The sequence below is a fragment of the Flavicella marina genome (assembly GCF_009193215.1).
Classification (GTDB): domain Bacteria; phylum Bacteroidota; class Bacteroidia; order Flavobacteriales; family Flavobacteriaceae; genus Flavicella; species Flavicella marina.
Genome location: NZ_VYVA01000001.1, coordinates 634,387 through 692,057, shown reverse-complemented (window position 1 = coordinate 692,057; position 57,671 = coordinate 634,387). Strand labels below are relative to the sequence as shown.

Annotated in this window: 51 protein-coding genes (1 of these 51 running past the window's edge); 28 read left to right on the top strand and 23 right to left on the bottom strand. The window is 34.2% G+C overall.

The genetic code is table 11. The annotated features are described in order from the left end of the window. Positions 1-1,082, bottom strand: partial view of a triple tyrosine motif-containing protein gene (locus F6P99_RS02785; protein WP_152285908.1) — the start only. Its footprint begins 1,726 nt before the window's first position; only the first 1,082 of its 2,808 coding nucleotides appear in the window; it begins with the start codon at positions 1,080-1,082; its stop codon lies beyond the left edge, outside the window. Between the two features lie 184 nt (positions 1,083-1,266). On the opposite strand from F6P99_RS02785, the gene dinB reads away from it, so the two are divergent. Beyond that, entirely contained in the window at positions 1,267-2,373 is a 1,107-nt protein-coding gene (gene dinB / locus F6P99_RS02780; RefSeq protein ID WP_152285907.1) for a DNA polymerase IV, read from the top strand. Then, positions 2,373-2,831, top strand: a complete 459-nt coding sequence (locus F6P99_RS02775) for a GreA/GreB family elongation factor (RefSeq protein WP_152285906.1) — start codon at positions 2,373-2,375, stop codon at positions 2,829-2,831. The genes dinB and F6P99_RS02775 overlap by 1 nt, the downstream gene beginning before the upstream one ends. Positions 2,832-2,885: 54 nt before the next feature. On the opposite strand, the gene mqo is transcribed toward F6P99_RS02775, so the two are convergent. Further along, positions 2,886-4,235 carry a malate dehydrogenase (quinone) gene (gene mqo / locus F6P99_RS02770; RefSeq protein WP_152285905.1) on the bottom strand — a complete coding sequence of 450 codons (1,350 nt, stop codon included), beginning with the start codon at positions 4,233-4,235 and terminating at the stop codon, positions 2,886-2,888. A 122-nt stretch (positions 4,236-4,357) separates the two neighbouring features. On the opposite strand from mqo, the gene trxA reads away from it, so the two are divergent. From trxA to F6P99_RS02735, 7 genes are all read left to right on the top strand, one after another. Then, the gene (gene trxA, locus F6P99_RS02765; protein ID WP_152285904.1) at positions 4,358-4,717 is read left to right on the top strand and encodes a thioredoxin; all 360 of its coding nucleotides are present in this window, start codon (positions 4,358-4,360) and stop codon (positions 4,715-4,717) included. A gap of 115 nt (positions 4,718-4,832) precedes the next feature. Continuing rightward, on the top strand, positions 4,833-7,115 hold the full coding sequence (locus F6P99_RS02760; RefSeq protein ID WP_152285903.1) for a DUF5060 domain-containing protein: 2,283 nt from the start codon (positions 4,833-4,835) through the stop codon (positions 7,113-7,115). A gap of 42 nt (positions 7,116-7,157) precedes the next feature. After that, complete coding sequence (locus F6P99_RS02755; protein WP_152286303.1) at positions 7,158-8,144, top strand: LuxE/PaaK family acyltransferase; 987 nt, start codon at positions 7,158-7,160, stop codon at positions 8,142-8,144. Positions 8,145-8,226: 82 nt separating this feature from the next. Beyond that, a complete protein-coding gene (bglX, locus tag F6P99_RS02750; RefSeq protein WP_394349534.1) occupies positions 8,227-10,512 on the top strand; it encodes a beta-glucosidase BglX in 2,286 nt (761 codons plus the stop codon). Between the two features lie 170 nt (positions 10,513-10,682). After that, positions 10,683-11,471, top strand: a complete 789-nt coding sequence (locus F6P99_RS02745) for a T9SS type A sorting domain-containing protein (protein ID WP_152285902.1) — start codon at positions 10,683-10,685, stop codon at positions 11,469-11,471. 187 nt (positions 11,472-11,658) lie between these two features. Further along, positions 11,659-12,357: a T9SS type A sorting domain-containing protein gene (locus tag F6P99_RS02740; protein WP_152285901.1), complete on the top strand. Its 699-nt coding sequence runs from the start codon at positions 11,659-11,661 to the stop codon at positions 12,355-12,357. Between the two features lie 148 nt (positions 12,358-12,505). After that, positions 12,506-12,955 (top strand): YHS domain-containing (seleno)protein, encoded by a 450-nt coding sequence (locus F6P99_RS02735; RefSeq protein WP_152285900.1) that lies wholly within the window; start codon positions 12,506-12,508, stop codon positions 12,953-12,955. Positions 12,956-13,011: 56 nt separating this feature from the next. Here F6P99_RS02735 and tyrS read toward each other — a convergent pair whose 3' ends face one another. After that, a complete protein-coding gene (tyrS, locus tag F6P99_RS02730; protein WP_152285899.1) occupies positions 13,012-14,301 on the bottom strand; it encodes a tyrosine--tRNA ligase in 1,290 nt (429 codons plus the stop codon). A 104-nt stretch (positions 14,302-14,405) separates the two neighbouring features. Here tyrS and F6P99_RS02725 point away from each other — a divergent pair, with 104 nt between their 5' ends. Next, positions 14,406-15,419 carry an NAD-dependent epimerase/dehydratase family protein gene (locus F6P99_RS02725; protein ID WP_152285898.1) on the top strand — a complete coding sequence of 338 codons (1,014 nt, stop codon included), beginning with the start codon at positions 14,406-14,408 and terminating at the stop codon, positions 15,417-15,419. A 27-nt stretch (positions 15,420-15,446) separates the two neighbouring features. Here F6P99_RS02725 and F6P99_RS02720 read toward each other — a convergent pair whose 3' ends face one another. From F6P99_RS02720 to F6P99_RS02710, 3 genes are read right to left on the bottom strand one after another with little or no spacing between them, the layout of a single operon-like run. Continuing rightward, positions 15,447-16,007, bottom strand: coding sequence for a DUF4296 domain-containing protein (locus F6P99_RS02720; protein WP_152285897.1), 561 nt, complete (start codon positions 16,005-16,007; stop codon positions 15,447-15,449). 2 nt (positions 16,008-16,009) lie between these two features. Beyond that, complete coding sequence (locus F6P99_RS02715) at positions 16,010-17,347, bottom strand: dihydroorotase (RefSeq protein WP_152285896.1); 1,338 nt, start codon at positions 17,345-17,347, stop codon at positions 16,010-16,012. 9 nt (positions 17,348-17,356) lie between these two features. Then, positions 17,357-18,076: a polyprenol monophosphomannose synthase gene (locus tag F6P99_RS02710; RefSeq protein WP_152285895.1), complete on the bottom strand. Its 720-nt coding sequence runs from the start codon at positions 18,074-18,076 to the stop codon at positions 17,357-17,359. Between the two features lie 96 nt (positions 18,077-18,172). Here F6P99_RS02710 and F6P99_RS02705 point away from each other — a divergent pair, with 96 nt between their 5' ends. Next, entirely contained in the window at positions 18,173-18,835 is a 663-nt protein-coding gene (locus F6P99_RS02705; RefSeq protein WP_152285894.1) for a DUF4271 domain-containing protein, read from the top strand. A gap of 5 nt (positions 18,836-18,840) precedes the next feature. Next, a complete protein-coding gene (locus F6P99_RS02700; RefSeq protein WP_152285893.1) occupies positions 18,841-19,587 on the top strand; it encodes a uroporphyrinogen-III synthase in 747 nt (248 codons plus the stop codon). Between the two features lie 57 nt (positions 19,588-19,644). Here the strand turns inward: F6P99_RS02700 and radA are convergent, their stop codons facing one another. From radA to panC, 4 genes are all read right to left on the bottom strand, one after another. Next, on the bottom strand, positions 19,645-21,000 hold the full coding sequence (gene radA, locus F6P99_RS02695) for a DNA repair protein RadA (RefSeq protein WP_152285892.1): 1,356 nt from the start codon (positions 20,998-21,000) through the stop codon (positions 19,645-19,647). 46 nt (positions 21,001-21,046) lie between these two features. Beyond that, positions 21,047-22,024 (bottom strand): lysylphosphatidylglycerol synthase transmembrane domain-containing protein, encoded by a 978-nt coding sequence (locus F6P99_RS02690; RefSeq protein WP_152285891.1) that lies wholly within the window; start codon positions 22,022-22,024, stop codon positions 21,047-21,049. A 1-nt stretch (position 22,025) separates the two neighbouring features. Then, positions 22,026-22,376 carry an aspartate 1-decarboxylase gene (panD, locus tag F6P99_RS02685; RefSeq protein WP_152285890.1) on the bottom strand — a complete coding sequence of 117 codons (351 nt, stop codon included), beginning with the start codon at positions 22,374-22,376 and terminating at the stop codon, positions 22,026-22,028. Positions 22,377-22,454: 78 nt separating this feature from the next. Then, on the bottom strand, positions 22,455-23,297 hold the full coding sequence (gene panC, locus F6P99_RS02680) for a pantoate--beta-alanine ligase (protein ID WP_152285889.1): 843 nt from the start codon (positions 23,295-23,297) through the stop codon (positions 22,455-22,457). Between the two features lie 101 nt (positions 23,298-23,398). On the opposite strand from panC, the gene F6P99_RS02675 reads away from it, so the two are divergent. From F6P99_RS02675 to glmS, 3 genes are read left to right on the top strand one after another with little or no spacing between them, the layout of a single operon-like run. Continuing rightward, on the top strand, positions 23,399-24,208 hold the full coding sequence (locus F6P99_RS02675) for a glycogen/starch synthase (protein WP_152285888.1): 810 nt from the start codon (positions 23,399-23,401) through the stop codon (positions 24,206-24,208). Positions 24,209-24,234: 26 nt separating this feature from the next. Then, positions 24,235-25,848, top strand: coding sequence for a DUF4270 family protein (locus F6P99_RS02670; protein WP_152285887.1), 1,614 nt, complete (start codon positions 24,235-24,237; stop codon positions 25,846-25,848). Between the two features lie 6 nt (positions 25,849-25,854). Continuing rightward, positions 25,855-27,705 (top strand): glutamine--fructose-6-phosphate transaminase (isomerizing), encoded by a 1,851-nt coding sequence (glmS, locus tag F6P99_RS02665; RefSeq protein WP_152285886.1) that lies wholly within the window; start codon positions 25,855-25,857, stop codon positions 27,703-27,705. A gap of 60 nt (positions 27,706-27,765) precedes the next feature. Here the strand turns inward: glmS and F6P99_RS02660 are convergent, their stop codons facing one another. Continuing rightward, on the bottom strand, positions 27,766-28,344 hold the full coding sequence (locus F6P99_RS02660; protein ID WP_152285885.1) for a MarC family protein: 579 nt from the start codon (positions 28,342-28,344) through the stop codon (positions 27,766-27,768). Positions 28,345-28,448: 104 nt separating this feature from the next. Here F6P99_RS02660 and F6P99_RS02655 point away from each other — a divergent pair, with 104 nt between their 5' ends. From F6P99_RS02655 to F6P99_RS02630, 6 genes are all read left to right on the top strand, one after another. Beyond that, positions 28,449-29,018 (top strand): DUF3109 family protein, encoded by a 570-nt coding sequence (locus tag F6P99_RS02655; protein WP_152285884.1) that lies wholly within the window; start codon positions 28,449-28,451, stop codon positions 29,016-29,018. Between the two features lie 450 nt (positions 29,019-29,468). After that, positions 29,469-30,440, top strand: a complete 972-nt coding sequence (locus F6P99_RS02650; protein ID WP_152285883.1) for a ribonucleotide-diphosphate reductase subunit beta — start codon at positions 29,469-29,471, stop codon at positions 30,438-30,440. A 129-nt stretch (positions 30,441-30,569) separates the two neighbouring features. Further along, positions 30,570-32,984, top strand: a complete 2,415-nt coding sequence (locus F6P99_RS02645) for a ribonucleoside-diphosphate reductase subunit alpha (RefSeq protein ID WP_152285882.1) — start codon at positions 30,570-30,572, stop codon at positions 32,982-32,984. Positions 32,985-33,108: 124 nt separating this feature from the next. After that, positions 33,109-34,443 carry a deoxyguanosinetriphosphate triphosphohydrolase gene (locus F6P99_RS02640; protein WP_152285881.1) on the top strand — a complete coding sequence of 445 codons (1,335 nt, stop codon included), beginning with the start codon at positions 33,109-33,111 and terminating at the stop codon, positions 34,441-34,443. Between the two features lie 11 nt (positions 34,444-34,454). After that, positions 34,455-37,895: a T9SS type B sorting domain-containing protein gene (locus F6P99_RS02635; protein WP_152285880.1), complete on the top strand. Its 3,441-nt coding sequence runs from the start codon at positions 34,455-34,457 to the stop codon at positions 37,893-37,895. Between the two features lie 11 nt (positions 37,896-37,906). After that, positions 37,907-38,791 carry a PorP/SprF family type IX secretion system membrane protein gene (locus tag F6P99_RS02630; protein WP_193315977.1) on the top strand — a complete coding sequence of 295 codons (885 nt, stop codon included), beginning with the start codon at positions 37,907-37,909 and terminating at the stop codon, positions 38,789-38,791. Here the strand turns inward: F6P99_RS02630 and F6P99_RS02625 are convergent, their stop codons facing one another. Further along, a complete protein-coding gene (locus F6P99_RS02625; RefSeq protein ID WP_152285878.1) occupies positions 38,792-39,691 on the bottom strand; it encodes a DUF3078 domain-containing protein in 900 nt (299 codons plus the stop codon). A 42-nt stretch (positions 39,692-39,733) separates the two neighbouring features. Beyond that, complete coding sequence (locus tag F6P99_RS02620) at positions 39,734-41,518, bottom strand: 1-deoxy-D-xylulose-5-phosphate synthase (RefSeq protein ID WP_152285877.1); 1,785 nt, start codon at positions 41,516-41,518, stop codon at positions 39,734-39,736. Between the two features lie 103 nt (positions 41,519-41,621). On the opposite strand from F6P99_RS02620, the gene F6P99_RS02615 reads away from it, so the two are divergent. Both F6P99_RS02615 and F6P99_RS02610 read left to right on the top strand, forming a co-directional pair. Beyond that, complete coding sequence (locus tag F6P99_RS02615; protein WP_152285876.1) at positions 41,622-42,074, top strand: nucleoside deaminase; 453 nt, start codon at positions 41,622-41,624, stop codon at positions 42,072-42,074. A 71-nt stretch (positions 42,075-42,145) separates the two neighbouring features. Further along, positions 42,146-42,412 (top strand): hypothetical protein, encoded by a 267-nt coding sequence (locus tag F6P99_RS02610; RefSeq protein WP_226912995.1) that lies wholly within the window; start codon positions 42,146-42,148, stop codon positions 42,410-42,412. 3 nt (positions 42,413-42,415) lie between these two features. Here F6P99_RS02610 and F6P99_RS02605 read toward each other — a convergent pair whose 3' ends face one another. Genes F6P99_RS02605 through aspS form a run of 3 tightly spaced genes read right to left on the bottom strand, consistent with a single transcriptional unit; the run spans position 42,416 to position 46,261 of the window. Continuing rightward, complete coding sequence (locus F6P99_RS02605) at positions 42,416-42,649, bottom strand: hypothetical protein (protein ID WP_152285874.1); 234 nt, start codon at positions 42,647-42,649, stop codon at positions 42,416-42,418. Beyond that, positions 42,649-44,439, bottom strand: a complete 1,791-nt coding sequence (locus F6P99_RS02600; protein WP_152285873.1) for a chloride channel protein — start codon at positions 44,437-44,439, stop codon at positions 42,649-42,651. The genes F6P99_RS02605 and F6P99_RS02600 overlap by 1 nt, the downstream gene beginning before the upstream one ends. A 46-nt stretch (positions 44,440-44,485) precedes the next feature. Then, complete coding sequence (aspS, locus tag F6P99_RS02595) at positions 44,486-46,261, bottom strand: aspartate--tRNA ligase (protein ID WP_152285872.1); 1,776 nt, start codon at positions 46,259-46,261, stop codon at positions 44,486-44,488. 185 nt (positions 46,262-46,446) lie between these two features. On the opposite strand from aspS, the gene rsmI reads away from it, so the two are divergent. Next, on the top strand, positions 46,447-47,121 hold the full coding sequence (gene rsmI / locus F6P99_RS02590) for a 16S rRNA (cytidine(1402)-2'-O)-methyltransferase (RefSeq protein WP_226912993.1): 675 nt from the start codon (positions 46,447-46,449) through the stop codon (positions 47,119-47,121). Here rsmI and F6P99_RS02585 read toward each other — a convergent pair whose 3' ends face one another. Further along, a complete protein-coding gene (locus tag F6P99_RS02585; RefSeq protein WP_152285871.1) occupies positions 47,122-48,126 on the bottom strand; it encodes a sugar kinase in 1,005 nt (334 codons plus the stop codon). It lies immediately after the preceding gene. A 178-nt stretch (positions 48,127-48,304) separates the two neighbouring features. After that, positions 48,305-49,552 (bottom strand): porin, encoded by a 1,248-nt coding sequence (locus F6P99_RS02580; RefSeq protein ID WP_152285870.1) that lies wholly within the window; start codon positions 49,550-49,552, stop codon positions 48,305-48,307. A gap of 113 nt (positions 49,553-49,665) precedes the next feature. On the opposite strand from F6P99_RS02580, the gene F6P99_RS02575 reads away from it, so the two are divergent. Then, positions 49,666-50,964 carry a porin gene (locus F6P99_RS02575; protein WP_226912992.1) on the top strand — a complete coding sequence of 433 codons (1,299 nt, stop codon included), beginning with the start codon at positions 49,666-49,668 and terminating at the stop codon, positions 50,962-50,964. 6 nt (positions 50,965-50,970) lie between these two features. Here F6P99_RS02575 and alr read toward each other — a convergent pair whose 3' ends face one another. Both alr and F6P99_RS02565 read right to left on the bottom strand, forming a co-directional pair. Then, the gene (gene alr / locus F6P99_RS02570) at positions 50,971-52,095 is read right to left on the bottom strand and encodes an alanine racemase (RefSeq protein WP_152285869.1); all 1,125 of its coding nucleotides are present in this window, start codon (positions 52,093-52,095) and stop codon (positions 50,971-50,973) included. Positions 52,096-52,098: 3 nt separating this feature from the next. Further along, complete coding sequence (locus F6P99_RS02565; protein ID WP_152285868.1) at positions 52,099-52,683, bottom strand: thymidine kinase; 585 nt, start codon at positions 52,681-52,683, stop codon at positions 52,099-52,101. On the opposite strand from F6P99_RS02565, the gene F6P99_RS02560 reads away from it, so the two are divergent. Together F6P99_RS02560 and F6P99_RS02555 are read left to right on the top strand one after the other, a co-directional pair. After that, positions 52,657-53,601 carry a hypothetical protein gene (locus tag F6P99_RS02560; RefSeq protein WP_226912991.1) on the top strand — a complete coding sequence of 315 codons (945 nt, stop codon included), beginning with the start codon at positions 52,657-52,659 and terminating at the stop codon, positions 53,599-53,601. The two genes, F6P99_RS02565 and F6P99_RS02560, sit on opposite strands and share 27 nt — an antisense overlap. A 24-nt stretch (positions 53,602-53,625) precedes the next feature. Continuing rightward, positions 53,626-54,228, top strand: coding sequence for a DUF4254 domain-containing protein (locus F6P99_RS02555; protein ID WP_152285866.1), 603 nt, complete (start codon positions 53,626-53,628; stop codon positions 54,226-54,228). A 48-nt stretch (positions 54,229-54,276) separates the two neighbouring features. Here F6P99_RS02555 and F6P99_RS02550 read toward each other — a convergent pair whose 3' ends face one another. After that, positions 54,277-54,624, bottom strand: coding sequence for an arsenate reductase family protein (locus F6P99_RS02550; protein ID WP_152285865.1), 348 nt, complete (start codon positions 54,622-54,624; stop codon positions 54,277-54,279). 88 nt (positions 54,625-54,712) lie between these two features. On the opposite strand from F6P99_RS02550, the gene F6P99_RS02545 reads away from it, so the two are divergent. After that, on the top strand, positions 54,713-55,168 hold the full coding sequence (locus F6P99_RS02545) for a DinB family protein (RefSeq protein WP_152285864.1): 456 nt from the start codon (positions 54,713-54,715) through the stop codon (positions 55,166-55,168). Here the strand turns inward: F6P99_RS02545 and F6P99_RS02540 are convergent. Continuing rightward, positions 55,165-56,787 carry an Ig-like domain-containing protein gene (locus tag F6P99_RS02540; protein WP_152285863.1) on the bottom strand — a complete coding sequence of 541 codons (1,623 nt, stop codon included), beginning with the start codon at positions 56,785-56,787 and terminating at the stop codon, positions 55,165-55,167. The genes F6P99_RS02545 and F6P99_RS02540 overlap by 4 nt on opposite strands. A gap of 65 nt (positions 56,788-56,852) precedes the next feature. Further along, positions 56,853-57,476 (bottom strand): ComF family protein, encoded by a 624-nt coding sequence (locus F6P99_RS02535; protein ID WP_152285862.1) that lies wholly within the window; start codon positions 57,474-57,476, stop codon positions 56,853-56,855. Positions 57,477-57,671: the final 195 nt, after the last annotated feature.

Sequence of the window (57,671 nt, the reverse complement as noted above, 5' to 3'; positions counted from 1 at the left end):
TTGTTCGAATCGGTGTTTCTATAAAACAATCCCTGGTTTGTTCCAAGGTATAAGTACTCTTTATGTTTTAGTGAGGTGTAAGTTGTTCCAAGTTTACCGTTTTTATCGTAGAAAACTTGAAACGGGGCGTTGTAGTTTAGACAACTTATACCATTATCCAGTCCTGTCCAGATATTTTGATCGTTGTCTTCGAAGATATTTAGTATAGTGTTGTTGTTTAGGCCTTTTTCTTGGTCTATTTTTGCTTTAATATTTCCGTATTTATCAAGCTCATATATCCCATGTGAAATAGTCCCAATAATAAATTTATTGTCGGATGTTTCAAGGCTGCTGTATACACTAATTGTTGAAAGTAAGTCGTCTGATTTTGTTTTCCATTTGCTTATTTGATCGTTTTTGAATAGGTAAAAACCTTTTTCCTGGGTAAGCATTAAAAGATTTTTATCGCTACTGTAAATGCCAACGATTATATTTTCTTGAACTATTTTATCGTTTGAAATCAACTGACTCTCTCCCTTTTCTATTTTGTAGAGTCCATCGTTAAGTTTTTGAAAATAGATGGTATTGTCTACCTTAAATATTTTAGAAAGAACTGTTTCAGAATTTATGATTTTGAATTGCTTGTCTACCGAATTAAAGATATAAATTCGGTTTAGAGATTGGAATAGGATCCACTCTCCCAATTCTAAAATATTCCAAAATTCCTCGTCTTCAATAAGTTGAATATTGTGTTCATTTGTAAGAGAGTGGTATTTTAAAATGCCTGAATTGTTTTTTTTCCAATACCCAAACTCCATATAGCATCCCGTATAGATTTTTTCATCGATTACCTTTACAGATCTTATGATAGAATGATTTGGTGAATTGTAAAGCTTCCATGAGGCTCCATTGAATTCTAAGAGACCTTCGTTATTTGCAACATAAATAAAATTATTTTCTGTTTGAGATATTGACCAATTTTGGTTTTCGGCATTGTATATTTCTGGTGTATAGTTTTGAATTGGAGGAATTTCTTGTGATATACAAATTGTAAAGGTGAAAATTAGTGGTGTAAAAATTATTTTCTTTATTCTATGCAGCATAAAATGATGGATAAGTTTAGTGAAATTGGTATGTGTGGTTGATTTAAATTTACAAAAAAAATATAGAACGTATTTTGATTTTGTCAATATGTAGTGTTTGTGTTAAGTTATTTGGGTGAAATTAGGTCTTGATTTTTTATTTTTATCACTTCAGTTTCTTCGTGTTTCTTACATTTGTTAAAGCATGGAGTCAGAAAATAAATCAGAACTTAATACTTTCAGGAAAATTATCCATGTAGATATGGATGCCTTTTTTGCTTCAGTAGAACAATTAGATAATCCTGATTTGCAAAACAAACCCATTGCCGTGAGTGGAGGTGAAAAGAGAGGGGTGATTTCTGCAGCTAGCTATGAGGCCAGAATATTTGGTGTTCGATCGGCAATGTCTGGAGTGTTGGCAAGAAAATTATGTCCTGAATTGATTTTTGTACCTGCACGATTTGATAGGTATAAAGAGATTTCTCAAAAAATTAGGAAAGTATTTTTTGAGTATACAGATTTGGTTGAACCCTTGTCATTAGATGAAGCTTATCTCGATGTTACCATAAATAAAAAAAATAATCCTTCAGCGACTTTAATTGCGGAAGAAATTAGGAATAAGATTTTTGATAAAACAGGTTTGCGAGCTTCTGCTGGCATATCGGTGAATAAGTTTATCGCAAAGATAGCTTCAGATATTAACAAACCTAATGGTCAGAAGACCATTCCGCAGGAAGAAGTATTGTCTTTTTTGGAAGCTTTACCTATTGAAAAGTTTTATGGTATAGGTAAAGTGACTCGTTTGAAAATGTTTAAATTGGGTATTTATACAGGGAAAGATTTAAAGTTAAAATCTGAGGAGTTTTTAACCGAGCACTTTAATAAATCAGGTGCATACTATTATCAAATAGTAAGAGGTATTCATCGAAGTAAAGTGACCCCCAATAGAATTAGAAAGTCTGTAGCAGCTGAACATACTTTTCGAGAGAATTTAACCTCAGAAGTATATATGTTAGAAAAATTAGAGAAAATTTCTAAAGAATTAGAATCCAGATTGATGAAGTCTAAAGTAGCAGGTAAAACAGTTACGTTAAAAATAAAATATTCAGACTTTACACAACAGACACGAAGTAAAACATTACCTTATTATGTAAAATCTCAAGAGGTTTTGTTGGATACTGTTGAAGAATTATTGTTTCAAGATGTCATGAAAAATTCGGTTCGACTGTTGGGTATTTCAGTTACAAATTTAAATACGCAAACTAAAAAGAAAGAAGCTGTAATGAATGTTCAATTGAAATTAGAATTTTAATGAAGTCAATAAAATTAAAAGAAGCTTTAAAATCTGTTTGTGCAGATTTTGTGACGAATAAATTAAATACAATTGAAAGGTCAATAGCACTCAATAAAGAATCGTTAGTGTCTGAATCTAAAAGTTCTGCTGGCGATAAGCATGAGACCGGAAGGGCAATGCTACAACTTGAAATGGAAAAAGCAGGTCAGCAGTTACATCAAGTTGATCAAATGAAGCTTGTGGTAGAAAAAATTGATGCCACAAAACAAAATAGTTTAGGTTCTTTAGGAGCCGTTATTCGAACAGATACGATCAACTATTTTATAGGGATCAGTATTGGTAAAGTACTTGTTGATACATCTGAGTATTTTTGTGTTTCAGCAAATTCACCTATCGGGAAACAGTTGTTAGGAAAAGCAATAAACGATAGTTTTACTTTTCAAGGAAATCAATTGACGATCAAAGAAATATTGTAAAAAAAATACCCTAAACGTCGTTTAGGGTATTTTTTTATTTTGGTCATTAAAATGCTAAAAACACTTTTCAATAACTTTTTTCATAACTGAGTAAGATGTTGAAGCTCCTGGTGAAGCACCCAATAAAGCTCCAATTGTTTTATCTTTTGAAATGATAATTTCTGTACCGAATTCTAGTTTTCCAAATCCTTTTTTATCTCTTTTGATAATTTGAACTCTTTGACCAGCTACAACCAATTTCCAGTCGTCGTCGTTCGCTTCAGGATAAAATTCACGCAACATTTCCATTCTGTCTTTGAAATTCAAACTTACTTGTTTGATTAAGTACGATACCAAAGGAAGGTTTTTATATCCCGCTCCTAACAAACTCATGATATTGTCAAACTCAACAGATTTTGGCAAGTCAAACATCGATCCGTGTTTCAAGAATTTTGTTGTGAATCCAGCATAAGGTCCGAATAATAATTCTTTTCTACCGTTGATCATTCTTGTATCCATATGTGGAACAGACATAGGTGGAGAACCTTTTTTTGCTTTTCCATAAACCTTGGCATGGTGTTGTTCAATTATCTCTGGATTTGTACAACGTAACCACAATCCACTGATAGGGAATCCACCATAACCTCTAGCTTCTTTAATTCCAGATTTTTCTAATAAAGAAAGGGCACCTCCTCCAGCTCCGATGAAAACATAGTTAGAAACTAATTTCCAGTGTTTACCAACGCTTTGTCCTTTGATAGTTAATAACCAGCGTTTGTTTTTCGTTTTTTGAAGATTGTATACGTTACTTCTGTTCAACAATTCAACATTGTCTTGTTTTGAAAGAAACCTAAAAAGTTGTTCTGCAATTTCTCCAAAATTTACATCATATCCCTCTTCGACGTATGTTGCAGCAACATGTTGCTTTTTATTTCTTCCTTGCATCATCAAAGGAAGCCATTTCTCTATTTCTTCATAGTCTTTACTGAAGATCATTTCTTTGAAGTGCGAAATTTCTTTTAAAGCGTTGTATCTTTTTTCTAAATAAGCACTGTTCTTTTTACCTTCTACAAAACTAATATGAGGTACTTGAGAAATACATTTTTTTATGTTGTGTAAATAACCTTTATCAGCACATTCTTTCCAAAATTCAAAAGTTTCTTCAAATTGCTTTGCTGTTTTTACTGCTTTGCTTGTATCAACTTCACCATTTTTTTCTGGAGTGTAATTTAATTCGCAATTTCCAGCATGTCCAGTACCAGCATTATTCCAGGCTTCAGAGCTTTCTTCTGCCATTTTAGGAAGTTTTTCAATGACGGTAATTTTTTTCCCTGGAAATTTTTCGAATAACATAATTGCCAAAGTGGCACTCATAATTCCTCCTCCAATCAATACAAAATCAGAATGTTTTATTGTTTTAGACATGTTTAGGTCTTAATAGGATTATTTAATGGCTGCAAAGATACGTCATTGAATGATATTTATCATATTTGTAGGCTGTAAGATTCGCATAAATTTGCGACTCAGATAAAAAAATATAGAATATTATGACTGAATTGTTGACAAAGGATACTTTTTTTGAAAAAGTATTCAATTATGAAGAAAATAAAGATTGGAAATTTGAAGGAGAGATACCATGTATTATAGATTTTTATGCTGATTGGTGTGGACCGTGTAAGTCTTTAGCTCCTGTTTTAGAAACATTGAGTGAAGAGTACAAAGGAAAAATAAATATTTATAAAGTAGATACCGAAGCTGAGCAAGAATTATCAGGTGCGTTTGGTATTAGAAGTATTCCTTCTATGTTATTTGTACCTTCAGAAGGACAACCTCAAATGGCGCAAGGAGCCTTGCCAAAGCAAGAGTTAGAAAGAATTATTGGTGACGTTTTAGGAGTCGATAAATAAAAATGTTTTTTAAATAAAATAAGTTAAGAGCACAACATTTGTGCTCTTTTTTTTGTTATATGTTATACTCATTGATATTTGTGTTTGCTATTTTGCAAGCACTAAACAATATACTATGAATACCATAAAAAATACTTTTACAACGATTCTGATTTCTCTGTTGATGATTCCAATAGTTTTCGCACAAAATAAAATTGTACGAATAGATGGTGAGTTGAAAAAATGGCACAAAATAACACTGAATTTTGAAGGTGAAGACTTGTCAGAGTATGGTAAGACGAATCCGTTTTTAGATTATCGATTGAATGTAACTTTTACAAATGGGAGTAAGCAATATAAAGTTCCTGGATTTTACGCTGCTGATGGAAATGCTGCTGAAACCAGTGCTGAATCGGGAAAAATATGGAAAGTTCGATTTTGTCCTGATGCTATTGGGGAATGGTCTTATACAGTTTCTTTTCGCAAGGGAAAAGCAATTGCTGTGAGTGATAAAAATGATGCAGGAGCGCCTGTCGATTTTGATGGTGTTTCGGGAACATTTAAGATTGAAAAATCAAATAAAAAAGGGGCAGATTTTCGAGCAAAAGGAAGGTTGTCGTATACAGAAAAAGGGTACTTACAATTTCAAGAAACGAAAGATTACTTTATAAAAGGAGGGGCAGATAGTCCCGAGAGTTTTTTAGGGTATTTTGAGTTCGATCAAACGCCTCCATCACATAAATACGAAGCTCATATACAAGATTGGAAAAGTGGAAATCCTACTTGGCAAAATGGCAAAGGAAAAAGTATTATTGGTGCTTTGAACTATTTGCATTCAAAAAAAATGAATTCTGTTTACTTCTTAACAATGAATGTTCAAGGAGATGGTAAGGACGTATGGCCTTGGATTGATGTAAATGAGCGCTACCGTTTTGATTGTAGTAAATTAGATCAATGGGAAATTGTTTTTGATCATATGGATTCACTTGGTTTGATGTTGCATATCATAACACAAGAAACCGAAAACGAATTGTTGTTGGATATCGGTGAATTAAAAACACAACGCAAGTTGTATTATAGAGAGTTAATTGCGCGTTTTTCACATCATTTAGGAGTTACATGGAACTTGGGAGAAGAAAATGGTCCTTTACACTGGACTCCCAAAGGTCAAACAGATAAAGATAGAGAGGCGATGGCAAAATACATCAAATCGCACGACCCTTATAAAGGATTTGTTGTATTGCATACACATGCAAATCCAAAAGCACAAGACTTGTTTTTAGAGCCAATGTTAGGAAATCCAGATTTAGATGGTCCTTCGTTTCAAACACATCACCCGAAAGATATCCATGAAATCACAAAAAAATGGATTTCAAAATCAACGATAGCAGGTAAACGTTGGATTGCTTGTCAAGATGAAATTGGTCCGGCCGACAAAGGTGCGCTTCCAGATGCTGTAGATCCAGAACATAACGAAATTAGAACAGAAGTTTTATGGTCAAATTTAATGGCTGGTGGTGCTGGAGTTGAATGGTATTTTGGTTATAAATATGCACACAATGATTTGAAATGTGAAGATTGGAGGTCTCGAGATATATTATGGAATCAAACAGATATTGCGCTTGATTTTTTTCAAAAATATTTACCGTTTCATGAAATGAAATCTGCAGATGGATTAACAGATAATGAACATGATTTTGTTTTCGCTAAGAATGGCAGTGTTTATGCAGTTTATCTATCAGAAGTTGTTGAAACGAATATTGATTTATGGGGCGTAACAGGGAAGTTTGATGTAAGATGGTACAACCCGCGTACCGGAGGGAAACTCCAAAAAGGATCTGTGAGAAGAGTCTATGGGGGTAAAAAAGTATCTATCGGAATGCCTCCTTCAAAGGAAAAAGATTGGGTAGCGATACTGACCAATACGAAAAAGGTGCAGCCAGTTGTTGCCAAGAAGTTAGCGTTGCTGGAGTTCAAAGCGATGTCTGACTTTTCTATTCAACAAAGCGATAAAGTTGTTTATTATGTAGATAAAGGGAGTAAAGCTCTGGCGATCAATGCAGCAAATAAAAAATACAGAAACGAATATGCAGCAGCTAGATTAAAGTTTAAGGGAGCTTCAGGTGTCTATCAACTTCAATTGAATACGATAACTGAAAATGATGGAGAATCTGACTATGTCATCAAAGTCAATGGAAGTGTGGTAGGAAAGGTAAAGAACGAAGAAACGGAGAAATCTTTTGAAAGATTGAACACTGAGATTGGATTGATTTATCTTGAAGAAAATGATGTCATTGAAGTGTCTTCTCGGGCAGTTACTAACGGTAAAATTCCAGAAAAAGATGAGACAGCATGGTCTAGAGGTCGTTGGGAATCGTTGGTGTTGAATCCATTTTATGAGAAATCACTTGAAGAATAAATAGCAAGGTAAATCTATAAAATTACAGTATTTTTGCCTTCTATGAATGAGTTGGTACAACACAGTATTTTTGCTATTAATAATGAAGATGAGTTTAATGCGCTTGCATTAAAAGTGTTTCGATATCAAGCAATGCATAACCCGGTATACAAATCGTATTTAGGTTATTTAAACGTTGATATTGATGCCATTGATAGAATTCAAAGAATTCCTTTTTTACCGATTCAATTTTTTAAAAGTCATAAAGTTTTGTCCTCGGATAAACCCATAGAGCAAACTTTTTTGAGCAGTGGAACAACGGGTATGTCTCAAAGCAAGCATCATGTAACGGATGCTTCTTTGTATGAAAAGAGTTATTTGAATGCTTTTTCAAAGTTTTATGGTGGTGTTGAAGAACTTGTTGTTTTGGCACTGTTGCCTTCCTATTTAGAACGTGAAGGTTCTTCTTTAATTTATATGGTTGATGATTTGATACAAAAATCGCATCAACCAGAAAGTGGTTTTTATTTAGACAACCTGGATGAATTGCAAAGAGTTTTATTGCAACTAGAAGCTCAGAAGAAAAAAACTTTGTTAATAGGAGTTTCTTTTGCTTTGCTTGATCTGATTGAGAAATATCAATTTTCATTGAAAGACACAATAGTAATGGAGACCGGTGGAATGAAAGGAAAGCGTAAAGAAATGATTCGAGAAGAATTACACGCTGTTTTAAAGCGCGGATTTGGTGTTCAAGAAATTCATTCTGAATACGGAATGACTGAATTGCTGAGTCAAGCGTATTCTATTGGGAAAGGTGTTTTTAATTGTCCTCCTTGGATGAAAATTTTGATAAGAGATACTGAAGATCCATTGAGTCTATTGCCGAGTCCGAAGACAGGAGGTATCAATGTAATTGATTTGGCGAATTTAAATTCTTGTTCCTTTATTGCAACCCAAGATTTGGGTAAAGTTCATTCGAACAATTCATTTGAAATTTTAGGTCGATTTGACAACTCAGATATTAGAGGTTGTAACTTGTTGATTTCGTAGTAAATTTTTCCCCTTTTTGATAATTAATTTGATTGAGGTAAAAATTATCTTAAATTTAATACATCTCAAAATCTATAGAGTTATGATGAATCTATGTCGCTTAGTGATTGTGTTTTTTATGCTGTTAATTGTCGGTTGTCAAACAGATCCAGTACCAGACCCAATTTCAGATTCATTAAACTTTAAAGTTGACTCTGTGTTGCGTTTGATGACCCTCGAAGAAAAAATTGGTCAGATGAATCAGTACAATGGTTTTTGGAATGTAACAGGTCCTAGTCCAAAAAAGGGAGCTGCTCAACTAAAGTACAAACATCTAGAAGCTGGTTTGGTGGGTTCAATGTTAAATGTACGAGGTGTCGAAAACGTGAAGGCAGTACAGAAAATTGCCGTTGAAAAAACACGATTAGGAATCCCTTTGATTATAGGTTTTGATGTGATTCATGGATACAAGACTTTGACTCCAATTCCGTTAGCAGAAGCAGCGAGTTGGGATTTAGATGCTATTAAAAACTCTGCAAAAAATGCGGCTTTGGAAGCTTCAGCAGCTGGTATCAATTGGACATTTGCACCAATGGTTGATATATCAAGAGATGCGAGATGGGGTAGAGTAATGGAAGGAGCAGGTGAAGATCCTTATTTGGGAAGTTTGATTGCTAAAGCAAGAGTTCAAGGTTTTCAAGGAGAGGACTTGTCGGATGCTATTACGATTGTGGCTTGTGCGAAACATTTTGCTGGGTATGGTTTTGCTGAAGCAGGAAGAGATTATAATACTGTGGATGTAGGGATGAGTACTTTGTATAATATTATTTTTCCGCCTTTTATCGCGGCAACAAAAGCAGGAGTAAGAACTTATATGAATTCTTTCAATGAGTTGAATGGCATCCCTGCAACCGGGAATGCATTTTTACAACGAGAGGTTTTGAAAGGGGCATGGGGGTTTGATGGTTTTATTGTTTCTGATTGGGATTCTGCTGGAGAAATGGTAGCACATGGATATGCGAAAGATGACAAGCATGCTGCAGAGTTGGCTGTAAACGCTGGTTCTGATATGGATATGGAGTCATATACATTTGTTACCTATATGAAAGAATTGGTAGAAGAAGGAAAAGTAAAAGAATCTTATGTAAATGACGCTGCAAGAAGAATACTTAAAGTAAAATTCGAATTAGGGTTGTTTGATAATCCTTATAAATATTGTGATGTAAATAGAGAGCGAGAAGTAACAGGTAGTGAAGAATTACACAAAGCGTCTTTAGATATAGCTAAGAAATCTATAGTGTTATTAAAAAATGAAAATCAGTTATTACCACTAAAGAAAGAAGGATTGAATATAGCTGTAATTGGTGATTTGGCGAATGATAAGACAAGTCCATTGGGTAGTTGGAGAATTGCAGCTGAAGACAAAACAGCTATTTCTGTATTAGAAGGGTTAAAATCATATGAAAAGAACAATATAACATTCGCCCCTGGTCCAAAACTGGCACTGGGTAATCCTACTTTTACTCAGGAAGTTCAGGTGAATACCTCAGATAAATCTGGATTTAAAGAAGCGGTTCGTGCGGCTAAGAATAAAGATGTAGTGATTATGGTTTTAGGTGAGCATGGCTTTCAATCAGGTGAAGCTAGAAGTAGAAGTAATTTAAAACTTCCAGGCTTACAACAAGAACTTTTAGAAGCTGTGTATAAAGTGAATAAAAACATTGTTTTAGTTTTGATGAATGGACGTCCATTGGCAATTAATTGGGCTGATAAAAATGTGCCTTCAATAATTGAAGCTTGGCAGTTAGGAAGTCAAAGTGGAAATGCAATTGCTCAAGTTTTGTATGGCGATTACAATCCCTCAGGAAAATTACCTATGACGTTTCCGAAAAATGTAGGGCAAGTACCTATTTATTATAATTATAAAAATACTGGAAGGCCTTTAAAAGAAAATCCAAATGATGTCTTTCATTCACATTATCAAGATGTGTCAAACAGTCCTTTGTATCCGTTTGGTTATGGATTGTCGTATACCTCGTTTTCTTATAAAGATTTAGAATTGAGTGCTAAAACCTTAACTAAAGATAGTTCTATCGTAGCTTCTGTGACAGTTACCAACACGGGAAAATATTTTGGGAAAGAAGTTGTGCAACTATATATCAGAGATTTGGTAGGAAGCAGAACTAGACCTGTAAAAGAATTGAAAGGATTTGAAATGATTTCTCTAAATCCAGGAGAATCAAAAGTTGTTCAGTTTACTATTGATGCTAAAATGTTGCAGTTTTATACTGCACAGAATAAATGGGAAGCAGAGTTCGGAGATTTTACGGTTTTTATAGGCGAGAGTTCAGCAAAATCTTTAGAAGCTAACTTTTCATTAAGTAAATAAATTACCTTTTAGCTTTAATTTTTATTGAGTAGCCTCAGTTTTTTTGGCTATGTATGCTTTTTTTATATCGCAAAAAAAATCATTTGTTTTGCTGATGAAATCATATAATATGCTGTTCCCTAGTGTGTTCTGATAGTTTTGTATTTGCTAACCACAACAAATACTTAATTATGATGAAAAAATTACTTTTACTAGTTACACTAATTGTAACAACAACATTTAATGGGCAAACTACTATTTTAGATTTTGAACCTGGAAAAACATTTAATATTGGAAATAACAAGGGCTCATCTCCTCAACAGGATGGAATAGCTGCTGCGAACCCGATTACAAATGGAATTAATTCAAGTGCGAATGCAGTAAGTATTACACTTGAAACGAGTGCACCAAATTGGTCGTTCCCGATTATCAATGAGATAGGGAGTGTTCCAGGAGGATGGAATTTTACAAATGGAAAATATATGCAGATTAAAGTTCTTTCGGAAGATTTGACAGATTTTACTTTGACATTAAGACCATGGGTAAGCGGTACGGCTGCTGATCCATCAGTCACGCAATCTTTTACTGGTGTTACTTTGAATGAATGGTTTATAGCCGAGTTTGATTATTCAGGAATTGCTGATGGATGGGCAAATAGAATTGATGTTTGGTTTAATAAAGATGGATCAGTTGGAGCTGGAGAAGTTTTTTATATTGATGATATTACCCAAAGTTCTAATGCTACCGTGAGTACTAAGTATATTGATAATCCAAAACTAAACGTATACCCTAATCCTACGAATGGTATAGTAAATATTTCAATTGTTGAAGGTATCAATACGATTACTGTAACCAATGTCAACGGACAGGTATTAAAAACATTCCCTGCTCAAAACGCTATTGATATTTCAGATTTAGTGTCAGGTGTGTATTTTTTACAAGCTGATAATGGGTTGAATAGAAAAATTATTAAGGAATAATTATTTAAATAAAAGAAAAAAAGCTCAAATACAAATTTGAGCTTTTTTTCTATTCTACGAGAATATCAATTGTTTTAGTCAAAATCGAACATATGATTCTTGTTTAAAACCATTTCTTTCCTTTGATTATATTAAGAACATTTACTTTTAAAATGATAATAACCACAATTCAATAAACTTAATTATTATGATGAAAAATTTACTTTTAGCAATTGCTTTTGTAGCAACAACATTTTCTTATGGACAAGATGCATTGAGTTGGTCACCAGCTGCTGCTGATTTCCCTCAAGCCCCATCTGTTACTTTTCAATTTGCGTATACTGCCGATGCAGAAGTGCCTATTGGGGGAATTAAATTAGATTTTTGGGCAGTTTCTGCTCCATGGACTCAAGGTTGGAAAGCATGGGGACATAATACTGCCGCTTTGCCAGCAGGTACCGGTACTGTAGATATTACGATAAATATCGAGCCCGGATCAAATGTGTTAAACGGAAATGGTGATATTATGACAAAAGCGGAGTTGCTTGTTGCAGATCCGAATGGGCAAGGAGCGCCAACAAATTATTATTATGAAATTCGAGTATCTACTCCTAAAGCAGAATTCAATCCACCTGCTGTTGCGAAAGGTTTTGTAAGTGCAATAGCTGGACTTGCGGGATTAGATGATAACGCATTGAACGATTTAAAAGTTTATCCAAACCCAACTTCAGGTGTCGTAAATATTTCTGATGTTGATGGAATCGATTCAGTTACAATTTCTAACATTAACGGACAGGTATTGAAAACATTTTCTGGTCAAAATTCTATTGATATTTCAGATTTAGTTCCAGGGGTGTATGTGTTGCAAGCTGACAATGGTTTGATTAGAAAAATTATTAAGAAATAATTTTTTTAAATAAAAGTTCAAAAAAGCCCGAAGCACTATTCGGGCTTTTTTTATGGGAAAGAATTGATTCTCAAATTTTATTTATTTCTGATGCATTGTAATTCTTCACGGTTTTTTCGTCTATTCAAATATGAAAACTCAAAAAATTATGAAGAAAATATATGTAATCGTTTGTTTGTTGTCCGTAATATCTGTTTTTGGACAAGAATCTATGAATGTGAATAGAAAAGGTTTTGTCGCTGATGGTTATGACGTAGTAGCTTATTTTGAAAATACTGCAGTGGAGGGAGATGAAAAGTTTCAAACTGAAATTGATGGTGTTAAATATAAATTTTCGAATCAGAAAAATTTAGAACTTTTTAAAAGTAACAAAGAAAAATACATGCCTCAATATGGTGGCTGGTGTGCCTATGCGATAGGAGTTAAAGGTGAAAAAGTTGATGTGAATCCTAAAACATTTGAAATTAGAAACGATAAACTGTATCTTTTTTACAATGCTTGGGGAACAAATACCTTAAAGTTATGGAAAGAAGAAGGCGCCGAGAAGCTAAAAATTGAAGCGGATAAAAACTGGAAAAAAATTGTATCAGAAAAATAAAGCATAAAAAAACCGTTAGAATTTTCTAACGGTTTTTTTATGCTTTATTTTAAAAATTAGGCAACTTTTAATAAAAAATATTTTTTCTTACCTCGTTGCAATAGCACATACGAATCTGCAATCAAATCAGTATTCGTAATGGTAAATCCTTCTTGGACTTTTTCTTTATTTACAGAAATTGAGTTTTCTTTTAAGGCTCTTCTTACCTCACCATTAGATTTTAAAAAACCAGTTTCAGCAAAAGCGGCAACAATATCAAATCCTTCTTCTATTTGAGATTTTGTTACTTCAGCTTGAGGTACTCCAGAGAATACATCTAAAAATGTTTGCTCGTCCAAAGATTTTAAATCATCCGCAGTTGATTTACCAAATAATATTGAAGAAGCTTTTACTGCATTTTCGTAATCTTCTTCAGAATGTACTAGTATCGTAACTTCTTTAGCAATTGTTTTTTGTAACAATCTTGTATGAGGAGCTTCGTTGTGTTCTGCTATTAATTTTTCAATTTCTTCTTTGTCAAGAAAAGTAAACTTTTTTATAAAATCTACTGAGTCTTCATCAGATGAATTCAACCAATATTGGTAAAATTTGTAAACTGAAGTTCTACTTTTATCCAACCAAATATTACCACCTTCAGATTTTCCGAATTTTGTACCATCCGCTTTAGTAATCAAAGGGCAAGTCATCGCATAAGCTTTACCTTGTGCTTTACGTCTCACCAATTCGGTTCCGGTTGTGATGTTTCCCCATTGATCTGAACCACCCATTTGTAACTTGCAATTTTTGTTTTCATACAAGTGCAGAAAATCATAACCCTGAAATAGTTGGTAAGTAAATTCTGTAAATGACATACCATCACCCTCACCACTTACTCGTTTTTTTACAGAGTCTTTGGCCATCATATAGTTTACGGTAAGATGCTTTCCGATGTCACGTACAAAATCGATCAACGAAAATTCTTTCATCCAGTCGTAGTTGTTTACCAATTCAGCTGCATTTTCAGAATCACTGTTGAAATCTAAAAAACGCTCTAATTGACTTTTTACTCCAGCTACATTTTTATTCAAAGCTTCCTCGTTGAGCAAATTACGTTCTGCAGATTTTCCTGATGGATCACCGATCATTCCGGTAGCTCCTCCGACTAATGCGATAGGTTTGTGACCTGCTTTTTGAAAGTGCATTAGTATGATAATCGGAATCAAACTACCAATGTGTAAAGAATCTGCAGTTGGGTCAAATCCAATATAACCTGCTGTCGTTTCTTTATTCAAAAGTTCTTCGGTTCCGGGCATGATATCATGCAACATACCTCTCCATCTAAGTTCTTCAACAAAATTTGTAGTCATCAGTAAAAATTTTTCGCAAATATAGTGATTCGGGTTCAAGAGACAAAGCTTGATCTGTGCAGATTTAACAAGTGATTTTGATTATTTTACATTAATTTCGTAGCATGATTTTAGTTACAGGAGGTACAGGTATGGTGGGTGCGCATTTGTTGTTTGAATTGATTCAAACAGGTGCAGCAGTGAGAGCTATTTACCGATCAGAAAAGTCTTTAGAGAAAATAAAAAAAGTATTTGGCTATTTCACAAATGAACCAGAAAATTTTGTTGACAAGATCGATTGGGTTTTCGCAGATGTAACAGATGTGCCGGCTTTGGAAATTGCATTTGTTGGTATAGAAAAAGTGTATCATGTGGCAGCATTGGTCTCTTTTGATGAAAGAGATGCTAAAAAAATGCGTAAGGTAAATATCCACGGTACAGCGAATATTGTAAACCTATGTATCGCGAATGATGTTGAGAAATTGTGCTATGTGAGTTCTATAGCGACTATCTCTAAATCTGTGCAAAAAGATACAATCGACGAAGAAGATGAATTTAATTTGGAGTTGAGTAATTATTCTTATGCTATAACCAAATATGGTGCTGAAATGGAGGTTTGGAGAGGAGCGCAAGAAGGTTTGGATGTTTTTATTGTAAATCCTGGCGTAATTTTAGGTGCAGGATATTGGAAAGAAAATTCTGGTAAATTGTTTTCGATGGTATACAAAGAATCTCCTTTTTATACAGAAGGAGTTACGGGGTTTGTAGGAGTTGAAGATGTGGTTTCGGTATTGCGAAAAGGAATGGACTCTGAAATAAAGAATGAGCGTTTTATACTAGTTGCCGAAAATAGAAGTTTCAAAGAAATTTTGTACCGTATTGCAGCGGTGCTTAACAAGAAAAAACCTAGCATTAGAATTTCTCCTTTTCTGTCTGAAGTTGGCTGGAGACTGTCTTGGTTTGTATCAGTGTTAACAGGAAAGAAAAATTCTTTTTCGAAACAATCTGCAAAATCTTCGAACAACAAATCATATTATAATATTGCCAAAGTTGAACAAGTTTTAGATTTTAGATATCAAGAAGTAAATTCTGTGATAAAAAACATAGGAACACTTTTTTTGAAAGATCACTCGAAATAAAAAATCCCTGATTCAATCAGGGATTTTTTATTTTTTCGGAATTGCAATTGTGTCTTTTGATGTTTTGTTTTTTTCAAAAAGAATCTCTTTATTAGCAATAGTATCACTCAATACAATATTGTCACTGTTTATAGAATCTGTTTTTTTGACAGAGAGTGTGTCTAGTTTTTTTTGTTTTTCGAGTTTTTTTATCGAATCACGTATTTTTCGAACTTTTGTAATACTGTCTTTTCTAATAGAATCTTTTACCTTTTTGATGCCCTTGTATTTTTTACTCAGCACTTCTAAGTTTTGTTCTATTCCTTTGTATATTTTTTCGTAATCATCAATTTTTGTCGTGTAATAAAAATTGCTTCGTCGGAAACGTGCACTATCAATTTTATACTTTTCGTAAATTAGATATGTGTAGTCTATATTTCTTTCGTCAAATTTATTTCTGTAGATTTTTGATGAAGACGCAAGGTATAAATCCGTTAATAAAAGCACCATAGAATCTTTAGAAATAAGATCGTCTGGTTTTTTATATATCGTGTTACTTGTACACGAAATAATACCGATCATTAAAAGAAGTACAAGGCCTTTTTTCATGCTTATCTATCGAATTCTATTCTTTGTCCTTTAATGTTGTCATTGAAAGTTCCTTCATCGAAAATTAGGTTTCCATTGACGAAAGTCTTTGTAATAGTTGATGAAAACTCTGTTCCCTCAAACGGAGTCCACCCACATTTGTACAAAGTATTTTCTTTTGTTGCTGTCCAAGATTTTTCAAAGTCTACCAATACTAAATCAGCATAAAAACCTTCTTTGATGTAACCTCTTTTTTTAATTTCAAATAATATGGCAGGGTTATGACACATTTTTTCTACAACTTTTTCTAGACTGATTTTCCCTTCTTTTACGAAGTTGATCATCGCTGGGTAGGCATGCTGTACCAAAGGTCCTCCACTAGGTGCTGAAGTGTAAAGGTTTTGTTTTTCTTCTAAGGTATGAGGTGCGTGATCTGTTGCGATTACATCAATTCTATCATCCAATAAAGCTTTCCACAAACCATCTCTGTCAGCGGCTGTTTTTACGGCTGGGTTCCATTTGATAAATGTTCCTTTTTTATCGTAATCAGCATCTTCAAAAGTCAAATGGTGAATACAAACTTCAGCAGTAATTTTTTTGTCTTTAAGCGGAATGTCATTTCTGAATAAACCGGTTTCTTTTGCTGTTGATAAATGAAAAATATGAAGTCTCGCTCCCGTTTCTTTTGCTAATTGAATTGCTTTTGAGGAAGACAAGTAACAGGCTTCTTCACTTCGAATGATCGGGTGGTATTTGATTGGAATATCATCTCCGAATTTGTCTTTGTATTCTTGAAAGTTTCTTCGAATTGTACCTTCATCTTCACAATGAACAGAGATCACCATGTTTGTCGATGAAAATATTTTTCTTAAAACCTCTTCGTTGTCGACTAACATGTTTCCGGTAGAAGAACCTAAAAATAATTTGATACCAGCTACTTTCTGAGGGTCGGTTTTTAAAAGTTCATCCAGGTTGTCATTCGTACCACCAAACATAAACGAGTAATTTACGTAAGAGTCTTTGCTAGCGGTTTCAAATTTCTTCTCTAATTCAATCTGATTAGTTGCTTGAGGAACCGTATTTGGCATTTCGATAAAAGTAGTAATTCCACCTGCAGCAGCAGCTCTACTTTCTGTTGCGATGTTTGCTTTGTGCGTCAAACCTGGTTCTCTAAAATGAACTTGGTCGTCAATAGCACCTGGCAACAAATATTGTCCTTTGGCATCAATGATTTTTGCGTTATTGGGTGCCGATAGGTTTGTACCTATTTTTGAAATATAATTTCCTTCTATCAAGACGTCGGCTTTAATTGTTGTGCCTTCGTTTACAATGTTTGCGTTTTGTATTAATGTTGTGCTCATGGTATAATTTTAGGAAATTCCTTTAAATCTTAATTTAATTACTCCAAAAATTGCTTCAGTGACTATGGATCCACTCATTTTTGAAGTTCCTTTTGTTCTGTCTGTAAATACGATTGATACTTCTTTGATCGGAAATTTATGTTTCCAAGTTTTAAATTTCATTTCTATTTGAAAAGCATAACCTACAAACTGAATTTTATCTAAGTTGATAGTTTGTAAAACATCTCTGTGGTAACATACAAACCCTGCGGTAGTGTCATAAAGAGGAATTCCAGTTATAAATTGTACGTATTTAGAAGCGAAATATGATAATAATAAACGTTTGATATTCCAATTTACAACGTTTACATTATTGTCTACATAGCGAGAACCAACGGCTAGTTTCGCGCCTTCTTTTTTACATGCATTGTAAAGTTTAATCACATCTTTTGGGTTGTGAGAAAAATCAGCATCCATTTCAACAATGTATTCGTAATCTCTTTTTAATGCCCATTTAAATCCGTGAATATAGGCACTTCCTAATCCTTTTTTTCCTTGTCTTTTTTCTAAAAACAGTCTTTCTGGGTATTCTTGCATTAACGCTTCTACTGCTTCAGGAGTACCGTCTTTAGACATGTCATCTACTACAAGAATGTGAAATTTTTTCTGATTTTTAAAAACAGCAAGGATTATTTCTTTGATGTTTTCAATTTCGTTGAGCGTAGGAATTATAACAAGAGTATCAGACATAAGAATAAAAATTGAATACAAATGTATGATTTTTTATTACTAATTTTGCGTTAAAGGTTTTGATAATTATTTTTTTGTTAAGAAGCATTGTTTACTATGAATATAGGTCTTGAAAGAACTTTTGAAAGTAACGATTTGCTGACCTTTATGTTCTGTTTGATCTTCTCATTGATAGTCTTGGTCAAGCAATACGAACCGCAATTGTTTAATGCGCTCTTTTCAGGTTTCTTTTCAAAAAGTTTTTATATTGATTATGCCAATGATTTAGAAATTGCTTTTAGTTGGTTCAAATTATTGCTGTTTGCAATTCAAAACTTAATATTTAGCATTGGGATCGTTCTTTTTTTAAAAGTATATGGAGTTGATGTAGATTCGATTTTAATTTTGAAAACATTTGGAGGTGTTTCACTGTATTTTATATTACAATATATCCTTTCATTTTTTATCTCATATTTTTTTAATTTTCGAGATTTTTTTAAAAAAATCCATGTTTTAAAGTTCGTTTACTTAAAAATTATTGCGGGATTCTTGCTTCCAGTCTTACTTTTTACTACCTATTTGTCTTCCGAGACGAAAAATAAATACATGCCGTATCTTCTGCTACTACTAGGCTTGCTGTTTTTGTTAAGAGCTGTTTTAGTGATTGTTAAGAATAATCAGTTGGTGAAAGAAAGATTGTATTATTTTATTGTGTATCTTTGCACACTTGAAATCGCACCGCTTTTTGTGTTGTACAGAGTGGCGGTAAATAAATTGTAATTTTTATGAAAGTAAAAACTATTTTAGTATCCCAGCCTGAGCCGAAAGAGAATTCTCCTTATTTTGAATTGTCTGAAAAGCAAAAGGTGAAAATAGATTTTAGATCATTTATCCATGTTGAAGGAATCCCAGTTAAAGAAGTAAGAGCTGAAAAAATCGACTTAAAAGAGTTTACGGCTGTAATCTTGACAAGTAGAAACGCAGTGGATCACTTCTTTAGAATTGCAGAAGAAATGAGATTTACCGTTCCTGCAGAAATGAAGTATTTCTGTCAGTCTGAAGCGGTAGCTTATTATTTACAGAAGTATGTTGTGTACAGAAAACGTAAAATTTATGTGGGACAAAGAACTTTCCCAGAATTAGGAAAACTGATCAAAAAACATAAAACGGAAAACTTTTTGTTACCATCATCTGATAAGTTAAAGGATTTAGTGCCTAAAACTTTAGATGAGTTAGGTGTAAAGTGGACACGTTTAGATTTGTATAGAACTGTAATGAGTGATTTATCGAATCTTGAAAATGTGTTTTACGATGTGTTGGTGTTCTTTAGTCCATCAGGTATCGATTCTTTGTTCAAGAATTTTCCAAATTTCAAACAAAACGATACACGTATCGCTGTTTTTGGAAATACAACGGTAAAAGCTGCTACAGATGCTGGTCTAAAAATTAATATTTTGGCTCCAACTCCAGAAACTCCATCTATGACGATGGCTTTGGAAAAGTATATTAAAGAAGCAAATAAGTCTAAATAATTTTAGACAATCATATATAAAACCGCTTGATTTCTCAAGCGGTTTTTTGTTTTTATTCTAGAAGAGCAGTGCGTAAATTTCTTCTATTTTTGAAACGCAAACAATTTCAATTGCTCTGTTGTCTTTTTTAAATTTGTTAAATTTCGAAATAAATATTTTCTCAAAACCTAGTTTTTCCGCTTCTGATATTCTTTGGTCAATTTTGTTTACAGGTCTAATTTCTCCTGCGAGTCCTATTTCTGCTGCAAACGTGTAGTTTTGTGGAATGGCATCATCTTCATTTGATGATAGTATGGCAGATATTACTGCTAAATCTATAGCTGGGTCAGCAACATGAATTCCTCCGGTTATATTTAAAAACACATCTTTCGCTCCCAATCTAAAGCCTGCACGTTTTTCTAAAACGGCCAGTATCATGTTCAATCGTTTTAAGTTGTAACCTGTAGCAGAACGTTGAGGTGTTCCGTATACGGCTGAACTAACAAGTGCTTGAACCTCTATCATTAATGGTCGCATTCCTTCTAAGGTGGCAGCAACTGCGGTACCACTTAAATCAGCGTCTTTTTCGCTGATAAGAATTTCAGACGGGTTGCTAACTTCTCTTAATCCTGTACCTAGCATTTCGTAAATCCCTAGTTCAGCTGTCGATCCAAATCTGTTTTTTTGAGAACGTAAAATTCGGTAGGTGTGATTTCTGTCTCCTTCAAATTGTAAAACTACATCAACCATATGTTCTAGTATTTTCGGACCAGCAATGCTTCCTTCTTTGTTAATGTGTCCTATTACCAGTACTGGTGTTGCTGTTTCTTTGGCGAATTTTATCAATTCGGCAGTAGTTTCTTTGATCTGAGATACAGTACCAGGAGATGCATCGATATAGTCCGTATACAAGGTTTGAATGGAGTCAATAACCAAAACATCTGGATTGGTGGCTTCGATATTTTTGAAGATGTTTTGTGTTTTAGTTTCTGTGAGAATTAGGCAGTTTGAGTTGTTGTTTTGCAAACGTTCTGCTCTCATTTTTATTTGAGATTGGCTTTCTTCTCCTGAAACATATAATACACGATGTTGCATTTCTAATGCAATTTGAAGTAGTAGGGTTGATTTTCCTATACCAGGTTCTCCACCAAGTAAAATTACCGAGCCTGGGACGAGACCTCCTCCTAGAACATTGTTGAGCTCGTTGTTTTGGGTGTGTAGCCTTATTTCTTTGTCTATTTCAATTTCTGAAACAGCTAAAGGAGTGTTCGTGTTTTTTTTAGGAGTAGATTGTTTCCAGTTTCTTTTCTCTTCTTTCTGGACAATTTCTTCAACGAGCGTGTTCCATTCATTACAAGAGGTGCATTTACCAGCCCATTTAGGAAATTGAGTGCCACAATTTTGGCAAAAAAAAGTAGTTTTAACTTTGGCCATATTCTTTGTTCTTCAAACACAAAGAAAAGGAATAATAGTTAAAAAATTAGGATGATTTTTTCGATTTGTTGTAGAGAGGTAAGAACAAAAATGAAAGTCCTCCAAAAAACAACACCATAATAGTTTGTGACGCCCACATAATCCAACCAAAACTCAATCCCGCCACAGCAGAAACGCCATAGAGCATAGCTGCACTTTGGATGGCAATTGGGTATGCGCCAATACCACCGTTCGTGGCTGCATAGCTAAACGTACCAATAACAAAACAAATCAATACTGCGTTGATCGATAGTTCTGCGGTTTCTGGTATTGCAAATTTTGCAGCATAAAGCATTAAGATATACATTATCCAAATAAAGAATGTATGGAGAATAAACGCCCATTTTTTCTTCATGGTAAATATACTTTTAACACCTACTATAATACCTGAAATAAAACTTCTTAGTTTTACAAAAGAAGGTTTTTTTGATTTTTTCAGTGCTCTGAAGAACAGAAAAGCCGCTGTTAAAATTACTGCTAAGATTAGTACAGTGTGCAGAGGGTTTTCAGGTAGTTTTTTTGCTAATTCGTTTTTGATTAAATCATACTGAGCAAGAAATGCAAGCAGTATAAATAATGCGTACATTACTAAGTCAGCTACACGTTCAGCAACAATAGTTCCGAACCCTTTTTCGAATGGAACGTCTTCGTATTCTGCTAAAGCAGCAGCTCTTGAAAGCTCACCAGCTCTCGGGATTCCTAAATTCACCAAATATGCGATGATTACCGCCATGGCACTGTTTAGGAATTTTGGTTTATAGCCAAGAGGCTCAAGCATAAATTTCCAACGATAAGCTCTTGAGAAATGACTCAATACTCCAATGAGTAATGAGAGTAATACCCACCAATAATTAGCAGTTTTGAAAGAGTTTTTTACACTTTCAATATCTTCGTCGGTTAGTTTTGATAAGGATATCCATATCAAAAAAACACCCAAAACTAATGGGATGGTTTTTTTTAGAAAGCTTTTTAGTTGGAATGCCAAATTATGTCAGTGAATTGTTAGTCTCGTTAGGGAAAACTAAACTCGGTTTGAATGTTTTTGCTTCTTCAAAGTCTAGGGTCGCGTACGAAATAATGATGATAATATCTCCTTTGGCAACCTTTCTTGCTGCAGGACCGTTTAACGTGATTTCTCCACTTTTTCTAGCTCCAGGAATCACATAAGTTTCAAGGCGTTCTCCGTTGTTGATGTTTACAATTTGTACTTTTTCTCCTTCAATAATATTAGAGGCTTCCATTAAGTCTTTATCAATGGTAATGCTTCCAATGTATTGTAAATCAGCACCAGTAACGGTAACTCTGTGTATTTTAGATTTTACTACTTCTATTTGCATGCTGCAAAATTAATGAATTTGTATATAAGTAACTATATAGGGGATTCGATTTGTTATATATTCAACAAGTTTAAAGAATCACAACGAAATATTATCAATAAGTCGAATTGTTCCAGCGAAGACAGCAATAAATGCTCTGTATTTTTTTGAGCTTTCTTTTTTTGTTGCTGTTTGTAGCGTTGCTTCATCTGCGATTTCGAAATATTCAAGACGTAACTCTGTTTGTTCCTTGTAGGTTTGTTGCATCCATTGGTTTACGTTTTCGATCGTTGAAGTTTTTAGCAATTCAGAAGCTTTTTGCAGCGATTCGTAGATAAATGGAGCGCTATTTCTTTGGTTTTTATTGAGTCTTGCGTTGCGAGAGCTCATTGCAAGTCCATCTTCTTCTCTGAAAATTGGGCATCCGATAATTTCAATTGGCATTTGATTTTTTGAAACCATCTTTTTAATGATTTGCAATTGTTGAAAATCTTTTTCTCCAAAATATGCTTTGGTAGGTTGGGTTAGCTCGAAAAATTTCTTGACAATAGTTCCTACTCCGTCGAAGTGGTTTTTTCGATGTTTTCCTTCCATTTCGTTTTCCAATCCATCAAAATAAAAGGCTTCGGCATGCAGGTTTTCTTGGTACATTTCTTCTGCTGAAGGTGTAAACACTAAATCACAGTTTGTTTTCTCTACAAGTTTTAAATCATTTTCAAGAGTAGAAGGGTAGTTTTCTAAATCTTCTTTCTTGTCAAATTGAGTAGGGTTGACAAATATGGTCGTGATTGAAAAATCGTTTTCTTGTACAGATTTCTCAATTAAGCTAAGGTGTCCTTTGTGCAAGGCGCCCATGGTTGGTACGAGTCCAATATTTTTTTGATTTGATTTTAAGGAAGTTATAATTGCTTTTAAATCCTCTATTTTTGAAACTACTACCATTTACGATTCGGTTAACTTGTGTGCAAACTTAGTATTTTAACATGAATTTTGCATAAAAATTCGTACTTTTGCAAGAATCTATAAATTTAAGTGTTTTGACCATGAAAGATAAGAGAGTATTGTACGTTTCATCTGAAGTTTTACCCTATTTACCAGAGACAGAAATGTCTTCAATGTCGTTTGAAGCTGCAAGAAAAGCGCATCATAAAGGTGTTCAAACAAGAATATTTATGCCTCGTTACGGTGTAATTAATGAAAGAAGATATCAATTGCACGAGGTAATTCGTTTGTCAGGAATGAATTTGATTGTAAATGATATGGATATGCCATTGATTATAAAAGTAGCATCTATTCCAAAAGAAAGAATGCAGGTGTATTTTATAGATAACGAAGAGTATTTTAAAAGAAAAGGTACTGTAAAAGATGAAAATAGTGAATTGTTTTCTGACAATGATGAAAGAGCAATTTTCTTTGCGAAAGGAGTTGTAGAAACAGTAAAAAAATTAAACTGGGCACCAGATATTATTCATGTTCATGGTTGGATGGCTTCTTTGTTACCTTTGTATATCAAAGAATATTATAAAGATGATCCTTTATTTGCTGACAGTAAGATTGTAACATCATTATATAAATCTGATTTCGAAGGAGCTTTAAATTCTGAATTGATTGATAAAGTAAAGTTTGACAATATTTCTGAAGAAAAGGCTGAGATTTTGAAAGAGCCAAGTCATGTTAACATCATGAAAAGTGCAATTGAAAATTCTGATGGTGTAATTCAAGCAAGTGAAAATTTATCTTCAGAATTGACAGATTTTATTTCGCAACAGAACATGCCTTCTTTAGATTTTCATCCAGAAGAAACTTTCGCAGATGCTTATTTAGACTTTTACTCGAACGAAGTTTTAAGTTAAAAATCACATTATTTTTTAAGAAAAATATGACTGAAAAAGTTAGGAGTGCAATAAAGCCTTTGGTTGTGCTTTTGTTGTTTGTAATGCTGTTTATTTCTTGTTCTGATGATGATTTGAATAGTGTTGATGCAGGTATAATTGATAATTTGAATTTTCTTACTGAAGAAATTATATCCGAAGTTGAATTTTCCAATGAACGAATTTCTAGAGTTGAGTCTGCGAACAATGGCGAATTTTTGTTAGGTGTATTTGAAGAAGAAAATATTGGTAAAATACGTGCTTCCTTTGTTAGTCAGTTAGTGTTGCCGACAACATTAGATTATACAAGTATTGAACCTGTAGGAGATAGTATTATTACTCCATCCATTGATGATGTTGTATTGTATATACCTTATATATCTACTGTTACAAGTATAGAAAACGGATTGTATCATTACGAACTAGATTCTGTTTTTGGAAACAAAATAGATGACCTTTCATATGAAGGGTTTACAGTAAAAGTTCATGAACTAGCAACCTTTTTAAACCCACTTGATCCAACAGATCCTTCGAGGCCAAATACATTCTATTCTGACAAAGTATACGATGTAGATGCTTTGTTGAAAGAAGAATTTACATTAAGTCCTTCTGCAACAGATACTTTGGATGTCGTTGAAAGAACCATTAACAACGTGGTATATGCGACAGAAGATGCAACTTTGACGAACAATGCTCCAATGATTGCAATTCATTTGGATACGACATTCTTTAGTCAGAAAATTTTATCTATTCTTCCTGGTAAAGGTGGAGATGCCCCTTCTGAATTACAAAGTCAAGATAGTTTTATACGTTATATGAAAGGATTGTATTTAGAAGTGACCTCAAGTGATGGGGCTTCTATAGCAACATTGCCATTGGTAAATGCTTTTGTAAATATGTATTATTCAAATGTAGTTTCTAACAGTGTGACTGGTGAGAAAATCGACACAATTCAAAATTTAATGCGTTTTAATTTAGGGAATGTTCGAGCAAGTAAATATGAGTCGGTAGATGAAATAAACTACCCTCGAGATACAGATAAAATCTACCTTCAAGGTACTGTCGGTTCTCAGGCAAATGTAAAACTCTTCGGGTATGATGAGAATAATCCTGACGTTGTGAGTGCTGAGTTAGATGATTTAAGAGCGGCTTCGAATAGTGCAGACGATAAACCAATTTGGATTATTAATGAAGCAAATCTTCAGTTTTATGTGGATGAAGATTTTGTCAATTCAACCCCTTCAGATATTGTATACAAACTTTTTCTATACAAAAAAACTCCAAACTATAATTCTGTAATTCTAGATTATATCAATAATATCAATACAACGTTGACTTTGCAAGAAGGAAACTTGGTAGAAGAGAATGGTTCTTACTATTATAAATTTAGAATAACTGACTATATCGAACAGTTATTAGATGGTTCCAATACTGGGAATGTCGATAATTTTGGATTGCGATTGTATAATCCAGGAGATTATCCTGTTTCATTTAACGATACAGTCGTTTCTAGTATTAACTGGAATCCAAGAGGAGTTGTTTTGTTTGGTGGTAATACAGGAGATGAAACTTCAGAAAATAGAGTGAAATTAAAAATAAATTATTCGTACCAAAATAGGTAAATTGCTATGTGTGGAATTACAGGCTATATAGGAAAAAGAGAAGCGTACCCAATTGTAATAAAAGGTTTGCAAAGACTTGAGTATCGAGGATATGATAGTGCAGGTTTAATGCTTTATAATCAAGATGAAACATCGGTTTTCAAAACCAAGGGAAAGGTTGTTGATCTAGAGGCTATTGTTAGTGAAGAAAATAGACATGGAAACATTTGTATTGGTCACACGAGATGGGCTACACATGGCGTTCCGAATGATGTGAATTCTCATCCACATGTGTCTAATTCAGGAGATTTGACAATTATACATAATGGGATCATTGAGAATTATGACACCATTAAAAATGAATTAGTGCAACGTGGTTATCAATTTAAAAGTGATACCGACACTGAGGTGTTGGTCAACTTAATTGAAGAGGTGCAGATTCAAGAAAAATGTCCTATAGCCAAAGCGGTTCAGCTGGCGCTAAATGACGTAATTGGTGCTTATGCAATTGCTGTTTTTGATAAAAAAGAACCAAATAAATTGGTTGCAGCCAAACTAGGTTCGCCTTTGGCAATTGGAATCGGAGAAAATAATGAAGAGTTTTTTATAGCATCAGATGCTTCTCCATTTATTGAGTATACTAAAAACGCGATATACTTGCAAGACGAAGAATTAGCAGTTATTGAAAAGAATACCGCTGTTGAGGTTCGTAAGATTCACGACGATTCGTCTGTTGAGCCAGAAATCCATGCGCTAAAATTAAATTTAGCACAGATAGAAAAAGAAGGTTTCGATCATTTTATGTTGAAAGAAATCTACGAACAGCCAAAAGCTATTATTGATACCTATCGCGGAAGATTACTTCCGAACGAAGGTATTATTAGAATGGCGGGTGTTGAAGAATATATCGATCGTTTTAAAAGTGCAAATCGAATTATTATCATCGCTTGCGGTACTTCATGGCATGCAGGTTTGGTAGCCGAATATTTGTTTGAAGATTTGGCAAGAATTCCTGTGGAGGTAGAGTATGCTTCTGAGTTCAGATATAGAAACCCTATCATTACAGAAAAAGATGTGGTAATTGCTATATCTCAGTCTGGAGAAACAGCTGATTCCTTAGCTGCGATTAAAATGGCAAAAGAGGCGGGTGCCTATGTGTTTGGAGTTTGTAATGTGGTGGGTTCTTCTATTGCTAGAGAGTCGCATTCGGGTGCTTATACACATGCAGGTCCAGAAATTGGTGTAGCATCAACAAAAGCATTTACCACGCAAATTACATTGCTTACGTTGATTGCGTTGAAATTAGGAAAGGAAAAAGGAAATTTATCAAATTCAGATTTTCATGCCTATTTGCAAAATATGGAATTGATTCCTGCGAAGCTAGAAAAAATATTAGCTCAAAATGACTTGATTAAGGAAATTGCAAGTGGTTTCTCAGATACGCCAAGTTGTTTGTTCTTAGGAAGAGGATATAATTTCCCGGTGGCTTTAGAAGGGGCGTTGAAGTTGAAAGAGATTTCATACATCCATGCTGAAGGGTATCCTGCTGCAGAAATGAAACATGGTCCTATCGCTTTGATAGAGGATGATTATCCTGTTATTGTTGTGGCAATTAATAAAGGGCACTACGAGAAAGTGGTGAGTAATATTCAAGAAATAAAATCACGTAAAGGAAAGATTATAGCTGTAGTTACTGAAGGTGATGTTACAGTAAAAGAAATGGCGGATTATGCGATTGAAATTCCTGAAGTTGATGAAGCATTGAGTCCGTTACTAACTACGATTCCGTTACAGTTATTGTCTTATCACGTTGCTGTACTGAGGGGTTGTAATGTTGATCAGCCAAGGAATTTAGCAAAATCGGTTACTGTAGAGTAGTCCTTAACATCATAAAAAATATAAAACACTCAATCTTCATGATATTGAGTGTTTTTTTGTTTAAAAGAGTTCTTTTACGTTTGCCGCGAATAGCTTAATTGCTATGGCTAATAAAAGCACACCGAATATTTTTCTAATGATTAAGATACCTGTATTCCCAATGAAGTCCCCAATTTTTTTTGATGATTTGAGAACTGTATAAATCAATAATACATTGAGTATCACAGCAGCGATAATGTTTTCAATACTGAATTCTGCTCTTAACGATAATAACGTAGTCAAACTACCTGGCCCAGCAATCAAAGGAAATGCGATAGGAAATATAGAGGTGGTATCTGCGCTATTGTCTTCGTGTTTGTATAAAGTGATTCCTAAAATCATTTCTAGTGCGATAAAGAATAATATTAAAGCCCCAGCTACAGCAAAAGAATTTACATCAATGCCTATAAAATGAAGCATTTTTTTTCCGACAAAAAGAAATGATATCATAATAAATCCTGAAATCAAGGCAGCCTTACCAGATTCAATTTTGCCAGCTCTTTTACGAAGATCTATAATTACAGGTATGTTGCCTATTACATCAATAACAGCGAACAACACCATGAAAGCGGTGAAGATTTCTTTTGTATTTAGGTTCATGTGATTGAATTTTAAATTGTAGTGTGAAATTACAAAATTATTTAGAGTGATATTTTGTACTGTTTTTCGTGATTGTTTTCAAAGCGAATGAGTATTTTTGCAATATGTTTCAGTTAGGAAAAACCATCGTTTCAGAAGAGATTATTGAAAAAGATTTTGTTTGTAATCTCTCGGCTTGTAAAGGAGCGTGCTGTATCGCAGGTGATGCGGGTGCACCGCTTGAGGAAGAAGAATTGCAAATCATGAAGGATATCTATCCAGAAGTCAAACCATTCTTGAGAGAAGAGGGTTTGAAAGCTATTGAAGAGCAAGGTGTTTATACAACCAATGAGTTTGGAGAGCATGAAACAACACTGATTGACAACGCCGATTGTGCATATGTTATTTTTGACGAAAAAAACACCGCGCTATGTGCAATCGAAGAAGCCTATAATAGTGGTTTGATTTCATGGAAGAAACCAGTTTCTTGTCATTTGTATCCAATTAGGGTTCGTGAATATTCTGAGTTTTCAGGAGTGAATTACGATAAATGGGAAATTTGTGATGATGCTTGTGAATTAGGTAAAGAATTACAAGTACCGGTGTATAAATTTGTAAAACAAGCTTTGGTACGAAAATTTGGAGAAGATTGGTATTCAGAATTAGAAAAAGTAGCTGAGCAGCATAAAAAATAATAAGATTTATTAGTTATAAAACTTATAAGCTCCGAGGTGTTTTATCAAAATATCTTGGAGCTTTTCTTTTTACTGTTTTTTTTCAACTTTGTTGCGAAAAAATAGGTGTTTTTATGTGTTTTGTGGGGATTGTTTTTAGCTTTAGATTCTTATATTTTCCGCAGTCGATATTGTTCCGGTTTGTGTAAAAACGATACTCGATTTTGGAGTAATTTGCAGTTTTTTGAACTATAATAATGTCAGTGTTTTAGCTTTTTTAATAGGGTTAAGTGTCCGTATTACAGTGTTTTATGTATTTGTGTTTTTTTGTAAAAATGAACTTATTAAGGAGGATTGTTAAGAACTTCATCTTTTTGTGGATAAGTATAACTTTTATTTGGAAGCATTTTTTACAATCTTTGTGAAGCACAAAAAAAGAAAAATAGTACCCTCTAAAAATATTCGTTAAAAATGTCTCAAATAGAACCAATTCTTCAGCCAAATGATAACAGATTTGTAATTTTTCCTATCCAACACCAAGATATTTGGGAGTGGTATAAAAAACAAGAGGCTAGTATTTGGACAGCCGAAGAAATTGATTTGCATCAAGATGTAACAGATTGGGAAAATAAGCTTAATGACGATGAGCGTTATTTTATCAAGCATATTTTGGCCTTTTTTGCAGCTTCTGATGGAATTGTAAATGAAAACTTAGCTGAAAATTTTGTAACTGAGGTTCAGTATTCTGAGGCGAAATTTTTCTATGGATTTCAAATCATGATGGAGAATATTCATTCAGAAGTTTATTCTTTGTTAATCGATACATATGTTAAGAATGAATCTGAAAAAGATCAGTTGTTTAGAGCGATAGAGGTTTTTCCTGCAATTAAATTGAAAGCAGACTGGGCACTGAAATGGATTGAATCAGAATCTTTTGCTGAAAGATTGATTGCATTTGCTGCAGTTGAGGGGATTTTCTTTTCAGGTAGTTTCTGCTCTATTTTCTGGCTAAAGAAAAGAGGGTTATTGCCTGGCTTGGCTTTCTCAAATGAGTTGATTTCAAGAGACGAAGGTTTGCATTGTGATTTTGCTGTGCATTTACACAACAATCATATCGTAAATAAAGTGCCAAAAGAGCGTATCACTGAGATTATCGTTGATGCGTTGAATATTGAAAGAGTGTTCATTACTGAGTCTTTACCTGTGAGTTTGATCGGGATGAATGCAAAATTGATGACACAATATTTAGAATTTGTAACTGACAGACTTTTGTCAGAATTTGGATGCGATAAAGTGTATGGATCAACAAATCCATTCGACTTTATGGATATGATTTCTCTAGAAGGTAAAACTAACTTCTTCGAGAAAAGGGTTTCTGAGTACCAAAAAGCAGGTGTTAAATCTGGAGGTACTGGATCTATCAGTTTTGATGCTGATTTCTAGAAAGTAATTAACGAAAGGCAGTTTGCCTTAAAATAAATTAAGAGTTTAGATACTTCTTTCTTTAGAGATAAAGATTGAAGCGGGGATTCTGACCTCTAAAAACAATAACCACAAAAAATTAGATAGCTTATGTTCGTAGTAAAAAGAGATGGCAAGAAAGAGCCAGTGATGTTTGACAAAATTACCGCAAGAGTTCGTAAAATCTGTTACGGATTGAATCCTTTGGTTGATCCTGTAAAGGTTGCCATGAGAGTAATTGAAGGGTTGTATGATGGTGTTACTACGTCTGAGTTAGATAATTTAGCTTCTGAAATTGCTGCGACTATGACAACTGCGCATCCTGATTATGCACGTCTTGCAGCTCGTATCTCAGTATCTAACTTGCATAAGAATACAAAGAAAATCTTTTCAGAAGTAATGGAAGATTTATATACGTATGTGAATCCAAGAACAGGAAATAAAGCTCCGTTATTGTCAGATGACGTATATAAAATTATCAAAGACAATGCAGATCTATTAGATTCTACATTGATTTATAGTAGAGATTTTAACTACGACTATTTCGGGTTTAAAACACTTGAACGTTCGTATTTATTGAAATTGAACGGAGAGATTGCTGAACGTCCACAACACATGTTAATGCGTGTAGCAATTGGTATTCACAAAGAAGATATCAAAGAAGCAATCGAGACGTATGAGTTGATGAGTAAAAAATATTTTACCCATGCTACACCGACGTTGTTCAACTCAGGTACTCCAAAACCTCAAATGTCTTCTTGTTTCTTGCTACAAATGCAGGATGATAGTATTGATGGTATTTACGATACATTGAAGCAAACAGCTAAAATTTCTCAGTCTGCTGGTGGAATTGGTTTGTCCGCTCATAATATTAGAGCTACAGGTTCATATATTAGAGGAACAAATGGTACATCAAATGGTATCATTCCTATGTTAAAAGTTTATAACGATACTGCGCGTTATGTAGATCAAGGAGGTGGAAAACGTAAAGGGTCTTTCGCTATTTACTTAGAGCCTTGGCATGCTGATGTAGTTGATTTCTTAGACTTAAGAAAAAATACAGGAGCTGAAGAAAAACGTGCACGTGACTTGTTCTTAGCATTATGGATTCCGGATTTGTTTATGAAGCGTGTAGAAGAAGATGGAGACTGGACGTTGATGTGTCCGAATGAATGTCCTCACTTATACGATTCTTATGGAGAAGAGTTTGAAAGATTGTATGAAGGATACGAAAAAGCGAACAAAGGACGTAAAACTGTAAAAGCTCGTGAATTATGGGAGAAAATCCTTGAATCTCAAATCGAGACAGGAAACCCATACATGTTGTACAAAGATGCAGCTAATAGAAAATCGAATCAGAAAAATTTAGGTACCATTCGTTCTTCGAACTTGTGTACTGAGATTATGGAATATACAGCGAAAGATGAAGTAGCTGTGTGTAACTTGGCTTCGATTTCTATTCCAATGTTTATTTCTGAAGATGCTGATGGGAATAAATACTTCAATCACAAAAAATTATACGATGTAACTAAAAAGGTTATTCGTAATCTAGATACAGTAATTGATAGAAACTACTATCCAGTTCCTGAAGCCGAAAATTCTAATATGCGTCATAGACCGGTTGGATTAGGTATTCAAGGATTGGCAGATGCCTTTATCATGTTGCGTTTGCCTTTTACTTCTGATGAAGCGAAAAAATTAAATCAAGATATCTTTGAAACATTATACTTTGCATCGGTAACTTCTTCTATGGAAATTTCGAAAGCAAAAGAGCCTTATTCAACGTTTAAAGGATCACCTATTTCTGAAGGTGAATTCCAATTCAATATGTGGGGTGTACAAGAAGAAGAATTGAGTGGTAATTGGGATTGGGCGAAATTACGTAAAGATGTAATGAAGCATGGAGTTCGTAATTCATTGTTGATGGCTCCAATGCCAACTGCATCAACTTCCCAAATTTTAGGAAACAACGAGGCTTTTGAACCATATACATCTAATATTTATACACGTAGAGTATTGTCTGGTGAGTTTATTGTTGTAAACAAACACTTACTTGAAGATTTAGTAGGATTAGGCCTTTGGGACAATGCTATGAAAGAAGATATCATGAGAGCGAATGGTTCAATTCAACATATTGATGTGATTCCTCAAGACATCAAAGACTTGTATAAAACAGTATGGGAGTTGAGTATGAAAGATATTATTGATATGTCTCGTCAAAGAGGATATTTTATCGATCAATCTCAATCGTTGAACTTGTTCATGGAAGATCCAGATTATTCTAAATTGACATCTATGCATTTCTATGCTTGGAAATCAGGATTAAAAACAGGAATGTATTATTTGAGAACTAAGTCTGCTGTAAATGCAATTAAATTCTCGTTATCAAATGATAAAAAAGCAGCAGCTCCTGGTCAAACAGAAACGGCTCCTGTTCAAGATGCACCATTGACTGCAGAAGAATTGAAACAAATGATTTTACAGTCTCAGCAAAACCCTGATGATTGTGAGATGTGCGGATCTTAAGATTATATGATATAATTATTTGTGAAAAAGGAACTCAATTTATGAGTTCCTTTTTGTTTTTTATCGAATAAGAAATACAATTTCATATTGTATATTGCAAGTAGAACTTTAGAGAATTAAATATATGAATTGGGAGCAATTGCTGTCTTTGAAAAGAGCAGGAGATACAAAAAAAAGAGAAAGAAACAAACAAGATGAAACCCGTTTAGGATTCGAAGTAGATTTTGATAGAATCGTTTTTTCGTCTTCATTTCGAAGTCTGCAAGATAAAACGCAAGTAATTCCGGTCTCTAAAACCGATTTCGTACACACTCGTTTAACCCATAGTATGGAAGTTTCTGTCGTAGGGCGTTCACTAGGAAGAATTGTCGGACAAAAGGTGATTGAAAAATATCCGCATTTACGAGATTTAGGCTATACATTTAATGATTTTGGTGCAATAGTAGCAGCTGCTGCTTTGAGTCATGATATAGGAAACCCACCATTTGGCCACAGTGGAGAAAAAGCAATCGGAGAATATTTTAAATCAGGAAAAGGAAATACATACAAACAAGAATTAACCGATAAAGAATGGCAAGATTTTATTGATTTTGAAGGAAATGCCAATGGTTTTAAAATTTTATCTGAAGGAACTGCCGATTCTGGTTTACGATTATCGTATGCCACACTTGGTGCGTTTATGAAATACCCGAAAGAATCTCTTCCCAAAAAACCTACGAAACATATCGTGGATAAAAAATATGGTTTTTTTCAATCTCAAAAAGAGTTTTTTACGGATGTGGTGAACGATTTAGGTCTTTTGCCCTTAAGAACAGGTAAAGATTTAGCTTTCAATCGACACCCACTGTCTTTTCTTGTAGAAGCTGCAGATGACATTTGTTATACGATTATCGATTTTGAAGATGGTATCAACCTTGGATTGATCGAGGAAGAGTTTGCATTGGAGTATTTGATAAAGTTGGTAAAAGATACGATTGATATCAAGAAATACCATGCCTTACAACATAAAAAAGATAGGGTAAGTTACTTAAGGGCTTTGGCTATCGGTACTTTAATTCAAGAAGCAGCACACGTCTTTTTAGAGAATGAAGAAGCAATTTTAAATGGTTCATATGGAGTAGCTCTGTTAGATAAATGTAAGTATGAGGCACAGATTAACGACATACTACAAATAAGCATTGAAAAAATTTACAATAGCCATGAGGTAATTGAGAAAGAAGTAGCAGGTTATAAGATAATAGCCGATTTATTAAATGTATTTATTACATCTGTGAATAATACGTATATTGGGCAAGCATCGAATTACGACAAACTGATTTTTAAATTATTACCTGAAAGTTGTAGAGAGCTGTCAGATTCTCTTTACAATCGAATTATGATGGTATGTAGTTTCATTGCAGGTATGTCTGATGGATATGCGATTTTAATTCATAAAAAAATAACCGGTACTACCATATAAACAAATTTGCTATGAAAAAATATATAGCAGTACTCCTGTTGGTAATAACAAGCATTTATTTCTTACATGAAACTGAAAAAAAGCAATTATTTGACGCTAAATTGAAACATCAAGAGTTTCTAGAAAACTCTCCTTTTAAAGAAACATTAAAACTTTCAAAAGTACAAAGAAAAGAAAAAGGTTTACCGCCAAACAAGTATTATGAACGTGAGTGGGAGTTAACCATGAATCCTGCAATCGGTGTACCAGAACCCGAAAAGACTTTGGCATTGCAAGAAAAATTAAATTCTAAGAGTTTGCAAAGAAAAACTCCAGGGGATGCTGTAAATAATCCATGGGTTGAAAGAGGGCCCAATAATGTTGGAGGTAGAACAAGGGTTGTCTTTTTTGATCCAAATGATGCCGGAAATAAAAGAGTTTTTGCTGGTGGAGTATCTGGTGGTTTATGGGTGAATACTGATATTACCGATGTCAATTCTTCTTGGACTCAAGTATCTGGAGTACCAAGTAATATGAATGTTTCTTGCTATTCGATAGATCCAAGAAATAGTAACATATGGTATATAGGTACTGGAGAGCAATATACCTTTGGTGCTGCTGTTGGAAATGGTGTGTATAAAACTACTGATGGCGGGAGCAATTGGACAAAATTATCATTGACAGCAAGTGGAGAGGGAGATTTAGAAAATTCAAGTAGTAGATTTCTAAGCGGTATTTATTATATAAATGATATTATTACTTGGGATAACGGGACGAACACAGAGCTTTTTGTAGGAGTTGGTAGTCATGTATATGGAGATGCGAATTCTCCAAATAATTATTTAGGACCTCAGACGGCAGGTTTGTACAAATCAGCTGATGAGGGGAGTACATGGTCGAGAATAGAGGCAGAGAATATGGAAATTACTGTTGGTAGTTTTACGTTTTATGATACTCCAAATGATTTAGAAATAGCTTCAGACAATACACTTTGGATGGGAGGAATTGCAACTCCTGGTTTTGGTTTGTCTGGTGCAGGTAAGGTGTTTAAATCTACCGATGGAATAACATGGACTTTGGTAACTAGACTAGCGGATTCGAACAGAACTGAGTTGGCTTTTTCTAGTACAAATCCGAATAAAGCATACGCTTTAACTCAAGGAACAACTTCAGAAGGACCTCACATTTATGTAACAACTGATGGTTTTGAAAATGTAACAGAGATTCAAAAACCTCAAGATGCAGACAGTGGTATTCCAGCAAATGATTTTACAAGAGGACAAGATTTTTATGATTTGGTTATCGAAGTTGATCCTTTAGATGATGCAATTCTCTATGTAGGTGGTATTAACTTCTTTAGATCTGCAAACAGTGGTGCTTCTTGGAGTCAAATATCAAAATGGAGATCAGGTATTTCAGGTGGTTTCCCTGTGGTTCATGCCGATCAACACGCTTTAACCTTTAGGCCAGGAAATACAAATCAAGCTGTTATAGGAAACGATGGTGGAGTGTACTATGCTAATAATTTGTCAACAGCTACTTCCAGTAATACGGCAATCGTAAAGATGGTAAATGATTATAATGTAACACAATTTTATTCTACAGCGATTGCACCTACAGCGGCGGAAGAGTATTTTTTAGGAGGAACACAGGATAATGGAACTCCTTTTTTTCAAAATCCATTAAGTCAGAATTCAATTGATATTAGTGGTGGAGATGGTGCTGCGTGTTTCGTTGATCAAGTTGGAGAATCTTATTTAATCGTTTCTTATGTTTACAACAACGCATATGCTCTGTACAATTTAGACATTAATGAATGGCGTACCATAAACAGTGATGAAAACAATGATGGGGATTTTATCAACCAAGCAACGCTCGATTCAAATTTAGATATTTTATACACAAATGGCTCTTCCTCTTTTGATAGTAAATTATACAGGTATTCTAACTTAAAATCCATTTCACCTTCGGGTTCAGCTACAAAAACAACGTTGTCTGATCCATTGCTTGATTCAAACCCAACTGCTTTGACCGTTTCGCCTCATACAACAAATAGCTCTACATTGTTGGTAGGTACAGAAACAGGGAAAATATTGAAGGTGGTACAAGCCAATAACACACCAGTTTGGACCGATATCTCTGATGCAACTTTTTTAGGAAGTATTTCTGATGTTGAATTTGGTTCGAATGAAAATGAAATCTATGTAACATTTCATAATTATGGTGTAGCAAACATTTGGTATTCTTCTGATGGTGGTACAAATTGGTTGATAAAAGAGGGTGATTTACCTGATATTCCTGTAAAAGCTATTTTACAGAATCCCATAGAAGATGAAGAGGTAATTATTGGTACGGAGTTAGGAGTATGGAAAACGACAAATTGGAATGATACCAATCCGAATTGGGTTCGAACGGATAATGGTATGCAAGATGTAAAAGTTACAGCGCTTCAATATCGAAAAGAAGGAAATGTAGTAATGGCTGCTACGCATGGGAGAGGTTTGTTTTCAGGGGTTTTCGAAGCCAATAATCCTACTTTTACAATCTCATCTGCACAGAACGAGCAAAAAATAATTGAAACAAAATCAGTTCAATACACAGTTGATTATCGAGTTTTCGCAGGTTTTAATGAATCTGTATCTTTACAAATAACAGGACAACCTGCTGGTGCAACAATATCTTTTTCTCCAGAGAGTCCTATTTCAATGAATGCTGACAGTTCGTTTACTTTTACGGTTACTCCGAATGAAGAGTATGAAACCAAAATGTATACTTTGGAGCTTGAAGCTTCATCAGTTTCAGAAACAAAGACATTACAGTTTTTCTTAGAAGTTGATTTAGATAGTGATAATGACGGTATCGATGCAAAAGATGATAATTGTATTGATATAGCAAATCCAGATCAATTAGATACCGACAGTGATGGAATAGGGAATGTTTGTGATGATGATGATGACAATGACGGGGTGTTCGATTTTACCGACAATTCTCCCTTAGTTCCAAATCCTGATCAACTTGATACAGATAGAGATGGAGAAGGTGATGCAAGTGATGAAGATGATGACAACGATGGAGTATTAGATATAGATGACAATTGTGTCTTGGTAAAAAATTCAAATCAGTTAGATCTTGATGATGATGGTGTGGGAGATGTATGTGACGAGGAAATTGATATTTCGAAAGAAATACCTAAAGGATTTACACCAAATGGAGATGGTATTAATGATGTATGGGTAATTCAAAAATTCGATGAAATGTACCCTGACAACCGATTAGAGATATATAGTGCTTCGGGACAATTGGTATACAAAGTGAGTCCGTATAAAAATGATTGGTCAGGGAATAGAAACATAAATGGTTCTGGAAAATTACCAGTAGGATCTTATGTTTATATTCTTAGAAGTGGAGATCCGGTAGAAGATTTTTATCCAAGCGAATATATCAAAAAAGGATGGTTGTATTTAAAATATTAAAAGAAAGCATAATGAAAAAGTTTGTCATAGTAATTACAATAGCGTTTTTTGGGTGGAAAACTAATGCGCAAGAAACAGCCCCGAATTATTTGATGTATAGATACAATATGAATATATTGAACCCAGCCTATGCAGGTGTGTCTGACAATACTGAAGTTGGAATAGGATTTCGAAAGCAACAAATGGATTTTAATGATGATTCATCTACTCAGTATGTATCTGTCTCTAAAGGTTTCGGGAAAAACCTTGGGTTGGGTCTTTCTCTTGTAAACGACAAAGTTTTTATTTCAAAGAAAACAGATGTGATGTTGGATGTTTCTTACAAATTACAACTAGATCGTACAACAAATTTATATTTTGGAGCAAAACTTGGTGGTGCATTTAGTTCGATAGATTTTAATTCGTTGGGAGTCAATGATCCATTGTTGAGTGGCAGTGAAAGTGCATTTAGTCCATCTTTTGGTATAGGAGCTTATTTAAAAGGAGATCGATATTTTTTGAACATAACATCACCTAATTTGATATTGAGTGAAGTTCAGAAACCAAAAGTAGATCAAAATGGCAACGTGGTATCAGATGAAGTTACCGAAAAATTTCATATGTATTTTGGAGGAGGTTATCGATTTACAATCTCTGAAAATATAGATTTAACTCCTTCTGTTTTTGCCAGAATTGTAACTGATGAAACTATGTTAATGGATGTGTCGGCTGTAGCGAATTTTTCTAATAAGATAGAAGCTGGATTGACCTATCGATTGGATACCTCGATCATTGGATCGGTAATGCTAAAAGTAATACGCAACACATCTTTTGGTTATGCGTATGAATCGTTGACTTCGGATTTTAGTGCTGTGTCTTCTGGAACACATGAGTTCGTAGTGAGATTTCACTGGTAATTAAAAAGTGTACACAATACCAACTCCTAACAACTGTTTTAACTGAATTTCAGGACTACCGGTTTCTTTGTTTTTTACATCATCATCATAAACTAAATGTGTGCCAATGTTAGCTTTTACAAATTTGTTTACAATTAGGTTGATTTTTAATTCCCAATCAACATCGATATTTGTGAAGTTGTTTAAGTAATCTGAATACAGAATTAATTTGTTGTTCATCACAACGTTTTTCATCAAAATTCGATTCCATTCGCCGGTAGTTAAAACGCCAAATTCGACTTTTGCTCTTTCACCAGGTACGACACCAAAAGCTCCTTGACTTGAGAGTTCTTCGTCATAAACCAATGTAGTTTTATTTGTAATCGGAGACAAGTATAATTTGAATTTTTTGTCAGTAGAGGTGTATTGTGAACCAATACCGACGAATAAATATCCGGGAGCTAAGAATTTAGAAATAGGATCTTCTCTATTGGGGTATTTGTACCCTGGAGCGTATTGAGTTCTAAAATTAAATCTAGCAGAATTGTACCAGTTTGACGTCGCAGATTTTCTATATCCAAAGTTTGAAGTTACCTCAAGTACGTCATCCGTTTTTCGAACAGCTTCACCATTTTCTTTGTTCAAACCATATCGGCTCTTAAAATGATTATTCCAGAATAGACGTTCTTTTTTATAATTAAACTCTAAATCTACTGTGGTAATTCCTGCGACAGAGTTTTCACCCCCTGCACTCCAGTTTACGAAGGCAGTTTGTGTCATCAATAAACCTAAGGTTTTTTTAAATGCCCATTGCGTTGTTTTGATGGTTCCTTTGGGTTTCGAAATCGAGTCTATTTCAATACGTGCATGCACTTTGAAGCAAAGCAGTAATATAGATAGGGTTAAAATGACTCGTTTCATAGTGGTTTAAAAAACTAGCACATCAAAAAAAGTGCCAAAGGATTATATTTTGTTTTGTATTGTGGTTTTAAGTGATGTATTGTCTAGATCAAAAGTTTCAAAAAGGATATTTGTATCACCGTGTTCAATAAATTTGTCTGGTACTCCTAAGCAGGTGATTGATGTGTTTAGGTAATTCTGTTCTTGTGCAAATTCTTGAATGGCATTTCCAAATCCACCCTTGATGGCATGATCTTCAAGGGTAATAATTTTTGAGAATGAGTTGAAAATTTCCGTTAACATTTCTTTGTCAAGTGGTTTTATAAATAACATGTTGAAATGCGCTACTTTTTTTTGCTCGGTATCGTTTAATTCTTGAATCACATCTTCCACATTGTTTCCAATAGTTCCTATAGATAAAACAGCAAGGTCACTTCCTTTTTGTACGATCCTTCCTTTTCCAATGTTAATTTTTTCAAAAGGTGTTTTCCAGTTTTCGATTCGTCCTTGCCCTCGTGGGTAGCGAATTGCTATTGGTGAAGTCAATTCACCCAATTGAACGGTATATAAAATATTTCTGAGGTCGATTTCGTTTTGAGGTGCAAATAAAATGATATTCGGAATGCAACGTAAAAAACTAATGTCAAAAACTCCATGATGTGTTGCACCATCTCTTCCAACAATTCCTGCACGATCAATACAAAAAATTACAGGTAGGTTTTGTAAAGCAACATCGTGAATAATTTGATCGTATGCTCTTTGAATAAAGGTAGAATAAATAGTGCAATACGGAATCAATCCTTGTGTAGCCATTCCAGCTGCTAGTGTAACGGCATGCTGCTCAGCTATCCCTACATCAAAAGCACGATCTGGTATTTCTTCTATCATGTATTTTAGAGAGCTACCAGTTGGCATGGCCGGAGTAATTCCGACTATTTTTTCGTTTTTTCTTGCGAGTTCAAGTAAGGTGTATCCAAAAACATCTTGGTATTTTGGCGCTTTATTTGAGTTATAACTCGGTTTTAATTCACCCGTAATTTTGTCAAATTTACCCGGTGCGTGGTAGGTGATTTGTTCTTGCTCTGCTTTCTGTAATCCTTTTCCTTTTTTCGTGACGATATGTAAAAATTTCGGTCCTTTTTTCTTTTTGAGCTTTTTGAGCTCTTTGAGAAGTAGAGGTAAATCATGCCCATCTATAGGTCCAGAATAATTGAAATTTAAGGCTTCAATCATATTTCCTTTTGGTGCTTTTTTACCAATTTGGGCTTTCATAAGGTATTCTTTTAAGGCACCAACACTAGGGTCTATCCCCATTGCATTGTCATTTAAAATAACCAATAAGTTAGCACTTGTTACACCTGCATGATTTAGTCCTTCAAAAGCCATTCCTGAGGCAATCGAAGCATCTCCAATTATGGCAATATGTTCCTTGTCAATTTCTCCTTTTATTGTTGATGCCATTGCCATACCCAAAGCGGCAGAAATGGAAGTAGAAGAATGTCCTGTACCAAAAGCATCGTAGTTACTTTCTTCTCTTTTAGGAAAACCACTTATCCCTAAATATTGTCTATTTGTATGAAAAATGTCTTTCCGTCCTGTAAGGATTTTGTGTGCATAGGCCTGGTGACCAACGTCCCAGATAAGCGAATCATTCGGAGTGTCAAAGATATAATGCAGTGCTATTGTAAGTTCTATAACTCCGAGACTAGCCCCTAGATGTCCTTCTTTTGTCGCTACTATATCAATTATAAAAGACCTTAGTTCTTCAGATAATTGCAGTAACTGATCAACAGAAAGTTTTTTTAAATCTTGTGGATTTTGAATGGTATTTAGCAACGAATTTTCCATAAAATATTGGGTAAAGATACTATAAATTAACACAGTTTTCTTGTTGGAATATTCTAATAATTACTTTGAATTGTTATTTTTACCAAAATATAAAACTCAGCATATGCTAATCAATCCTTTTGATGATACTTACTTTATGAAACGAGCTTTGCAAGAGGCGGAAATAGCTTTTGAAAAGGATGAAGTTCCAGTGGGTGCTGTTATCGTAAGTAATGATAAAATTATAGCGAGAGGTCATAATCTTACCGAAGCACTGAATGATGTTACAGCCCATGCTGAAATGCAGGCTTTTACTGCAGCTTCGGATTTTTTAGGTGGCAAGTATTTGAAACAGTGTACGTTGTATGTAACGCTTGAGCCATGTCAGATGTGTGCTGGTGCTAGTTATTGGACACAAATCGGTAGAATCGTATATGGAGCCTCTGATGCGGTTCGTGGATTTGAAAAAAATAATACCACACTACACCCAAAAACTCAAGTTACAAAAGGTGTATTGGAAGAAGAATGCGCTTTGCTATTGAAGCGTTTTTTTATAGAAAAAAGAAATCTGAATTAGATATGATACTTAGCATTACGTATATTGAATTAAAGCGACCTATCCATTTTTTTTCCTTGTCATATCAAGCAATGAAAATTGTGAAGCAGTTGAAAAATACTTCTTGTAAAAAGAATAAAAATGTTGGCTTTTGGAAAAAACATTTTACCATGACTTTATGGGAAGATGAAAAGTCAATGAAGGATTTTGTGAGAAGTGGAGCCCATCTTGATGCTATGAAAAACAGCTATAAGTTAGCTAAAGAAATCAAGGTCTTAACAATTGAATCAGATACGTTTCTTTCCTGGAAAGAAGCAAAGAAAAGAGTTTTAGAACAAAAGAATGTATTGGCTAAATAGTGTTTACTTTTCTTTGTTTTTTTCTTCTGGACCTTGCATGTTTTTAAAGGAGTAGCGGGTTAGATCTTTTCCTTTATAACCGTCATAAATAAAAAGCGGAATTAAAACGAAACTTAAAGTTACTACGCCGATACCAATGTAAAATTCAGCTCCTGGAATCTGATTAGTTTGCATGTACAATCCACTTCCGATAAGTCCAATTACGATTACGAGTATTATTTTTATCAGTACTTTCATTAGTTGGTAACTTCGATAAGTTTTCTTCTATATGCTGTTAATAATCTTGACTTGGAGATGAATCCCATATAAACACCATTTTTCACTACAGGTAGATTCCATGCACCACTATCTTGGAATTTCTTCATGATTTTCTTCATAGAATCTTTTTCGTAATCAATGATTCCTTTTGAATTTTGCATCAACTCTTGAACCGTAACTGAGTCATACAGACTTTGGTCAAACATAATTCCTCGTATATCATCTAGTAGCAAGACTCCCAGGTATTCGTTCTTTTCGTTCACAACAGGGAAATTGTTTCTTGAAGATTTTGCAACTGCTTCTTTGGCGACATATCCCAATTTCATTTCAGGTAACAACGAGATAAAATTTGTTTCGATAACCTTATCAATATCCATCAACATCAATACATTTTTATCTTTGTCGTGCGTCATCAATTCTCCCTTTTTTGCAAGTTCCGCAGCGTAAATGTTAAAAGGAATGTATTTTTTTGTAATCAAATATGAAATGGCAGCAGTAATCATTAAAGGAATAAACAATTCGTGACCACTAGTAATTTCAGCAATTAAGAAAATTGCTGTAAGCGGTGCATGCAGTACTCCGGCCATCAAACCAGCCATTCCAACCAATGCAAAATTACTAGAAGATAATTGGTGTCCAGAGATGTTGAGTGTATTAAAAATCAATGCGAATACATAACCGGTTACACTCCCGGTAAAAAGTGTTGGAGCGAATACACCTCCCACACCACCTGCACCAAAAGTAATTGAGGTTGCAACAACTTTGAATGCCACAAGACCTAGTAAAAATAGTATAATCCACCAGGTGTTTTCTGTGACCATGTTAAAGTAATTTTGACCAAAAACAGCAGCTACATTGTCGTTAAGTAGATTGTTAATCGTTTTAAAACCTTCACCAAATAGTGGAGGAATAAAATAAACGATGATTCCCAATCCGATTCCCCCAATTAAAAGACGTTTGTAAGGGTTTGTATATTTGGCAAAAAAATCACCAATAACAAAATAGACCTTGCTAAAGTACACAGATATCAAACCGCAGCTGATACCTAATATTACATAATAGGCAGTATCCATTAAAGTAAATGCATCCGACAGTTCGAATCGAAGAACGGTATTGCCTCCTAAGAAAAAATACGAAGTTAGAATTGCAGAGATAGAAGAAAGTAACAATGGAATTAAAGAAACCAACGTTAAGTCCAAACTAAATATTTCGATGGCGAAAACGATCGCTGCAATAGGTGCTTTGAATATAGATGACATGGCTGCTGCTGCGGCTGCACCGATTAACAGAGTACGGGTACTTCTGTTCAAGTGAAATACTCTAGAAACATTAGATCCAATGGCGGCACTGGTGGCTACAGTTGGGCCCTCAAGTCCCACAGATCCTCCAAAACCAACTGTAATCGGAGCGGTAAGAATAGAACTATAAATTTTATAACGTTCCATAATTCCTTTCTTTTTTGAGATGGCATGTAACGTAGAAGGTATACCATGTGAAACTCTATGTTTGATAACATATTTTATCATCAAAAGCGTTAGCAATAGACCAATTAATGGGAAAATAAAATAAAAAGCTTCGTGATACGTGTGAACAACACCTGCCTCAAAAGTTTCTTGAATCAGGTGCGTTAAGTTTTTTAAAGTCACCGCAGCAAGTCCAGATAGCAAACCAATGATGATACTTACAATGTAAATAAACTGTTGGCTTGTTAGGTGTTTGTACTTCCAAATTAGAAATTTGGTGATCAAGTTTTTTTTATGTGGCGACATATACTTTTAATCAAAAATCCCACTTGGATAAAGTGGGAAATTAGTTTTATTCTTCTGTGCTTTCTACTTTTTCTTTGATGTTGAGTGCTAAACTCAATTCAGTTAATTGCGCTTCGTCAAGTTGAGAAGGAGCATCTATCATTACATCTCTTCCTGAATTATTTTTAGGGAAAGCGATAAAGTCTCTAATTGTTTCTTTACCTGCTAAAATTGCAACTAATCTATCAAGTCCGAATGCCAATCCACCATGTGGAGGAGCTCCATATTCAAAGGCGTTTAATAAGAATCCAAATTGTTCTTTTGCTTCTTCTGGAGTAAAGCCTAAATGATTGAACATTAGTGCTTGCGTTTCTTTATCGTGAATTCTAATAGAGCCACCACCGATTTCATTACCGTTCAATACTAAGTCATATGCATTGGCTCTTACTTTAGCTGGATCTGTATCTAGCAAAGCAAAATCTTCAGGTTTTGGTGCTGTAAACGGATGGTGCATTGCATGGTAACGTTCAGTTTCTTCGTCCCATTCTAAAAGAGGGAAATCTACGACCCATAGCGGTGCAAATTCGTTTGGCTTTCTCAAGCCTAAACGTTCTGCTAATTCCATACGTAATGCACTCAGTTGAGCTCTTACTTTATTTGTTGGACCAGACAATACACAGATCAAATCTCCTGGTTTTGCGCCTGTTTTTTCTGCCCAAGCAGCCAAATCTTCTTGGTTGAAAAATTTATCTACAGAAGATTTAAAAGTACCGTCTTCGTTGTATTTGGCATACACCATTCCAAAAGCACCGATTTGAGGACGCTTAACCCATGCAATTAATTTGTCGATTTCTTTTCTAGTATAAGACGCTCCACCAGGCACTGCAATTCCGACTACCAATTCTGCTTCGTCAAAAATCTTAAATTCTCTGTGTTTGGCAACCTCATTTAATTCTCCAAATTCCATTCCGAAACGAATATCTGGTTTGTCATTTCCATAAGTTTTCATGGCATGATCAAACGACATTCTTGGGAAGTCGCCAATTTCTACATTGTTCACTTTTTTGAGTAAATGACGAGTCAATCCTTCAAAAATAGATAAGATATCTTCTTGCTCAACAAAGGCCATTTCACAGTCAATTTGTGTGAATTCTGGTTGTCTATCTGCACGTAAATCCTCATCTCTAAAACATTTTACGATTTGAAAATACTTGTCCATTCCTCCCACCATCAACAATTGTTTAAATGTTTGTGGTGATTGTGGTAAAGCATAAAACTGCCCTTCGTTCATACGAGAAGGGACAACAAAATCTCTCGCTCCTTCAGGAGTAGATTTAATCAAATAAGGTGTTTCTACCTCAATAAAATCTTCGTTAGACAAAAAGTTTCGAACCTCTTGTGTTACTTTAGACCTGAAAATTAAACTGTCTTTTACCGGGTTTCGACGGATGTCTAAATAACGATACTTCATACGTAGTTCTTCTCCGCCATCCGTTTCGTCTTCTATGGTAAATGGTGGAAGTTTCGCTTCGTTTAGTAGTTCTAATTCAGAAACTAATATTTCTATTTCTCCTGTAGGAATTTTATCGTTTTTAGATTGACGCTCAATAACAGTTCCTTTTACTTGAACTACAAATTCTCGTCCTAATGTTTTTGCTTTTTCGATGATAGCTTCTTCAGTACGATCTGCATCAAAAATCAATTGAGTAATTCCATAACGATCACGCAGGTCTACCCAGATCATAAAACCTTTGTCACGTATTTTTTGTACCCAACCAGACAAGGTTACTTCTTGCCCAACATTTGAAATATTTAATTCTCCGTTCGTATGACTTCTATACATCTGTATTTTCTATTTATAGACAGGCTTTAGCATGTCTGTATGTGTTTCAATAATTATCCCCATTTGGGTCGTGCAAATTTACTATTTAATTGTGAATTTCTTAAATGGTAGATCATTTTTATTCAGCTGAAAAATAAAGTGATGAAACCTAAATCTTCCGTAACTTTGTCGCAAAACAAAAACACTTGGAAGCAAAATTATATTTGGTGCCTACGCCTATTGGAAATTTGGAAGATATGACCTTTAGAGCTGTACGAATTTTAAAAGAAGTTGATGTGATTTTGGCCGAAGATACTCGTACTTCTGGAAAGCTGTTGAAACATTTTGAAATTGACACTCAAATGATGAGTCATCATATGCACAATGAGCATAAAATGGTAGATAGGTTGGTAGAGCGTATTCAAAATGGAGAATCCATAGCTTTGATCTCAGATGCTGGAACACCGGCTATTTCGGATCCCGGTTTTTTGTTGTCTCGTGCATGTGTGAAAGCAGGAGTTTCTATTGAGTGTTTGCCAGGAGCAACAGCTTTTATACCAGCTTTGGTAAATAGTGGTTTGCCAAATGATAAGTTTGTTTTTGAAGGTTTTTTACCAGTGAAAAAAGGTAGGCAAACACGTTTATTGTTATTGGCAGAAGAGACCAGAACGATGATTTTTTACGAATCACCGCACAAGCTCTTAAAAACTCTAACCCATTTTGTTGAATATTTTGGAGCAGATAGACAAGTTTCGGTATCGAGGGAATTGACCAAGATGTTTGAAGAAACCAAAAGAGGAACTTTGACAGAAGTGATTGCCCACTTTACACAAAATACCCTAAAAGGAGAAATTGTAGTCGTGGTAGAAGGTAAAAAATGATTAGCGTTTTAACCTACCTGTCACACCCCCCTCTAGAATAGCTTCTACTTCGTTTACATTGGCATAATTTACATCACCTTGATAGGTGTGTTTTAATGCACAAGCAGCGCTTGCAAATTCCATTGCTTTACAATCATCAAAATGTTGTAGGCCATAAATCAAGCCAGCAGCAAAAGCATCTCCGGTTCCTATTCGGTCTATAACATGTGTAATATCTAGATCTTCAGTTTCTTTAAATGCTTTACCGTTCCACATTCTAGCACGAATTTTATGCCATGAAGAGTTGAGAGATGTTCGTATTTTATCGAATACTTTTTCTATAGATGGGAAGGTCTCCATTAACAATTTTGAAGCTTCGATGAAATCTTCGTTTGAGTATGAAAATTCAGTACCGAGAACTTCGTTGATTTCATTAATTCCTCCAATAAATATGGTTGATAAATGTAATAATTCTGTCAATGTCTCTTTTGGGTCGTTTCCGTATTTCCACAATCCACTTCTATAGGTTGGATCGGCAGAAACTTGCATTCCTTTTTCCCTTGCAAGTAGCAACCCTTCTTTAAGAGTTTCATACGCTCCTTGCGTCAATGCAGGTGTAATTCCTGTCCAATGCATCCAGTCTCCATCAGACAAGGCCTGACTCCAATCAACCATTGTAGGTTTTATTTCTGAGAATGAAGAATGCGATCGGTTGTATGAAATTGTACTCGCACGCATCACAGCACCTACTTCTAAAAAATACACACCCAGGGGCCTTTGAGATCTGACGATTTTTGAGGTGTCAACACCAAATTTATTCAGGTATGATATTGCAGTGTCACCAATGAAATCATTAGATACAGCACTGATATGACGTACATTTCCTCCAAAGTTTGATATGGAAACCCCAACGTTTAATTCAGTTCCTCCAAAATAGAATTCAACAAGGTTTGATTGAATGAATTTTTTGTTTCCTCGTGGAGAGATACGCATTAGTACTTCTCCAAATGTGATGATTTGTCCCATGATTATCGTGCAATAATAATTTATAAGTGCAATATACTAAGGAGTTGAGATATGATCACTATAAATCTCGAAAAATTGGTTAACCAATTTTAAATTTTTACAATTTACTCTTGTTTTTCTCTAAATTAGACGATTTTATTCAAAATCTCATGAATTTTTTCTGATGATATTATTTAGATTAATAGTTTACTTGAAATTGCATACGAATAAGATCACCCGTTTGTCGGTTTACTGGGTTTAAAGAATCTTCATATCTACGATCTGCAATTGTATAGTTTATTGTGAATTCAAAAGCTTTGTTTAATTGCCATTCTACTCCTATTTCTAGTTCTTTCATGTCATAGCTTCGGGCATCAAGCTCAAACTTTTTACCACCTTGATAATACATTAATCTCGTAAAAGGCGTAATTATATGTTCTTTTTTACGAATCATGTACATGAATTGAGCGTATCCACCATGTAGAGTTTCGATTCCGATAGAATGTTGAGAGATGCTGTTTTGTGGGGTATAGGCGTATTCAGGACCTTTACCCAGGTTGTACTCTACACGAACTCCAAAAGGTTGTGGGTAATAAATAAAATGCGCTGCGATTCTTTGGTCTTTAAATTGTTTATCGACAGCGTCTTCTTCAGTGATAACACCATCGATAGTTCTTAACTTTACTCCATTGTTTACTTCAGTGGTTACATATTCTCCCGTATAGCCGCTTATTCCAGCCTCTAAATATTGTCCTGATTTTAATTTCATAGGATAAGTAAAACGCAAAGCTATATGTTTGAGTTTGTTGACATCTGGAACAAGGGTGTTTGCTTTTTGTCCGTTATATAACATTAAATATGCCATTCCGTAATCACCGCTTCCTTTAAGTCCTTTGCTAACAAGTTCTTTTAAAATAGCTCTTTTTTCTAGCGTTGCCCAATGTACTCCAAAACTTAGGTCTCGTTCATCTTTTACTGCACTATTTAAAGGATCGTTTCGATCTAAACCAATTCTATTCTGAGAAGATTGTAAATTTTCAAATCCAAATGGAATTTTACTTTGACCTCCTCGGAATTTAAAGGTACCTGCCTTGTCTATACTATAATCAAAATAAGCATCTCTTAACTGACCTAGATTTTTACCATCTGAGGCAAAATCTGCTTGAAAATAAAAATAGACTCTAGGGTGTAATTGACCTGAAATTTTTAATCGCATTCGACGAAGTGAAAAACCGTGATATCCGCCGTAAGTTCTATCTCCTTGTGGACTTTCCATTTCTGGATTGGTTTTGTAGAGGTCATTGTATCTGGCTTGTAAGTATCCGCCAATTTTTATTTGATCGTACCAATTTTTTTCCTGAGAAATCGTGTCTAAAGCGCTACTTTGGCCAAATAAATATAGGTTGCTACAAATTAGAATAGTCAAACTCAGAGTCGCTTTTTTCATGTTTTGGTTTTTGATACTTTAAATATAATCATAATGATTAACTATCTTAAAAAGACATAGGGTGCTTTTCTGATATTATTTTTTAAATTACATATGATATTGAGCCGAATCAAATGAGAAAAATAATTTTACTAGCTGCTATCGCGTTTTTTGTGAATGTTTGTTGGGGGCAAAAAACAAATGCGAACGATTCTATCAAAGAATTAAATACAACAAATAAACAACAACCAGGATTGGCTCTTGCTGCTTCAAAAATATTTTTTTCTGATAAAAGATATTCTATAAGTGGTTTTGGTGAATTTAATTTTGTGCCTACTCAGGGAGAGATAGACACGACTGTTGGTGATTTAGAATTGTATTATTCGGGTTTGTATCGGTTTGCAACTTTTTTTGGTTATCGAATATCTGATAAATTTATATGGAATTCTGAAATTCAATTTGAATACATTCATTATCAAAATAAAGAATCTCATTTAGAATTTGTATTTGAAGCATTTGTTGATTATTTGTATAAAGATTATTTGAAAGCAAGAGTAGGCTTTTATCCACTTACGATAGGATATGTAAATAATAATGATGAGCCAGTAATGTTTTATTCAGTCAATAGATCTGATGTTGAGCGATTGATAGTACCTTCAACATGGATAGAGTTTGGAGCTATGTTCTATGGAAATATTTCTCAAAATTGGAGCTATGCGCTTGGTTTTTCACAGGGTCTAAACAGTCAGTATTTTTTGAGTCCGACATGGATACGTCAAGGTAGAGAGATACGTTTTGATACACCAAAATCAATTTCGATCAATCCACAAATCAACTACACGGGGGTGTCAAATTTGGTAGTTTCTTTATCGGGTTATTATGGGAATTCTGGTCAAGGGGCGGATGTGAAAATTGGAAATCAAGAGCAAGAAGTGAAAGCAAAAATTAATTTAACAACTGCTTATGCCAAATATGATTGGAAGAACTTTCGGTTTATTGGTTTGGGAACATACGGACACTTGGCCGAAACAGATAAAATTTATGAGCAAACGAAAAACGAAGCAGGAGTTGGTCAAGTTTTAGGTAAAAGTGTATATGGCTATCTGTTTGAATTGGGTTGTGATATTTTGCCTTATATACGTTACAAAAAGCCAAAGTCAAACAAAAAGAACGCTATCTTTAATTCTGAAGAAATGAAATTGAGTTTGTTTTCAAGGTTTGAAAGATTAGATACCCATTATCGAATAGACGAAAATTTGCAAAATTTGCCTTTTTCTCAGAATAATTTAAAAGTTTGGACTTTTGGAGTTAATTATAATACTGCAGAGAATATCGTATTAAAAGCTGATTACCAACATCGTTTGAATACGCCTATTGGCCATGAGGGTATCATCAATCATACTATTGAATTTGGCTTAGGTTTTATTTTTTGATAAATTTTAGCTTGAAATTTTTTTTCTTGCAATTCGTTGCGAAATTCCTGTGATTACTTCGTAAGAAATAGTGTTTGAGTTTGTTGCCAATACGTTTACTTTCTCTTGACTATCGAAGATGATTACTTCATCACCAGGTTTGCAAGCAACCTGACTAACATCTACCATGATCATGTCCATACAAACATTTCCTAGAATAGGACACTTGATATTTTGAATGTAAACACAACCTTTTTTATTACCCAATTCTCTTGAGATTCCATCAGCATGACCAATGGGTAAAGTAGCAGTTTTAGTTAGTTTGTCAGCTATAAAAGCTCTGTTGTATCCTAAGGATTCACCTGGTTTGATTTCATGAATTTGAGAAATAATGGTCTTTAAAGTACCCACATTTTTAAGTTGTGCGGTTTCGTTTTTGTCATTACCAAATCCATACATACCGATTCCCAATCTTACCATGTTGAAATGCGCTTCTGGGTAATTGATAATTCCGGAAGTGTTGGTAAGGTGAAAGTCGATTGGGTGCACAAAAGCGTTCAGAAATTCTTTACGGATATTTTCGAATTTTTTTATTTGATTTTTAGTGAAATCATATTCGTTTGCATCTTCGCTAGCAGCAAGATGAGAAAAAACGGACTGAATTTTAATGTGAGAATTGTCTTGGAGAGTTGCAATTATAGGATTCACATCGTTTTTAGTGAAGCCTAAACGGTTCAAACCCGTGTTGAATTTTAAGTGTATTGGATAATTTTTAACATTTTTCACTTTCGCTACTGCAATAAAATTTTCAAGCGTAAAGCTCGAATAAATATTTGGTTCTAGATTGTAGCTTAATAGGAGCTCATAATTTTGAACTTGCGCGTGTAATACTAAAATAGGTAGCGTAATTCCAGCATTTCTCAATGCTATACCTTCATCTGTATATGCGACAGCCAAATAATCGACGTCGTTTTTTTCTAGTGTTTTACTAATTTCAATCGCATCATGCCCATATGAATAGGCTTTTACAACTCCTAGTAGTTTAGTGCCAGTTTGTAGCTTTTTTTTGAAATAAGAAATATTGTGTTCGAGTGCACTGTTATCAATTTCTAAAACACTTACATGTGAGGCATATGTATGATTTGTTTTCAACGATTACTTGTCTTTTTTTGTTGCGTTAAAAAATGCTTTTCTGCTCAGGGGTTCATAATTTTCAGTTTCACCTAAAACTACCAATTTTTTATCGTCTGTTTTTCGGTGACTAAAATGCGCCAAGTTTCCTGTTTGTGTACATACTGCATGTACTTTGGTTACGTACTCAGCAGTTGCCATTAAGTTTGGCATTGGCCCAAAAGGTTTTCCTTCAAAATCCATATCAAGCCCTGCAACAATAACACGAATTCCACGGTTCGCCAAATCGTTGCACACGGTTACAATTTCATCATCAAAAAATTGAGCTTCATCAATACCAACGACATCTACATCATTTACCAACAGCCGAATGTTGGATGCAGCTGGGACAGGTGTAGATCGAATTTCGTTCGCATCATGAGAAACTACCATTTCAGGGTCGTACCTAGAGTCTGTAGTAGGTTTAAAAATTTCTACTTTTTGCTTGGCGATTTTTGCACGTCTAAGGCGACGAATTAGTTCTTCAGTTTTACCAGAAAACATAGATCCACTAATCACTTCTATCCACCCAAATTGTTCTGTATGATTTACGGTATTTTCGAGAAACATTTTGTAATTTTAAAACTTGAATCAATTATGACTGAGGTTTCAGTCATAGTTTCACAAATTTATCAAAATTATATAAGTAAAGGATTGAAAAGCCATCAAGTTATGCACAAAAAAATAGAATCTGAATTGGTGAGTATTGCTCACAGTATTTTACAAATGAAAAATAGAGACGATATTTTAGCTTTGAAAGAGAAAGCGGGTGTACTTTATGAAAAACTTTCGGTGTTGGCTTTTGTAGATAGGTTTGTTGAATCAGAACCATCTGCTTCAAAAAACGATATCTTGGATAAAATGAATGTGCTAGAAGATGCAACAGAAGAAGAGGTTGTTGCAGCTGTCAAAGAAGTAACGCCTGTTGCACAAGAAATTGTTGCATCAGAAGAAGAAGAGAAGCCAAAGAAAAAATCGAAAAAGAAAAAGAAAAAAAAGGAAGTTGCTGCTGAGGTTGTCGTAGAAAAAGAAGTTGTTGAAGAAACTACAATTGAAGAAGTCGTAAAAGAAGAAACAGCTGTTTTACAAGAAGATTTATTTTCTACATCTGATGTTGAAAAGGAACCTCAAACTTCTGCTTCAAAAAACACGTTAGAAGAAGAATTAAAAGATACAATTTCTTTGGATTTGACTACAGATTTATTTGAGAATGCTGTTCGGGTTGAAACTGCCAAAAAATCTTTGAACGATGTTTTGGTGCAGAAAAATTTACAAATAGGATTGAATGATAGGATTGCTTTTGTAAAGCATTTATTTGAAGGCAGTCAAGAAGATTTTAACAGAGTAGTCTCACAATTAAATTCATTTAAATCGGAAAAAGAAGCCATTCAGTTTGTTACGCAAATGGTAAAGTCTGATTATGACTGGAGTGGAAAAGAAGAGTTCGAAGAGCGATTTATTACATTAATAACTCGTAAGTTTGCATAATATTATAAAAAATAGAATTACAGAATGAAGGCATCAGGTTACAATAAAATTTTTGACAGTGTCATTGAAAAATATCATGTGATTGATTCAGTAGATCAATCTTTTGAAAACATTTATGACGCAGCTACTTTAGAGCATTTGTTATATAGAAAATGTTGGATTGATACGGTACAATGGCATTATGAAGATATTATTCGATTGCCAGATATCAACCCAGTTGAAGCTTTAGAGCTGAAAAGAAAAATTGATGCTTCTAATCAAGATAGAACGGATATGGTAGAATATATTGATAGTTTTTTCTTGAAAAAATATGAAAATGTAGTTGAGAAACCAAGCGCTAAGGTTAACTCTGAGAGTCCAGCTTGGGCTATAGATAGATTGTCAATTTTGGCTTTAAAGATTTATCATATGAGAGAAGAAGCTACAAGAGAATCGGCATCAGAAACTCATAAAAAAGCATGTCAAGCTAAATTGAATGTTTTGTTAGAACAACGTATTGATTTGTCTACAGCCATCGATGATTTGATTACTGATATTGAAAGTGGTGACAAATACATGAAAGTTTATAAACAAATGAAAATGTACAACGACGATGAATTGAATCCGATGTTGAGAGCAAAAAAATAAAAAAAAGAGAGAGGTTTTCCTCTCTCTTTTTTTTGTGATATTTAGAAATTATGCCAACTCATTTCTGAGTGCTTCTATATTGTTTTTGCTATTACCAATAAATATTTTTCCATTGATAATGGCAACGGGTCTCTTCAAAAAGGTATACGTTTCTAATATAAGACCTTTATAATCTTCCTCAGAAAGGTCCATGTCTTTGAGTCCTCTTGATTTGTAAAGTTGTGCTCTTTTACTAAAGAGAGCTTCATAACTACCACTCAAGGAATGCATTTCTTCGAGTTGAGCTACGGTAATTTCTTGGGTTTTTATTTCTTGCAGTTCTACTCCTTCAAGATTGATGCTTTTCAAAATTCTTCGGCAAGTATCGCAAGTTTTTAGATGGTATATTTTTTTCATGGTTCTCAATTTGATTCCTCCAAAAATACTACGTTTTCAAACTTTAATTAGCTATTTTTATCGAAAATTTGATTAAATATTTTAAAACATGGAGTATATTTTTGACAGCTTAAGTAAAGGAAGAGTGTTGATGTTAAAAGCAATTGATGGTTTATCAATGGAACAATTGAATAAGATACCTGGAAATTCAAAAAATAACATCGCTTGGAATATTGCCCATTTGGTGGTTACGCAACAATTGTTGTGTTATAAATTTTCTGGTTTGAAATGTTTGATTTCAGATGAAATGATAGATTTGTATAGAAAAGGTACCGCTCCTCAGAGAGATATGACTCAAGAAGAGTTTGACGAAATTAAATCGTTGTTTATCTCTTTGCCATTGAAATTTGAAGAGGATTATAAAAAGCGAATTTTTGAGAATTATACTGAATATACAACAAGTGTAAATGTAACTTTGACTGACATTAAATCAGCAGCAACCTTCAATTTATTTCATGAAGGAATCCATTTAGGTGCTATTTTAGGGTTGAAAAAATTAGTTTAATTCATTTGTTGAATTGCGCTGATGTCAATGGTTTCGCTAACAGTCCAGTTGGCTTTTAGTTTTAATTCGACAGGATAATAATAAACCTCTTCAGGTTGAATCTTTCTCAAGAAACTTCCTGTGTCCCATTTGTTGTTTTTGTTATCGTCAAAAATTATTCTAATGAGGTAGGTCGAAGGTTCAATATCTGTAAATTCGTAGTTTTCGCTTTTCGAAGTCGTTATTTTTTCAAATACAGTATCGTCGCTGCTTTTAATCAGTTCTAATATGATGGGTTTATTCTCTGGGTTCACTAAATTAATCTCAACGATTGCGTAATCTTCAACATCACCTGTTTGTAAAAAGTATTGCAATGTGTCATTGGTTTTTCCATAAAAACTAACAAGTGCTTCTGGCAATACATCGATTTGGTATTTCCCGTTTCGTTTTCTGTCGAAATCGACATACATTTTGGTTTTGTCTACATTCGTTCTAGTCGTAAACGGAACAGCTAATGTGTCTATATCTGTAATAAAAATATTTTCAGGATTCATTTTATCAATAGGGAAATTACTTTTTAAGTAAAAAGTATCTCGCGGATGAAAAGCCCCATTGATAGGAGATTCAATATCTAGTGAATCTTGTTTTTTTGTTCTCAGTTTTACGGTGTATTTTTTTTCGAAATCATTTCGCTTTACAAGAAATTGTAATGAGTCGGTTTCGAAAGGAGTAAACCAAAAATTAAGAGTGTCTTTGTCTTGTTCTTTGTTGATGAAACTTTTAAAGTTATCAGGAGTCTCGGTTAAAAGATCTATTTTTAGATTATCGAGTTCTCCCTCATACCCAAAAATTATTTTTCCAACTCTTTTTTCTAAAGGTCTTAAAAGTTTAAATTCTTGTATTTCTTTGAATAATTTTAAATGAAAAAAAGAATCTCTAGGCAATTCAATAGGCTCTGTAATAAAGGCGATTTTATCATCTTTAGGGTCAAATTGAAAGTTGCTATTGTAATCTTTCAAAGCGATTAGTTGATACTTTCCTTCTTTTATATTTGTAATGTTATACAGAATAGTATCCAAGGTATTGGTCATATAACTCGGTTTCTCTTTGTATATAATAGAATCCGTGTATGTGTCGTTTACCTCAAATAACAATACAGAGATTTCTGTATCGAAAACGCGTTCGTAGGCATCCGAAGTGGCACCATAAATTTCAAGAGAATCCACGTAACTACCTGTAGAGAAAACGTATTTGAAACTTCCTAAAGGGTTTCCTTCATTATTGTCAATAATACTGTTTCCAAAATTAAATGAGTAGGTAGTGTTTTCTTTAAGGGTATCGTTTATTTCAATAACAATCTTTTTACTAGCAGTACCTGCTGGAGTAATATCTGATGCGTGTTTTAAAGGAGGCGATACAATTAACTGTTTGTTTAAGTCTTTGAATTTTACATATTCGTCGAATACCAATTTTATTTTTTTTGATTTAAAATTAATCGCTTCGTATTCTGGTGTAGCAGTTACCATTACTGGTGAGATCGTGTCTTTTGGTCCACCCGTTGGACTTCCTTTTCTTGCGCAGTTGGTAGTTGCTGCAATGAGAACCAATAAAATAATGCAAAAAGTGAATAAATTTTTCACAGAAATAATTTTTTATTTGAAGCTACAAAGTAACAATTTATTTAGTGAAGTTTTAGGCTAAAAATTTAAAAGTTAGGTGTATGTGCAACACTGGCAATGCTGATGGCTACGTTTTTGGTTTTTAATAGTTCTCGAGCACAAGCTTCAATCGTAGCACCCGTTGTAATTACATCATCCAACAGAAGAATTTTTTTATTTTCGAGTACTGATGTATCGGTTAATTTGAAAGAATTTTCAGTGTTTTTTCTTCGATCGAGTTTGTTTTTTAAGGTTTGCGTACGTGAAGGTTCGGTTTTGATCAAAATCGATTCGTTGAAGGGAATTTGCAGTTCTTTTGAAAGTGTTTTTCCGAGTAACGTTAATTGATTGTAACCACGTTTGGTGATTCTTTTTTGGTGTATTGGTACGGGAATGATCATATCAATCGTGTCAAATAATTGATTTTTTTTAAGTTCTTCAGCTAACAGGTATCCAAGAAAAGAACCAATGTATTCTTGCTGTTTGTATTTTAACAAATGAATTAAAGTTTGGGCTGTTCCATTTTTATGAAACAAGAACAAAGAAGTGGCAGATACAATCGGAAGTTTTCCAAAGAATAGTTTTTTTAATGGGTTGTTCTTTTCATGGTAATATGCATATGGCAAATCATGACGGCATTGAATGCATAAAAGAGTTTCGTTCGTATGCAACGATTTTGAACATTGAACGCAAGCGTTGGGATAAAATAGATTTAGAATATCAGAAAAGATACTTGTATACACAGCTATTTTTTTCTAAAAAATACTTTTTTTAATTAAAACAGACAAAATTATCTGTAATTAACCCTATAAAATATAGCGTTTTATAATTATAAGTAGTAAATTTGGCAGCTTAAAATAAACCGG

Bases quoted from the DNA above. Each gene is read 5' to 3' on its own strand.
- F6P99_RS02640 (WP_152285881.1), top strand. From the start codon at position 33,109: ATGAATTGGGAGCAATTGCTGTCTTTGAAAAGAGCAGGAGATACAAAA.
- F6P99_RS02635 (WP_152285880.1), top strand. From the start codon at position 34,455: ATGAAAAAATATATAGCAGTACTCCTGTTGGTAATAACAAGCATTTAT.
- F6P99_RS02670 (WP_152285887.1), top strand. From the start codon at position 24,235: ATGACTGAAAAAGTTAGGAGTGCAATAAAGCCTTTGGTTGTGCTTTTG.
- F6P99_RS02615 (WP_152285876.1), top strand. From the start codon at position 41,622: ATGCTAATCAATCCTTTTGATGATACTTACTTTATGAAACGAGCTTTG.
- aspS (WP_152285872.1), bottom strand. From the start codon at position 46,261: ATGTATAGAAGTCATACGAACGGAGAATTAAATATTTCAAATGTTGGG.
- F6P99_RS02745 (WP_152285902.1), top strand. From the start codon at position 10,683: ATGATGAAAAAATTACTTTTACTAGTTACACTAATTGTAACAACAACA.
- F6P99_RS02720 (WP_152285897.1), bottom strand. From the start codon at position 16,007: ATGAAAAAAGGCCTTGTACTTCTTTTAATGATCGGTATTATTTCGTGT.
- F6P99_RS02610 (WP_226912995.1), top strand. From the start codon at position 42,146: ATGAAAATTGTGAAGCAGTTGAAAAATACTTCTTGTAAAAAGAATAAA.
- F6P99_RS02600 (WP_152285873.1), bottom strand. From the start codon at position 44,439: ATGTCGCCACATAAAAAAAACTTGATCACCAAATTTCTAATTTGGAAG.
- radA (WP_152285892.1), bottom strand. From the start codon at position 21,000: ATGGCCAAAGTTAAAACTACTTTTTTTTGCCAAAATTGTGGCACTCAA.
- mqo (WP_152285905.1), bottom strand. From the start codon at position 4,235: ATGTCTAAAACAATAAAACATTCTGATTTTGTATTGATTGGAGGAGGA.
- F6P99_RS02630 (WP_193315977.1), top strand. From the start codon at position 37,907: ATGAAAAAGTTTGTCATAGTAATTACAATAGCGTTTTTTGGGTGGAAA.
- F6P99_RS02710 (WP_152285895.1), bottom strand. From the start codon at position 18,076: ATGTCTGATACTCTTGTTATAATTCCTACGCTCAACGAAATTGAAAAC.
- F6P99_RS02575 (WP_226912992.1), top strand. From the start codon at position 49,666: ATGAGAAAAATAATTTTACTAGCTGCTATCGCGTTTTTTGTGAATGTT.
- bglX (WP_394349534.1), top strand. From the start codon at position 8,227: ATGATGAATCTATGTCGCTTAGTGATTGTGTTTTTTATGCTGTTAATT.
- F6P99_RS02620 (WP_152285877.1), bottom strand. From the start codon at position 41,518: ATGGAAAATTCGTTGCTAAATACCATTCAAAATCCACAAGATTTAAAA.
- F6P99_RS02760 (WP_152285903.1), top strand. From the start codon at position 4,833: ATGAATACCATAAAAAATACTTTTACAACGATTCTGATTTCTCTGTTG.
- F6P99_RS02675 (WP_152285888.1), top strand. From the start codon at position 23,399: ATGAAAGATAAGAGAGTATTGTACGTTTCATCTGAAGTTTTACCCTAT.
- F6P99_RS02545 (WP_152285864.1), top strand. From the start codon at position 54,713: ATGGAGTATATTTTTGACAGCTTAAGTAAAGGAAGAGTGTTGATGTTA.
- F6P99_RS02725 (WP_152285898.1), top strand. From the start codon at position 14,406: ATGATTTTAGTTACAGGAGGTACAGGTATGGTGGGTGCGCATTTGTTG.
- panD (WP_152285890.1), bottom strand. From the start codon at position 22,376: ATGCAAATAGAAGTAGTAAAATCTAAAATACACAGAGTTACCGTTACT.
- F6P99_RS02755 (WP_152286303.1), top strand. From the start codon at position 7,158: ATGAATGAGTTGGTACAACACAGTATTTTTGCTATTAATAATGAAGAT.
- F6P99_RS02700 (WP_152285893.1), top strand. From the start codon at position 18,841: ATGAAAGTAAAAACTATTTTAGTATCCCAGCCTGAGCCGAAAGAGAAT.
- F6P99_RS02650 (WP_152285883.1), top strand. From the start codon at position 29,469: ATGTCTCAAATAGAACCAATTCTTCAGCCAAATGATAACAGATTTGTA.
- glmS (WP_152285886.1), top strand. From the start codon at position 25,855: ATGTGTGGAATTACAGGCTATATAGGAAAAAGAGAAGCGTACCCAATT.
- dinB (WP_152285907.1), top strand. From the start codon at position 1,267: ATGGAGTCAGAAAATAAATCAGAACTTAATACTTTCAGGAAAATTATC.
- F6P99_RS02655 (WP_152285884.1), top strand. From the start codon at position 28,449: ATGTTTCAGTTAGGAAAAACCATCGTTTCAGAAGAGATTATTGAAAAA.
- F6P99_RS02740 (WP_152285901.1), top strand. From the start codon at position 11,659: ATGATGAAAAATTTACTTTTAGCAATTGCTTTTGTAGCAACAACATTT.
- panC (WP_152285889.1), bottom strand. From the start codon at position 23,297: ATGGTAGTAGTTTCAAAAATAGAGGATTTAAAAGCAATTATAACTTCC.
- F6P99_RS02715 (WP_152285896.1), bottom strand. From the start codon at position 17,347: ATGAGCACAACATTAATACAAAACGCAAACATTGTAAACGAAGGCACA.
- F6P99_RS02565 (WP_152285868.1), bottom strand. From the start codon at position 52,683: ATGTTTCTCGAAAATACCGTAAATCATACAGAACAATTTGGGTGGATA.
- F6P99_RS02735 (WP_152285900.1), top strand. From the start codon at position 12,506: ATGAAGAAAATATATGTAATCGTTTGTTTGTTGTCCGTAATATCTGTT.
- F6P99_RS02605 (WP_152285874.1), bottom strand. From the start codon at position 42,649: ATGAAAGTACTGATAAAAATAATACTCGTAATCGTAATTGGACTTATC.
- tyrS (WP_152285899.1), bottom strand. From the start codon at position 14,301: ATGACTACAAATTTTGTTGAAGAACTTAGATGGAGAGGTATGTTGCAT.
- F6P99_RS02555 (WP_152285866.1), top strand. From the start codon at position 53,626: ATGAAGGCATCAGGTTACAATAAAATTTTTGACAGTGTCATTGAAAAA.
- F6P99_RS02645 (WP_152285882.1), top strand. From the start codon at position 30,570: ATGTTCGTAGTAAAAAGAGATGGCAAGAAAGAGCCAGTGATGTTTGAC.
- F6P99_RS02705 (WP_152285894.1), top strand. From the start codon at position 18,173: ATGAATATAGGTCTTGAAAGAACTTTTGAAAGTAACGATTTGCTGACC.
- F6P99_RS02580 (WP_152285870.1), bottom strand. From the start codon at position 49,552: ATGAAAAAAGCGACTCTGAGTTTGACTATTCTAATTTGTAGCAACCTA.
- F6P99_RS02660 (WP_152285885.1), bottom strand. From the start codon at position 28,344: ATGAACCTAAATACAAAAGAAATCTTCACCGCTTTCATGGTGTTGTTC.
- F6P99_RS02775 (WP_152285906.1), top strand. From the start codon at position 2,373: ATGAAGTCAATAAAATTAAAAGAAGCTTTAAAATCTGTTTGTGCAGAT.
- F6P99_RS02625 (WP_152285878.1), bottom strand. From the start codon at position 39,691: ATGAAACGAGTCATTTTAACCCTATCTATATTACTGCTTTGCTTCAAA.
- F6P99_RS02550 (WP_152285865.1), bottom strand. From the start codon at position 54,624: ATGAAAAAAATATACCATCTAAAAACTTGCGATACTTGCCGAAGAATT.
- trxA (WP_152285904.1), top strand. From the start codon at position 4,358: ATGACTGAATTGTTGACAAAGGATACTTTTTTTGAAAAAGTATTCAAT.
- F6P99_RS02585 (WP_152285871.1), bottom strand. From the start codon at position 48,126: ATGGGACAAATCATCACATTTGGAGAAGTACTAATGCGTATCTCTCCA.
- F6P99_RS02560 (WP_226912991.1), top strand. From the start codon at position 52,657: ATGATTTACGGTATTTTCGAGAAACATTTTGTAATTTTAAAACTTGAA.